The organism is Actinomycetota bacterium (genome assembly GCA_030774015.1).
Lineage (GTDB): Bacteria > Actinomycetota > UBA4738 > UBA4738 > JACQTL01 > JALYLZ01.
Window position 1 is genome coordinate 1 of the sequence record JALYLZ010000130.1, and the last position, 49,537, is coordinate 49,537.

At 70.9% G+C, this 49,537-nt stretch carries 47 protein-coding genes, 4 tRNA genes and 1 pseudogene; 36 read left to right on the forward strand and 16 right to left on the reverse strand.

What is annotated here, in order from left to right:
• Positions 1-140: 140 nt before the first annotated feature.
• Genes M3Q23_12770 through M3Q23_12780 form a run of 3 tightly spaced genes read left to right on the forward strand, consistent with a single transcriptional unit; the run spans position 141 to position 3,009 of the window.
• Positions 141-1,424 carry an insulinase family protein gene (locus M3Q23_12770; GenBank protein ID MDP9342936.1) on the forward strand — a complete coding sequence of 428 codons (1,284 nt, stop codon included), beginning with the start codon at positions 141-143 and terminating at the stop codon, positions 1,422-1,424.
• 32 nt (positions 1,425-1,456) lie between these two features.
• Complete coding sequence (gene dapB / locus M3Q23_12775; protein MDP9342937.1) at positions 1,457-2,227, forward strand: 4-hydroxy-tetrahydrodipicolinate reductase; 771 nt, start codon at positions 1,457-1,459, stop codon at positions 2,225-2,227.
• Positions 2,224-3,009, forward strand: a complete 786-nt coding sequence (locus M3Q23_12780; protein ID MDP9342938.1) for a PIG-L family deacetylase — start codon at positions 2,224-2,226, stop codon at positions 3,007-3,009. The genes dapB and M3Q23_12780 overlap by 4 nt, the downstream gene beginning before the upstream one ends.
• On the opposite strand, the gene M3Q23_12785 is transcribed toward M3Q23_12780, so the two are convergent.
• From M3Q23_12785 to M3Q23_12810, 6 genes are all read right to left on the reverse strand, one after another.
• Positions 2,978-4,549, reverse strand: a complete 1,572-nt coding sequence (locus M3Q23_12785; protein MDP9342939.1) for an MFS transporter — start codon at positions 4,547-4,549, stop codon at positions 2,978-2,980. The genes M3Q23_12780 and M3Q23_12785 overlap by 32 nt on opposite strands.
• An 88-nt stretch (positions 4,550-4,637) precedes the next feature.
• Positions 4,638-5,360, reverse strand: coding sequence for an LppX_LprAFG lipoprotein (locus M3Q23_12790; GenBank protein ID MDP9342940.1), 723 nt, complete (start codon positions 5,358-5,360; stop codon positions 4,638-4,640).
• Positions 5,361-5,439: 79 nt separating this feature from the next.
• The gene (locus tag M3Q23_12795) at positions 5,440-6,057 is read right to left on the reverse strand and encodes a LysE family transporter (GenBank protein ID MDP9342941.1); all 618 of its coding nucleotides are present in this window, start codon (positions 6,055-6,057) and stop codon (positions 5,440-5,442) included.
• Positions 6,058-6,066: 9 nt separating this feature from the next.
• On the reverse strand, positions 6,067-6,528 hold the full coding sequence (locus M3Q23_12800; protein ID MDP9342942.1) for a pyridoxamine 5'-phosphate oxidase family protein: 462 nt from the start codon (positions 6,526-6,528) through the stop codon (positions 6,067-6,069).
• 7 nt (positions 6,529-6,535) lie between these two features.
• Positions 6,536-6,853, reverse strand: coding sequence for an EthD family reductase (locus tag M3Q23_12805; GenBank protein MDP9342943.1), 318 nt, complete (start codon positions 6,851-6,853; stop codon positions 6,536-6,538).
• Between the two features lie 50 nt (positions 6,854-6,903).
• Positions 6,904-7,446, reverse strand: a complete 543-nt coding sequence (locus tag M3Q23_12810; GenBank protein MDP9342944.1) for a cob(I)yrinic acid a,c-diamide adenosyltransferase — start codon at positions 7,444-7,446, stop codon at positions 6,904-6,906.
• Positions 7,447-7,737: 291 nt separating this feature from the next.
• Between M3Q23_12810 and dapA the strand changes: the two genes are divergently transcribed.
• The 18 genes and pseudogenes from dapA (at position 7,738) to M3Q23_12900 (ending at position 28,394) form a co-directional block, all read left to right on the forward strand.
• A complete protein-coding gene (gene dapA / locus M3Q23_12815; GenBank protein MDP9342945.1) occupies positions 7,738-8,622 on the forward strand; it encodes a 4-hydroxy-tetrahydrodipicolinate synthase in 885 nt (294 codons plus the stop codon).
• Between the two features lie 42 nt (positions 8,623-8,664).
• Positions 8,665-10,326 (forward strand): ribonuclease J, encoded by a 1,662-nt coding sequence (locus M3Q23_12820; GenBank protein ID MDP9342946.1) that lies wholly within the window; start codon positions 8,665-8,667, stop codon positions 10,324-10,326.
• The gene (locus tag M3Q23_12825; GenBank protein MDP9342947.1) at positions 10,326-12,572 is read left to right on the forward strand and encodes a DNA translocase FtsK; all 2,247 of its coding nucleotides are present in this window, start codon (positions 10,326-10,328) and stop codon (positions 12,570-12,572) included. Before M3Q23_12820 ends, M3Q23_12825 begins: the two co-directional genes overlap by 1 nt.
• A gap of 76 nt (positions 12,573-12,648) precedes the next feature.
• Complete coding sequence (locus M3Q23_12830) at positions 12,649-13,800, forward strand: hypothetical protein (protein MDP9342948.1); 1,152 nt, start codon at positions 12,649-12,651, stop codon at positions 13,798-13,800.
• Between the two features lie 32 nt (positions 13,801-13,832).
• Entirely contained in the window at positions 13,833-14,570 is a 738-nt protein-coding gene (locus tag M3Q23_12835; GenBank protein ID MDP9342949.1) for a helix-turn-helix domain-containing protein, read from the forward strand.
• Between the two features lie 11 nt (positions 14,571-14,581).
• Entirely contained in the window at positions 14,582-15,109 is a 528-nt protein-coding gene (gene pgsA, locus M3Q23_12840) for a CDP-diacylglycerol--glycerol-3-phosphate 3-phosphatidyltransferase (protein ID MDP9342950.1), read from the forward strand.
• Positions 15,106-16,353, forward strand: a complete 1,248-nt coding sequence (locus M3Q23_12845; GenBank protein ID MDP9342951.1) for a competence/damage-inducible protein A — start codon at positions 15,106-15,108, stop codon at positions 16,351-16,353. The genes pgsA and M3Q23_12845 overlap by 4 nt, the downstream gene beginning before the upstream one ends.
• A gap of 13 nt (positions 16,354-16,366) precedes the next feature.
• Positions 16,367-16,951 (forward strand): RNA 2',3'-cyclic phosphodiesterase, encoded by a 585-nt coding sequence (gene thpR, locus M3Q23_12850; GenBank protein MDP9342952.1) that lies wholly within the window; start codon positions 16,367-16,369, stop codon positions 16,949-16,951.
• Between the two features lie 226 nt (positions 16,952-17,177).
• Positions 17,178-18,272 carry a recombinase RecA gene (recA, locus tag M3Q23_12855; GenBank protein MDP9342953.1) on the forward strand — a complete coding sequence of 365 codons (1,095 nt, stop codon included), beginning with the start codon at positions 17,178-17,180 and terminating at the stop codon, positions 18,270-18,272.
• A gap of 13 nt (positions 18,273-18,285) precedes the next feature.
• The gene (locus M3Q23_12860) at positions 18,286-18,921 is read left to right on the forward strand and encodes a RecX family transcriptional regulator (GenBank protein ID MDP9342954.1); all 636 of its coding nucleotides are present in this window, start codon (positions 18,286-18,288) and stop codon (positions 18,919-18,921) included.
• Between the two features lie 262 nt (positions 18,922-19,183).
• Entirely contained in the window at positions 19,184-20,713 is a 1,530-nt protein-coding gene (gene rny, locus M3Q23_12865; GenBank protein MDP9342955.1) for a ribonuclease Y, read from the forward strand.
• Positions 20,714-20,970: 257 nt separating this feature from the next.
• On the forward strand, positions 20,971-21,132 hold the full coding sequence (locus M3Q23_12870) for a hypothetical protein (GenBank protein ID MDP9342956.1): 162 nt from the start codon (positions 20,971-20,973) through the stop codon (positions 21,130-21,132).
• Between the two features lie 119 nt (positions 21,133-21,251).
• Positions 21,252-22,559 carry a tRNA (N6-isopentenyl adenosine(37)-C2)-methylthiotransferase MiaB gene (miaB, locus tag M3Q23_12875; GenBank protein ID MDP9342957.1) on the forward strand — a complete coding sequence of 436 codons (1,308 nt, stop codon included), beginning with the start codon at positions 21,252-21,254 and terminating at the stop codon, positions 22,557-22,559.
• Entirely contained in the window at positions 22,556-23,470 is a 915-nt protein-coding gene (miaA, locus tag M3Q23_12880) for a tRNA (adenosine(37)-N6)-dimethylallyltransferase MiaA (GenBank protein MDP9342958.1), read from the forward strand. The genes miaB and miaA overlap by 4 nt, the downstream gene beginning before the upstream one ends.
• Positions 23,463-24,461, forward strand: a complete 999-nt coding sequence (gene dapF, locus M3Q23_12885; GenBank protein ID MDP9342959.1) for a diaminopimelate epimerase — start codon at positions 23,463-23,465, stop codon at positions 24,459-24,461. The genes miaA and dapF overlap by 8 nt, the downstream gene beginning before the upstream one ends.
• A complete protein-coding gene (locus M3Q23_12890; GenBank protein MDP9342960.1) occupies positions 24,458-25,615 on the forward strand; it encodes an LL-diaminopimelate aminotransferase in 1,158 nt (385 codons plus the stop codon). Before dapF ends, M3Q23_12890 begins: the two co-directional genes overlap by 4 nt.
• A gap of 213 nt (positions 25,616-25,828) precedes the next feature.
• A pseudogene (gene hflX, locus M3Q23_12895) lies at positions 25,829-26,872 on the forward strand (GTPase HflX).
• 421 nt (positions 26,873-27,293) lie between these two features.
• On the forward strand, positions 27,294-28,394 hold the full coding sequence (locus M3Q23_12900) for a restriction endonuclease (protein ID MDP9342961.1): 1,101 nt from the start codon (positions 27,294-27,296) through the stop codon (positions 28,392-28,394).
• A gap of 44 nt (positions 28,395-28,438) precedes the next feature.
• Here the strand turns inward: M3Q23_12900 and lexA are convergent, their stop codons facing one another.
• Positions 28,439-29,116 (reverse strand): transcriptional repressor LexA, encoded by a 678-nt coding sequence (gene lexA / locus M3Q23_12905; GenBank protein ID MDP9342962.1) that lies wholly within the window; start codon positions 29,114-29,116, stop codon positions 28,439-28,441.
• Positions 29,117-29,229: 113 nt separating this feature from the next.
• On the opposite strand from lexA, the gene M3Q23_12910 reads away from it, so the two are divergent.
• The 6 genes from M3Q23_12910 to M3Q23_12935 all read left to right on the forward strand — a co-directional run bounded on the left by M3Q23_12910 (position 29,230) and on the right by M3Q23_12935 (position 34,115).
• Positions 29,230-29,535 (forward strand): LysM peptidoglycan-binding domain-containing protein, encoded by a 306-nt coding sequence (locus tag M3Q23_12910; GenBank protein MDP9342963.1) that lies wholly within the window; start codon positions 29,230-29,232, stop codon positions 29,533-29,535.
• A 125-nt stretch (positions 29,536-29,660) separates the two neighbouring features.
• The gene (gene nrdR, locus M3Q23_12915) at positions 29,661-30,131 is read left to right on the forward strand and encodes a transcriptional regulator NrdR (protein MDP9342964.1); all 471 of its coding nucleotides are present in this window, start codon (positions 29,661-29,663) and stop codon (positions 30,129-30,131) included.
• A 179-nt stretch (positions 30,132-30,310) separates the two neighbouring features.
• Positions 30,311-33,082, forward strand: coding sequence for a vitamin B12-dependent ribonucleotide reductase (locus M3Q23_12920; protein MDP9342965.1), 2,772 nt, complete (start codon positions 30,311-30,313; stop codon positions 33,080-33,082).
• Between the two features lie 67 nt (positions 33,083-33,149).
• A complete protein-coding gene (locus M3Q23_12925; GenBank protein ID MDP9342966.1) occupies positions 33,150-33,515 on the forward strand; it encodes a VOC family protein in 366 nt (121 codons plus the stop codon).
• Positions 33,512-33,955: a dUTP diphosphatase gene (dut, locus tag M3Q23_12930; GenBank protein ID MDP9342967.1), complete on the forward strand. Its 444-nt coding sequence runs from the start codon at positions 33,512-33,514 to the stop codon at positions 33,953-33,955. Before M3Q23_12925 ends, dut begins: the two co-directional genes overlap by 4 nt.
• 84 nt (positions 33,956-34,039) lie before the next feature.
• Positions 34,040-34,115: transfer RNA gene (locus M3Q23_12935), tRNA-Gly, on the forward strand.
• A gap of 26 nt (positions 34,116-34,141) precedes the next feature.
• Here M3Q23_12935 and M3Q23_12940 read toward each other — a convergent pair.
• Positions 34,142-34,885: a DUF1275 domain-containing protein gene (locus M3Q23_12940; protein MDP9342968.1), complete on the reverse strand. Its 744-nt coding sequence runs from the start codon at positions 34,883-34,885 to the stop codon at positions 34,142-34,144.
• 2 nt (positions 34,886-34,887) lie between these two features.
• The gene (locus tag M3Q23_12945; GenBank protein MDP9342969.1) at positions 34,888-35,544 is read right to left on the reverse strand and encodes an NAD(P)H-dependent oxidoreductase; all 657 of its coding nucleotides are present in this window, start codon (positions 35,542-35,544) and stop codon (positions 34,888-34,890) included.
• A 118-nt stretch (positions 35,545-35,662) separates the two neighbouring features.
• Between M3Q23_12945 and M3Q23_12950 the strand changes: the two genes are divergently transcribed.
• The 3 genes from M3Q23_12950 to M3Q23_12960 all read left to right on the forward strand — a co-directional run bounded on the left by M3Q23_12950 (position 35,663) and on the right by M3Q23_12960 (position 36,996).
• Positions 35,663-35,733: transfer RNA gene (locus M3Q23_12950), tRNA-Cys, on the forward strand.
• Between the two features lie 50 nt (positions 35,734-35,783).
• Positions 35,784-35,855: transfer RNA gene (locus M3Q23_12955), tRNA-Val, on the forward strand.
• Between the two features lie 76 nt (positions 35,856-35,931).
• The gene (locus M3Q23_12960; protein ID MDP9342970.1) at positions 35,932-36,996 is read left to right on the forward strand and encodes a cobalamin-independent methionine synthase II family protein; all 1,065 of its coding nucleotides are present in this window, start codon (positions 35,932-35,934) and stop codon (positions 36,994-36,996) included.
• Between the two features lie 39 nt (positions 36,997-37,035).
• Here the strand turns inward: M3Q23_12960 and M3Q23_12965 are convergent, their stop codons facing one another.
• The 4 genes from M3Q23_12965 to M3Q23_12980 form a co-directional block, all read right to left on the reverse strand.
• A complete protein-coding gene (locus tag M3Q23_12965; protein ID MDP9342971.1) occupies positions 37,036-37,617 on the reverse strand; it encodes a hypothetical protein in 582 nt (193 codons plus the stop codon).
• Positions 37,618-37,981: 364 nt separating this feature from the next.
• Complete coding sequence (locus M3Q23_12970; protein MDP9342972.1) at positions 37,982-39,112, reverse strand: hypothetical protein; 1,131 nt, start codon at positions 39,110-39,112, stop codon at positions 37,982-37,984.
• Between the two features lie 110 nt (positions 39,113-39,222).
• Entirely contained in the window at positions 39,223-39,720 is a 498-nt protein-coding gene (locus tag M3Q23_12975) for a YbaK/EbsC family protein (protein MDP9342973.1), read from the reverse strand.
• Positions 39,721-39,759: 39 nt separating this feature from the next.
• Positions 39,760-40,074, reverse strand: a complete 315-nt coding sequence (locus M3Q23_12980; protein MDP9342974.1) for an STAS domain-containing protein — start codon at positions 40,072-40,074, stop codon at positions 39,760-39,762.
• A gap of 290 nt (positions 40,075-40,364) precedes the next feature.
• On the opposite strand from M3Q23_12980, the gene M3Q23_12985 reads away from it, so the two are divergent.
• From M3Q23_12985 to M3Q23_12995, 3 genes are all read left to right on the forward strand, one after another.
• Positions 40,365-40,436, forward strand: a tRNA-Val gene (locus M3Q23_12985).
• A 382-nt stretch (positions 40,437-40,818) separates the two neighbouring features.
• Positions 40,819-41,682, forward strand: a complete 864-nt coding sequence (locus M3Q23_12990) for a site-specific DNA-methyltransferase (protein ID MDP9342975.1) — start codon at positions 40,819-40,821, stop codon at positions 41,680-41,682.
• Positions 41,683-41,689: 7 nt separating this feature from the next.
• Positions 41,690-42,580, forward strand: coding sequence for a hypothetical protein (locus M3Q23_12995; GenBank protein ID MDP9342976.1), 891 nt, complete (start codon positions 41,690-41,692; stop codon positions 42,578-42,580).
• A 51-nt stretch (positions 42,581-42,631) separates the two neighbouring features.
• Here the strand turns inward: M3Q23_12995 and M3Q23_13000 are convergent, their stop codons facing one another.
• A complete protein-coding gene (locus M3Q23_13000; protein MDP9342977.1) occupies positions 42,632-43,174 on the reverse strand; it encodes a cupredoxin domain-containing protein in 543 nt (180 codons plus the stop codon).
• Positions 43,175-43,378: 204 nt separating this feature from the next.
• Here M3Q23_13000 and M3Q23_13005 point away from each other — a divergent pair, with 204 nt between their 5' ends.
• From M3Q23_13005 to M3Q23_13015, 3 genes are all read left to right on the forward strand, one after another.
• Positions 43,379-44,239 carry a hypothetical protein gene (locus M3Q23_13005; GenBank protein MDP9342978.1) on the forward strand — a complete coding sequence of 287 codons (861 nt, stop codon included), beginning with the start codon at positions 43,379-43,381 and terminating at the stop codon, positions 44,237-44,239.
• Between the two features lie 70 nt (positions 44,240-44,309).
• Positions 44,310-46,238 carry a threonine--tRNA ligase gene (gene thrS, locus M3Q23_13010; GenBank protein MDP9342979.1) on the forward strand — a complete coding sequence of 643 codons (1,929 nt, stop codon included), beginning with the start codon at positions 44,310-44,312 and terminating at the stop codon, positions 46,236-46,238.
• A 9-nt stretch (positions 46,239-46,247) separates the two neighbouring features.
• A complete protein-coding gene (locus tag M3Q23_13015) occupies positions 46,248-46,742 on the forward strand; it encodes an HIT domain-containing protein (GenBank protein ID MDP9342980.1) in 495 nt (164 codons plus the stop codon).
• A 10-nt stretch (positions 46,743-46,752) separates the two neighbouring features.
• Here the strand turns inward: M3Q23_13015 and M3Q23_13020 are convergent, their stop codons facing one another.
• Together M3Q23_13020 and fusA are read right to left on the reverse strand one after the other, a co-directional pair.
• Positions 46,753-47,244, reverse strand: a complete 492-nt coding sequence (locus tag M3Q23_13020) for a hypothetical protein (protein MDP9342981.1) — start codon at positions 47,242-47,244, stop codon at positions 46,753-46,755.
• 12 nt (positions 47,245-47,256) lie between these two features.
• Positions 47,257-49,344 (reverse strand): elongation factor G, encoded by a 2,088-nt coding sequence (fusA, locus tag M3Q23_13025; protein ID MDP9342982.1) that lies wholly within the window; start codon positions 49,342-49,344, stop codon positions 47,257-47,259.
• Between the last annotated feature and the right edge of the window lie 193 nt (positions 49,345-49,537).

The following is a 49,537-nucleotide window of genomic DNA, read 5'->3' on the forward strand; positions in this document are numbered from 1 at the left end:
CCGCGACCGCGGGCCCCGCCGCGACCGCGACCGCGACCGCGGCCCGCGCCGGGAGCGCCGTGACGCGTAGCTCCTCCGGCGACGGGGCTTCGGCCTCCGGCTCGTCCGTCGCCAGAACGGAATTCGAGTCAGGCCTTCGCGTGGTCACCGAGCGGATGCCGGGCGTCCGCTCCGTGACGTTCGGGATCTGGGTGACCACGGGGTCCCGGGACGAGCGCCCCGAGATCGCCGGCTCCTCCCACTTCCTCGAGCACCTGCTGTTCAAGGGGACGAAGTCGAGGTCGGCCCGGGACATCGCGGAGGCGTTCGACGCCGTGGGCGGGGACTTCAACGCCTTCACGTCCAAGGAGACCACCTGCTACTACGCGCGGGTGCTGGATCGCGACCTCCCCATGGCGGTCGACCTGATGTGCGACATGCTCCAGCACTCGCTGGTGCGGCAGGCGGACTTCGAGGCGGAGCGCCAGGTGATCCTCGAGGAGATCAACATGCACGAGGACACCCCCGACGACCTCATCCACGACCTGTTCACCGAGACCCTGTGGGCGGGCCATCCGCTGGGGCGGCCCGTGCTCGGCACCGTCAAGAGCATCACCGAGATGAAGCGTGACCAGGTGCATCGGTTCTACCGCCGCAACTACGGGCCGGCGAACTTCGTGATCTCCGCGGCCGGGAACCTGGAGCAGGACCAGCTGGTCCGCGAGGTCCGCAAGCACATGGACACCGGGCGCATCCGCTCGCGAGGGCCGGCGGCGTGGTCGATCCGCCAGGCCGACCGGCCGCCCACGCCGTCGGGGGCCCGGCTGGTCCGCACGCGCCAGACCGAGCAGGCCCACATCGTCACCGGCACCAACGGGCTGTCCCGAAGCGATCCCGACCGGTTCGCGTTCGGCGTGGTGAACGGCGCGGTCGGCGGCGGGATGTCCTCGCGGCTGTTCCAGGAGATCCGGGAGAAGCGCGGCCTGGCCTACTCGGTGTTCAGCTACCACACCATGTACGCCGAGACCGGGATGTTCGCCGTCTACGCCGGGACCACGCCGTCGCGGGCGGAGGAGGTGCTGTCGATCGTGCGGCGCGAGCTCGACGACGTGGCGGAACGGGGGCTGACCCAGGACGAGTTCGACCGGGCCAAGGGCCACATGAAGGGCGCGCTGGTGCTGTCGCTCGAGGACACCAGCGGGCGGATGTCGCGCCTGGGGAAGTCCGAGATCGGGCACGGCGAGATCCTGACCGTGGACGAGATCCTGGAACGCATCGACTCGGTCACGCCGGACGACGCCCGTCGGGCCGCCGAGCGTGTGCTGAACCAGCCGTTCTCGCTCACGGTGCTGGGGCCGTTTCCCGAGGACGCGTTCGGGGGGAGCGATCCCGTGGCCGAGGCGTCGGTGGCGGCCCATCACGCCGGTGCGGGAAGCGCCCGGTGATCCGGGTCGGGGTGATCGGCGCGGCCGGCCGGATGGGCCGGATGGTGTGCCGGGCCGTGGCGGAGGACCCGGACATGGCGCTGGTGGCGGGCCTGGACCGCTCGCACACCGGGGAGTCGGTAGGCGAGGTCGCGGGCGTCTCGGGCTCCGACGTCCGGGTGTCCGACGACGCCCAGATCCTGCTCCAGGCCGACACGGAGGTGGCGGTGGACTTCACCCACCCCTCCGTGGTGATGGACGACGTCCGGTGGGCCGTCGACCACGCCATGCACATCGTGGTGGGGACCACGGGAGTCACCGAGGACGATCTGGCGGAGATCGAGCAGCTCCTGGAGAAGGGCGGCGACGAGTCGAACGTGATCGTGGCGCCGAACTTCGCCATCGGGGCGGTGCTGGCCCAGCGGTTCGCCGCCGAGGCCGCCCGGTACCTACCGGCCGCGGAGATCATCGAGCTGCACCACGAGGGCAAGGCCGACGCGCCCTCGGGGACGGCGCTGGCCACTGCCCGCCGGATCGTCCATGAGCGTGCCCAGGCGTACCGAGGCCCCGACACCGAGACCGTGCCCGGCTCGCGCGGCGGGGACGTGGAGGGCGTTCGCATCCACTCGGTTCGGCTTCCCGGCCTGGTCGCGCACCAGGAGGTGATCCTGGGCGGCACCGGGCAGATCCTGACCATCCGGCACGACTCGCTTGACCGGAGCTCGTTCATGCCGGGCGTGCTCATAGCCATCCGTGAGATCGTCCGCCGCCCCGGGCTGACCGTGGGGCTGGAGCAGCTGCTGGAAGGCTCCGCGCAGCGGTGACCCGCCGGCTCGCCGCCGTCTTCGCCCATCCCGACGACGACACCTTCGGCGTGGGTGGGACGCTCGCCCTCAACGCCGGGAAGGACCTCGAGGTCATGACGGTCCTGGCCACGAGCGGCGAGGCCGGCCCCATCGCCGATCCGGCCCTGGCCACCAGGGAGAACCTGGGGCCCGTTCGGGAAGTGGAAGCCCGCGAGTCCTACCGGGTCCTCGGGTTCCCCGACGTCCGCTTGGAGTTCCTGCGATACGCGGACGGCGGCCTGGCCGGCGTCGAGCGTGACGAGCTGGTGGACCGGGTGGCGTCGCTGCTGGTGGAGTTCGGTCCCGATGTGGTGGTGACGTTCGGGCCCGAGGGCGTGACCAAGCACGAGGACCACGTGACCATGCACCACGTCGGCACCGAGGCGTTCCACCGGGCTCGCGAACGGGCCGGCGGGAAGGGGTTCCGGCGGCTGCTCAACGTGGCCATCCCCACCAGCCGGATCGAAGCCTTCCGGGAGATGCAGCGCGCGGCCGGGATGGAGCCGTTCAATCCCGAGGACCCGTTCATGCCCAGGGGCGTCCCCGACGAGACCATCGGCCTGGTGGTGGATTGCAGCTCGGTGTGGCGCACCGTGTACGAGGCGCTCCGGGCCCACCGGACCCAGGCCGAGGAGATCGAGGCGTTCCCCGAGGCGGCGCTCCCGGAGATCTTCGGGACGGAGAGCTACATCGTGGCCTGGCCGCTCCGAGAGCCCGGCGACCCCGTGCTCACCGACGTGTTCCAGGGCCTGCTGGGCTAGGACTCGGACCCGGCCGGGCTTCGTTCGCCGCCGGCTCGGCGGCGTGCCGCCGCCCCAGGGCCAGCGACGTCGCTGCACCGGCCAGGCAGATGAGGGCGGTGATCAAGAAGATCTCCCGGTACTCGGTGTGCAGCGCGGCGTCCACCGCTCGCTGGTAGGCGGCCAGGCGTCGCTGGAACACCTGCGGATCGACGCCGAACGGCAAGGGTGTGTTCAGCGTGCCGGTGAGCTGATGGAACCGGTGCAGGCCCCACGCGGCCAGGGCGGCCACCCCCACCAGCATGCCCATCATCCTCGCCACCACGACGGCGGCGGAGGCCACGCCACCTTGCTCCGCCGACGACGCCCGCAACGCCACGGACGCCACCGGCGCGATGACCAGGCCGAGGCCGAAGCCCGCCAGGGCCAGGTCCACGTCCACCCGGGGAAGCGAGAGCGGCCCCAGGTCGTGGCGGGCCGCCAGGGCATGGATCGGCCATCCCGCCACCAGCCAGTAAGCGACGGCAGACAGGACCAGTCCGGTCGCGGCGACGGCCCGCTCGCCCAGGCGGGAGGCGGCCAGGCCGCCCAGGATCGCTCCCACGGGAAGGGCCACCAGGAACCGGCTCAGCACCAGCGCCCCGCCCGTGGAGCTCTTCCCGAGCAGGGTCTCAGCCACCAGCGGGACGTCCACCAGCGTGACCATGAGCGCGGCACCCGCCAGGAAGCTGGTGGCCAGCGACGCGGCCAGCGGTCCCGCCCGGAGGCCCGCCCTGTCCAGCAGCGGCGTCGGCGTGCGCGCTTCCCACAGGGCGAACACCACCAGTCCGATCACGCCGCCCCCGACGACCCACGGCCCCCACGAGGGCAGGACGCCGGTCTCCGGATCGGGGTTGTACAGCCCGGTGATCAGCAGGGCCAGGGCGATGGCCAGGATGGACCCGCCGACCACGTCGACCCTCGAGGCCTGGTCCGGCCCGGGCTGGCCCCGCCCGGCGCTGTCCCGGGCCCGCCGCCCGCCGGGGACGGCCCAGGCGATGGCGACCGCAGCAATGGCCGCCAGCGGGACGTTCAGCCAGAAGAGTCCCCGCCACCCGATGAGCGCGGCGACTCCGGCACCGTACAGGGGGCCGAGCACGCTTCCAAGCTCCTGGGCCGCCCCCACGGCACCCAGCGCGACCGGACGGTGCCGGACCGCCCACAGGTCGCCGACCAGGGCGAACGTCACCGGCAGCAGCGCGCCTCCGGCCGCCCCCTGGACCAGCCGGCCGATCACCAGCACCGCCAGCCCCGGCGCCGTCGCCGACACCACCGACCCGACGGCGAACCCGGCCAGGCACCCGTGGATGACCGTCCGGCGGCCCACCCGGTCGGAAAGCTGGCCCAGCAGCGGCATGGCCGCCACGTATCCGAGGAGGTAGCCGGTGACGATGGGCGTGGCCCGCTCGAGGTGGTTGATGGGGATGCCGAGGTCCCGGACGATCGTCACCAGGATCGTGACCACCACGTAGGCGTCCAGCGCGGCCAGCAGCACGGCGGCACCGGCGATGCCCGCGGCCAGCCGGCGCCCGTGGTGGCCGAGGTGGCCCTGTGTCGGCGCCGGGTCGGCCGAGCCCGAGGCGGAGGTCACGTTCACCGGCCTCGCCGGGTCAGGCCGGCGGCGTGATGGTGACCGGGACGTCGAAGTCCGACAGCCCCAGGTTCACCACGGTGGGAGGCCCGCTGCCCTCCGCCGGCAGGGTCGCCTTCACCTGCACCAGGCGCGACGAGTCCGTGGAGATCCACAGCACGCTGGGGGCGTCTTTGTTCGCAGGGACCGGAACCAGCGTGGACAGCACCCGGCCGTCCAGGGTCGCCTCGACCCGGTAGGCGCTCGTGCCGCCGACGTCGTCGGTCCCCACGGTCCGGGCATCGGACGCCGTGGCGAGCAGGCGCGACAGCCCGGCCTGGGGGTCGAGGAGCTTGGTGGGGTCGTAGAAGCCCCCCGTCAGGGCCTGCGGGATCTGCGTGAACCCGCCGGTTGGGCCCTTCACGTAGACCGTCCCGTTCAGGATCACCACGTCGAACTCGATAAGCTGCCCGAACTCCTCCAGGTCGGCCGTCCCCGACGCGGCGCCCGCGCTGGTCAGGACGCCGTCGGCCTTGCGCACGTTGAGCCCGCCCAGGCTCCCCTGCATCTGGAGCGAGAAGCGGGCGCTGGTCACCCCCGCCATGGTGCTGGAGGCGCCGTCGAGCAGCGTCTGCGCCGACGGCAGGGCCGTGGGGGTCGCGGAGGCGGACGACGAGGAATGCGAACAGGCCGTCAGCGTGCCCAGCGAGGCGATGGCAGCCAGGAGCGCCACGCCGCGCCGGGCGGTCGGAGGAACCGGCATACCTTGGAATGCTACCCACGGAGGCCGCTCCACCCACCCGCATGCCTTTCACCCCGCGTCGGACCCGTTCCTCGCCAGATCAGGGCCGGATCCCCTGGAACAAGAACCACACCCCGATGCCGGCCAGCGTCGCGGCCAGGACCAGGCGGACGGCCCGAGCAGCCCGCCCAGTGAGGCGGGCCGCGCCTCCCCCTCCAATCAGCACGACCGTCCCGTCGATCAGCGCCACACCGGCCATAAGCGCCGCCACCGTCAGGAACGCCAGCGGTCGCCCGCCATCCCTGCTGGCGGCGGCCACCACCGCCGAGCCCGTGGTGGCCAGGAACAGCCACGCGCCCGGGTTCAGCACCACCGCCAGCGCGCCGCGCTGCGTGGGGCCGAGCCGCACCCGCGGGGCCTGATCCTCCAGCTCTCCGGTGTCCCGGACGGCGCTGGCCGCCACGAACAGCAGGAACGCGCCTCCCACGACCTTCATCACCCGCACGGTCACCGGGCCCGGTGAGAGGAACGAGAGCCCGGCGGCGAGGGCCGACAGCAGCAGGGCAAAGGTGCCGTTGGCGCCGGCCATGGCCCGGAAGCCGCGACGGAGGCCGCCCCGGGAAGCCTCGTTCAACAGGACGAGCTGCACGGGTCCCGGCGCCGCTCCCAGGGCCACGCCGACCCCGAACGCGGCCGCGGCGTCGGACAGGGCGGCCACGCTCGACGGCTACAGCGACGTGCGCATGGACCGCCCGGCGTTCTGGCGCCCCGAGTCGCCCTTCCCGTAGTCCCACGTCAGCAGGACGTCCGGGACCAGCCGGAACGCCACCCGGTCCGGTTCGGTGAGGGCTCGCGAGAGCCAGCTCTTCCCCTCCGGTTCGCCGTAGCGAACGGCGATGCGTTCCAGCCACGCGGGGACGTCGTCTTTCCAGACCTCGGGCCTCCCTCGGGCCAGCACAGCCCGGTACGGGCGTTCGTCGGACGCGATGCTGACGGCGACTTCCCGGCCCGCGGCGATGTCCCGGCCGCCCCGGCGGACCTCCAGGCGGGTGGTGAACCAGAAGGCGCCGTCCGCCCACAGGAACCAGACGGGGCGGATGCTGGGGTGGCCGTCGGCGGACACCGTGGCCAGGTGGGCCAGGCGAGGTTCCGCCAGGAAGGCGTCGAGCTCGTCGCGCTCGAGTGGCACCGGCGGCCTACTTGACCGGGTGCTGCTCCACGAAGAGCAGCCCGAACCCGCTGGTGAAGTTGGCCAGGTCGTCGGTGGAAGCCTTGGCCACGTCGCTCTTCATGTCCGTCCGGAAGGCGTCCCGGTCGTCCCACCACAGCTCGGCCACCCCGTCGTAGGGCACTTCCGTTCCCTCGGGCGCTCTCGTCACCGCGTTGACCACGTACCCTCTCAGGCCGGTATAGCCGTCCCGGGCGATCGGGGCGTGTGAGTTCAGCCAGTAGTCCAGGAACTCCTCGTTCGACATCCCGTCCTTCTTGCGCATCCAGATGTGCACGCGGAACATGGGTGGCCCTCCTGTTCGTCGCCGTGCGGAGATCGTAGTGCCCGGCGGCGCTACCGGCTGGCCGGCTCGGACTCGCCGGCTTCCCGCCGGGCCAGGACGAACAGCAGATCGGACAGCCGGTTCAGGTAGTGGAGTGCCTCGGGGTTCACCGGCCGTCCGGACTCGCCGAGCGCGACGGTCCGCCGCTCGGCCCGCCGGACCGTGGACCGGGCGACGTCCAGCGCCGCGGACACGGGGTTCGCGCCCGGGACGATGAACGTCTGCGGCAGGGGATGCAGCGCGACGACCGCGTCGATCCACCGCTCCAGCCTCGCCACCATCTCCGCGGTGGTCTCCGACACTCCCGGCTCGAGGCGCTCTCGCTTCTCCGGGTTCGTGGCCAGGTCGGCCCCCACCACGAACAGCTCCCGCTGGACTTGGAGGAGCTCGGCGGCCAGCTCCGGGTCCTGGACCACCGCGCGGGCGGCGCCGAGGGCCGCCACGGCCTCGTCCACCGCGCCGTAGGCTTCCGTGGCCGGATCGGACTTCGGGATTCGCCCGCCGTACAGCATGCCGGTGGTGCCGTCGTCGCCGGTCTTCGTGTAGATGCGCATGCGGCTAGGATAGCCTCGGGTTCGGCACGGATCGCTACGGACGACGCGTCCTGCACGGACGTCGTTCGGGAACCCGGGCCGGAGGCTCGGGAGGCTCCATAGCCACGGCAGGCACGGCAGGCTCCATAGCCACGGCAGGCACGAGAGGTGCCCATGGCACGGGAGCTTCTCGTTCAACATGTGACGCATGTGGCTCTTGTGGCCACAGAGCGGGAACGATACGCTGCTCGGGGTCGCCGGGCCCGGGAACCAGGTCCGGGCCGGCGGGGCCGGGCGTGAGGAGGTGGCAAGATGGCCGGAAGGTTCGGAGCGGTGGTCACCGCCATGGTCACGCCGTTTCGCGACGACCTCTCTCTGGACGTCGACGGCGCCCAGGAACTGGTCCGCCATCTGCTCGATCACGGGTCCGACACGGTCCTGGTCGCGGGGTCGACCGGCGAGTCGCCCACCCTGACCCACGACGAGAAGCGTGACCTGTTCCGCGCAGCGGTCGAGGCCGCGGAGGGCAGGGGCCGGATCTGGTGCGGCACGGGGACTTATTCCACCGCCGAGAGCGTCGAGCTGACGGCGATGGCCCAGGAGGCCGGCGCGGACGCGGTCCTCGTGGTCACGCCGTACTACAACAAGCCGCCGCAGCGCGGGATCGTCGCCCACTTCACCGAGATCGCCCGGTCCACCGAGCTGCCGATCATCGCGTACAACATCCCCGGCCGGACCGCGACCCGCATCGAGCACGACACCTTGCTCGAGCTCGCGGCCGTTCCCAACATCGTGGCGGTGAAGGATTCCACCGGTGACTTCGACGGCGCTTCCGGGCTGGTCCGCGAGGCCCCGCCGGGCTTCGAGGTGTACTCCGGCGACGACTGGGCCACGTTCGGGCTGGTGTGCCTGGGCGCGGTGGGAGTGGTGTCCGTGGCCTCCCACCTGGTGGGGGAGCGGATCCACCAGATGGTGGCGCTGATCGGCGACGGCGACGTCCCCGCCGCCCGCAAGGTCCACGAGGAGCTGTCGCCCCTGTTCAAGGCGCTGTTCATCACCAGCAACCCCATCCCGCTGAAGGCGGCCCTGGAGCTCGTCGGTCGCCCGGTGGGGCCGCCGCGGCTGCCGCTGGTGCCGGCCACGCCGGACGAGCGCGCCATCCTGCGCCGAGCGTTGGAGGATGCCGGTCTCCTGTAGCGCGCGGTCCCGCAGCCTGCCTCGCCGGCCGGGCGAACGAGCGTGAGCCAGGCGCGACCTGCCCGCCTGGTCTTCCTGGGCGGCGTCGGCGAGATCGGCCGGAACATGGCCTGTCTGGAGCTGGACGGGCGCATCCTCATCATCGACTGCGGGCTGTCGTTCCCGCACGACGAGATGCCCGGCATCGACCTGGTGCTCCCGGACTTCGAGTACCTCCGGGACCGCCGGGAACAGGTCGAGGCGGTGGTCCTCACCCACGGGCACGAGGACCACATCGGCGCGCTGCCCTACCTCCTGCGCGAGTTCAGCCTGCCGGTGTACGGCACGCCGCTGACCCTCAAGCTCCTGGAGGGGAAGCTCGAGGAGCACAGGGTCAGCGAACGCGCCGAGTTCCGGCCCATCACCCCGGGCCAGGCCGCCGCCACCGGTCCGTTCTCGATGCGGTTCATCCGGGTCACCCACTCCATCCCCGACGGCGTGGCCGTGGCGGTGGACACGCCGTTCGGGACGGTCCTGCACTCGGGCGACTTCAAGCTCGACCAGACGCCCCTCGACGCCCGGCCCACGGACCTGGTCGCCCTGGCCGAGGAGTCCCGCCGGGGCGTGCACCTGTTCCTGGCCGATTCCACGAACGCCGAGGAGACCGGCTACATCCCGAGCGAGCGCACGGTCGGACCGGTGCTGCGCGACCTCATCCGCCAAGCGCCCCGCCTGGTGGTGGTGGCGTGCTTCGCCAGCCACATCCACCGCATCCAGCAGGCCGCCGACGCCGCGCGGGCAACCGGGCGCGTTGTGGCGTTCCTGGGGCGGTCCATGCACCAGAGCGTGGCCGCGGCCCGGGCCCTCGGCTACCTGGACGTCCCGGAGTCGGACGTCGTGCTCATCGAGGACCTCCACGAGCTCGATCCGGCGAACGTCGTGGTGATCTCGACGGGCTCACAGGGCGAGCCGCTGTCCGCCCTGTCGCTGATGGCTGCGGGCGAGCACAAGTGGGTGAAGCTCCAGCCCGAGGACAGCGTGATCCTGTCGTCCTCGATGATCCCCGGGAACGAGCCCGCCATCCACCGGGTCATCGACGGCCTGTACCGGACGGGCGCCGACGTGTTCCACGTGCCGAAGGTGCCGGTGCACGTCTCCGGGCACGCCGCCGCGGAGGAGCTCCGGTTCGTGCTGAACCTGGTCCGCCCCCGCTGGTTCATCCCTGTCCACGGCGAGCGCAGGCACCTCTCCAACCACGCCCGGCTGGCCCGGGAGGTCGGCATCCCGGCGGAGCGGATCATCATCGCGGAGGACGGCGACGTCGTGGAGATCGGGGACGAGGTCCGGATCGCCGAGCGCGTCGCGGCGGGCATGACGCTCGTCGACGGCATCGGCATCGGCGACGTCGGCGAGGTCGTCCTGCGGGACCGGCGGCGCCTGGCGGCGGACGGCATCCTGGTGGTGGTGGTGGCGGTGGGCTCCCGCCACGGCGAACTGGTGGCCGGCCCGGACCTGGTGAACCGCGGGGTGGTCGACGACGAGTCGGCCGCCGGCATCCTTGAAGAAGCGCGGAATCTCGTCATGCTTTCCCTCGAGGACAGCGCGGCCGCGGAGGTCACCGATCCGGCCGTGCTCCAGCAGAACATCCGGCGCGTGCTTCGGAAGTTCTTCTGGGAGAGCGTGAAGCGCAAGCCGGCGGTGGTGCCGGTGATCCTGGAGGTGTAGTGGCCACGCGGACGAAGGGCCGGAAGAAGGGCAGGAAGCCCGCCGCGAAGCGGGCTGCGGCGAAGCGCTCGGGGGCGGGGCGGACCCGGCGGGTGGCCGGGCACCTCGCACCGTGGGCTCGCGACGCGTTCGGCATCGGCCTGGTGGTCTTGGCGCTCCTGGCCGTGCTGGGGCTGTGGCTGCACTCGGGCGGCCTGGTCGGCAAGCTCATCGCCTACCTCAGCCGCGCCCTCATCGGGAAGGCGGCCGGGGCGATGCCGGTGTTCGCCCTGTACTGGGGCATCCGCCTGCTCCGCCGGAGCGCCGAGGACCAGCGCGTCCGCATGTTCCTGGGCTTCCTGATCACGCTGACCGGCGCGCAGGCCATCGCGTCGGTGGCCCGGGGGAACCCCAGCCCGACGGCGGGGTACGCCGGGGTCCACGCGTCAGGCGGGCTGCTCGGCGCGCTGCTGGGCTGGCCGGTGTCGAAGGTGGCCTCGGCCCCGGGCGCCGTGATCATCTGCCTCGGCCTGGTCGTCCTGGGCTTGCTGGTCTTCACGGGCACCCCGCTGGCGGCGGTGGGGGAGTGGCTTCGCGGTCGTTTCGGCCGCGGCGCCGGGCGCGCGGACCCCGACGGCGAGGAACAGCAGGACGAACCAGCCGCCCGGTCCAGGCGCCGCTCCCGCCGGGTGGTCCGGGAGGAGGAGGACCCCGGCCCCAGCCCCCAGGGCGCCGCCATTGCCGCCCTCGACGCCGAGCCGGCCGCCGTGGCCGTCCCAGCCCGGATGGCCTTCCCCACACCCGGCAAGGGCGCCTACAAGCTGCCTCCGCTCGAGCTCCTGCGCAAGGCCCCGGCCAGCACGGCCGACGGCCGCGACGAGGAGCACACCATGGAGTCCCTGGAACGCGTGTTCCAGACCTTCGGCGTCCCGGCCCGCGTCCCTACCGCCCACCGCGGCCCCACCGTCACGCTGTACGAGGTGGAGGTCGAGCCCGGGACGAAGGTGAACCGGGTGCTGGGCCTGGCCGACGACATCGCGTACGCGCTGGCCACGCCGGACGTGCGGATCATCGCCCCCATCCCGGGCAAGTCGGCCATCGGCGTGGAGGTCCCGAACAAGGTCCGCGACTTCGTGATGCTGGGCGACGTCCTCCGCTCAAAGACGGCCCGCGAGGCCCGCCACCCCCTGTACGTGGGCCTGGGGAAGGACGTCCACGGCCGGGCCGTGCTGGTGAACCTGGCCGAGATGCCCCACCTGCTCATCGCGGGTGCCACCGGCGCGGGCAAGTCATCGCTCATCAACGCGTTCGTCACCTCGGTCCTGATGCGGGCGACGCCCGACGAGGTGAAGCTGGTGCTGGTCGACCCGAAGCGGGTGGAGCTGTCGCACTTCGCGGACCTCCCGCACCTGCTGTCGCCGGTCATCGTGCACCCCAAGCGGGCCGCCGAGGCCCTGGCCTGGGTGGTCCGTGAGATGGAGCTCCGCTACGAGATGCTGGCCCAGGTGGGGATGCGCGACATCGACTCCTACCTCCGGGCCAGGGGTGACGGAACCTTGCGGGTCCCGCCCGGCCAGGAGGCGAACTTTGGCCACATCCCGTACCTGGTCGTGGTGATCGACGAGCTGGCCGACCTCATGATGGTGGCCCCTCGCGACGTGGAGGACGCCATCTGCCGGATCGCGCAGATGGCCCGCGCGGTCGGGATCCACCTGGTGGTGGCGACCCAGCGGCCCAGCGTCGACGTGGTCACCGGGTTGATCAAGGCGAACATCCCGTCGCGCATCGCGTTCATGACGGCCTCGCAGGCCGACTCCCGGGTCATCCTGGACGTGGGAGGCGCCGAGAAGCTGGTCGGCCACGGCGACATGCTGTTCCTGCCCTCCAACATCTCCAAGCCCATGCGGATCCAGGGAGCCTGGGTGACCCAGAACGAGATCGACGCCATCACCGAGTGGGTCCGCCGCCAGCGCGAGCCCGAGTACGAGGCCAGCGTGGAGGGCATGGGCCGTCCGCCGGCGGACGACGACGGCGACCTGAGCGGCGAGGACGAGCTGCTGGAGCAGGCCGCGGAGCTGGTGATCCGGTCCCAGCTCGGCTCCACCTCGATGCTCCAGCGCAAGCTCAAGGTCGGGTTCGCCCGGGCCGGGCGGATCATGGACCTGCTGGAGGAGCGGGGCATCGTCGGCCCGTCCGTGGGCTCCAAGCCCCGCGACGTGCTGATGACCTGGGAGGAATGGGCCGAGTCCCGAGCCCGCATAGGCTGAACGCAGTCCCCCGAGCATTGCGCCGCCGTGCAGCTCTCTGCCATGATCCCCCGGCCCCCCGGAAAGGATGTGTGCCGTGGTCCGTTTCCGGATCCTGCTGGTGGTCGTCCTCGCGGCCGCGTCCCTCGCCTCTGTCCTGGCACCCAGCGCCTCGGCGGCACCGAAGGAGATCCTGGTGCTGGAGACAGTGCCGCATTCGGTCGGCCAGTACTCGGTCGACCTGTCCCTCTATCACCCGGCCTCGAAGTTCGTTTCCCTCGGCGTCATCTTTGGCCGCGGGACGAGTCGCGCCACCCAGGACCATGAATTTCTCTTCGTGCTCGGCAGGAAGACCTTCACGGCGTCCGACGACCTGGCCGCCGGCACCCTGGACACGGGCGAGCTCGTCACGACGCCCGGGCAGCGGCCCGACTACGGGTCCATCGACATGGGGTTCGAGGCGAGCGGGCCGCTCCAGTCGCGGTCGGTCCCTTGCGCCGGGGCGGAAAGGGCGACCTTCTCCGAGCGGACCGGCTCGCTCACCGGCACGCTCGACTTCAACACGAACTCCGGCCTGGGCGTCGTCGACGTGCCGGCTCTCCAGGCCGCGCTGGGCCGGTTCACCTTGCCCGCCGGCTGCGGCCCGGGTGCGCTGAACGGGCTGTTCGGGCTACAGGCAGGCTCGACGGAGCCCTCCTGCGAGGAAGGATTGTTCCTGGTGGGCGGGACCAACACCCGCGACGGCCGGTTCGCGGAGCTGGTGGGGTTCAAGTTCTCTCACCTCGGGCAGAGCTTCGCGCTCATCGTCGTGGACGAGATGGAGCCAATCGATGTGACAGCGCCGGCGATCGTGTTTCACGACGTCACCGCCTTCGGGCCGCCCGGGATGATCGCCGCGGACCGGTTGCTGGACCACGCGCGCGTTCGAGGTCGCCCGGGGAAGCCGTTCATGGGGGGGCACATGGACTTCCACCGGACCAAGCCGCTCGAGGAGCACCACCGAACGACCTGCCGGACCACCGACTCCGACGGCACCTGGAACGGCCGGATGGTCGCCCGGTTCGACATCGGGGGGCACCTGGTGCTCCGTTCCCTCCAGGGGTCCGTGTCGCGCTCGACGAAGGCCGGTCACCACCGCGGAGCGGAGGGCCAGGCGCTCCGGTCGCTGGCCGAACGGGCCCTCGAGCACCCGCCGGGCGCCTTCCCGGCGGCGAGCGTGGCGTGGCGGGCGCTGGCAGCCTCCCTATAATCCCCTGGAACCTCCCAGGCCCAGGAGGCCACTTGCCAGCGACCATGACGGGGATCGGGCCGGCGCTTCGGCAGGCCCGCCGATCCCTCAACAAGAGCCTCGAAGAGGCCAGCCGAGACACCAGGATCCGCCCCGAGTACCTGCGAGCCCTCGAGGCCGAGTCCTTCCATGCCATGGGCGAGGAGGTCTACGTTCGGAGCTTCCTCCGTTCGTACTCCTCCTACCTGGGGCTCGACCCCGACAAGGTCATGGCCGCGTACGCGAGGTTCGCGCCGGCGCCCCCGGAGGAACCTCCGCCGCCCGTTCCCGCCGCCGTCCAGGAGCGGGGCCTGCCGGTGCTGCACCGGCACGGCAACTGGAAGCTCGCCGTCGTCCTGGCCGTCGTGCTGATCGGGGTGTTCGGGGCCGTCGGGCTGCTTTCCCGCTCCAGCCCCGTTCCCGCGGCCGGCGCGTTCAGGACGAAGGCCGCTGCCAGCGCCCCCTCCCCACCGCTCACCTACGTGACCGTGTCGCTGTCCACGGACAAGGCCGTCCGGGCCGTGGTGGTCACCGTGGACGGCGCGCCGGGGTTCTCGGGAACGCTCCAGCCGGCCAAGCGGCTGTCGTTCCAGGGCACCAGCCTCATCCACGTGTGGATTCCTGTGGGCGGCGCTGTGGACGTCGTCGCCAACGGACACGACCTGGGGACGCCGGGGGACGGCAAGTCCCCGTTCGAGTGGTCGTTCAAGCCGCAGGACTTCCGAGGGACGCCATCAGCGAACGGTCCATAGCGCCGTTCGGAGTGGGCTGGCCCAACATCATCACGGGCTTTCGCATCGCGCTGGTCCCCGTGCTGGTGGTCCTGGTCCTGGCGAAGTCGAATGCCGCTTCCTACGCTGCGGCCGCCGTGTTCGTGGCGGGCGGGCTGTCCGACGGGCTGGACGGCTACCTGGCCCGACGCCATGGCATGACCACCCGCACGGGGGCGTGGCTCGACCCCCTGTCCGACAAGTTCCTGGTGGCCGCGCCGGTCCTCACCCTCACGGCCCTGGGGGAGTTCCCGGTGTGGGGGGCCGTGATCATCCTGGCCCGGGAGGCGGCCGTGATCGGCCTGCGGGCTTTCCGGGGAACCCGGGGTACCTCCATGCCGGCCTCCGACATCGCCAAGATCAAGACCGGCGCGCAGCTGGTGGCCATCACGCTGTACCTGCTGCCGCTGCACGGGGCGAACAGCGCGCGCCTCGCCGCGCTGTCGGTCGCGGTGGCCATCACGGTCTACTCCGGGCTGGACTACTTCCTCCACGCGCCCCGGCCGCCGGCGCCGTCGTGAGGGCGGAGATCGTCGGGATCGGCACGGAGATCCTGCTCGGGCAGATCGCGAACTCGAACGCCCGGTGGATGTCGGAGCGGTTGGCCGGGATCGGCGTCGACGTCCTGCACCACCAGGCGGTGGGCGACAACGTGGAGCGGATCGGGGACGCGTTCCGTCTGGCGCTGTCCCGGGCGGACGTGGTGATCGCGACCGGCGGGCTGGGGCCGACCCAGGACGACATCACCCGTGACGCCATCGGGCTCGCGCTGGACGTCCGACTGGTCCGGCATCCCGAGATCGAGGAGCTCCTGCGGGAGAAGTTCCGCGGCCTCGGCCGGCCCATGCCGGAGATCAACCTGGTGCAGGCCGACGTCCCAGAGGGAGCCCGCTACATCGTGCCGGAGCGAGGGACGGCCCCCGGCCTGGCCTGCCCGGCCGGCGACGGGAAGACGCTGTACGCGGTCCCCGGTGTCCCCGCCGAGATGCGGGAGATGATGGAGGGGACCATCCTTCCCGAGCTCGCCGCGTCGGCCGGGCCCGCCACCATCGTGTCGCGGGTCGTTCGCTGCACGGGCATCTCCGAGTCGCGGGTGTCCGAGATCGTCGCCGACCTGTTCCACGGGTCCACGAATCCGACGGTGGCCTATCTGGCCTCCTCCGGGGAGGTGAAGGTGCGCCTGACCGCCAAGGCCCCGACGCGGGAGGAAGCCGAGGCGCTGATCCGGCCGGTCGAGGAGGAGGTCGTGCGACGGCTGGGGCCGGCGGTGTTCACCACCGGCGACGAGGAACTGGAGGCGGTCGTGGGCGGGTTGCTGCGATCCGCCGGCAAGACGGTCGCCTGCGCGGAGTCGCTCACCGGAGGAAGCCTGGCCGCGAGGTTCACCGCGGTGCCGGGGTCCTCCGACTACTTCTTCGGCTCCGCCGTCTGCTACACGAAGGAGGCGAAGCGCTCGGTGCTCGGGGTCTCCCAGCGGACCCTGGACGGCCCGGGGGTGGTGAGCGAGGAGTGCGCCCGGGAGATGGCCGCCGGCGCCCGGCGGCTGTTCGGGGCGAACCTGGCCGTCTCGCTCACCGGCGTGGCCGGGCCGGAGCCGCACGGGGGCCAGCCGCCGGGAACCGTGTGGGTGGCCGTCGACGCGGGGGAGGCGCAGCGCGCCCGGACGTTTCGGGCCCCGGGGGACCGGGAGCAGGTCATCCGGTGGGCCCAGCAGGCCGCCCTCGACATGGTCCGGCGCCATCTCGAGGGGACACTGTCGGACTGATGGCGGGAGACTGATGGCGCGGGACCGGGCCGCACGTCCCGAAGGTCGACCCCTGCGCATGTTCATCGCCACCGAGGTCCCGGAGGCGGTGCGGGAGCGACTGGCCGAGGCCACCCGCCCGTGGCACGGCCGCGTCGACGGTGCTCGGTGGGTGACCCCCGACAACTGGCACGTGACCATGAAGTTCCTGGGCAGCGTGTACCCGCGGCTGATGGAATGGGTGACGCAGCAGGTCCGAGCGGCGGCCACGGCGGGGGAGCCCTTCACCACGGCGCTCACGGAGCTGGGGGCGGTCCCGTCCGCCCGCCGGGCCCGGGTCCTGTGGGCGGGGCTGGAGGACCCCGGGGGCGTGTTCGCCGGGCTGGCGGGCACGCTCGATGGCCTCCTGGAACGGGAGTTCGAACCAGAGAAGCGGGCGTTCACGCCGCACCTGACCGTGGCCCGGTTCAAGGTGCAGGGCCCGCTGCCGGAGGATCTGATGGGGACCGTCGTCCGCAGCGGCCCGTTCCCCGTCGAGCACCTCACGCTGTACCGGAGCCACCTCCAGCGCCCCGCGGCGCGCTACGAGGCCCTGGAAAGCTTCCCCCTCGGCGGCTGACCGCGACCGGCTGCCGGATTCCCCGGCGAGGTTGCTTGATCCCGAACACACGTTCGAGTAGCCTTCTGCGTTGAGACCATGGATGACACGGGTGTAATTTATGTCGTACCCCCCTGCTAGGGTCCGCTCTGACGGGGAGGACGAGGCCGTCCCGGCCTCGCGGGTCCGAGTGCCCGCGGGCGCGGTGACGGCGGGGGTCCGCGTGGAGCGGAAGGAGGCACTTCGGATGGACCGGGACAAGATGCTGGACGTGGCGCTGTCGCAGATCGAGAAGCAGTACGGGAAGGGAGCGGTGATGCGCCTCGGCGAGCATCCGGCGGGGCAGGGCATCTCGGTCATCCCGACCGGCTCCATGGCCCTCGACATCGCCCTTGGCATCGGGGGGATACCCCGCGGCCGCATCGTCGAGGTGTTCGGGCCGGAGGGGTCGGGGAAGACCACGGTCTGCCTGCACATGATCGCCGAGGCCCAGCGCTACGGAGGGATCGCGGTGTTCGTCGACGCGGAGCACGCCCTCGATCCCACCTACGCCCGGGCCCTCGGCGTGAACATCGACGAGCTGCTGGTGTCGCAGCCCGACTCCGGCGAGCAGGCCCTGGAGATCTCGGACCTGCTGGTGCGCTCGGGCGCGCTCGACATCCTGGTGATCGACTCGGTGGCCGCCCTGGTGCCCCGCGCCGAGATCGAGGGCGAGATGGGCGACTCCCACGTGGGGTTGCAGGCCCGGCTGATGTCGCAGGCGATGCGGAAGCTGAACGGGTCGCTGTCCCGATTCGAGACCACGGCCATCTTCATCAACCAGCTGCGGGAGAAGATCGGGGTCATGTTCGGCAACCCGGAGACCACACCGGGCGGGCGGGCCCTCAAGTTCTACTCGTCGGTGCGCCTGGACGTCCGCAAGATCGAGAACCTCAAGGACGGCACCGAGGTGGTCGGCTCCCGGACCCGGGTGAAGGTGGTCAAGAACAAGGTGGCTCCGCCGTTCCGGCAGTGCGAATTCGACATCATGTACGGCAAGGGGATCTCCAAGGAAGGGTCGCTGCTCGACGTCGGCGTCGACACCGAGATCGTCAAGAAGTCGGGAGCGTGGTTCACCTACGAGGGCGAGCAGCTCGGCCAGGGGCGGGAGAACGCCCGGCAGTTCCTGGCGGAGCATCCCGAGGTGACCGCCGACATCGAGCGAAGGGTCCGCGAGGCAGTGGGCCTGACGGCGTTCGCCGCGGACGGGGACGAGGTGGTCGACGTGACCGCCATCGAGGACACACCCGCCTCGAAGGGCAGGGCGAAGCAGGAGGAGCCCACCGGGGTGCCGGCCGGCTGATCGGGGAAGGGGCTTGGCGGCAACCAGGAGGGTTTCCCGGCGCGCCCCCCTCCCCGGGCAGAGCGCCCCGCTCGGGGAGGGGGAGGGCGTCTTCGTTCACGAGCCCGCGCCCGCGGGCATCGCAGCGGATGCGGACTCCGGTGCGGACAGGTCCGGGGGGGAGGATCGGCGGCCCCGCGGAACCGCTCGCGACGGGGCCCTGCGACTGCTGACCTTCCGTGCCAGGAGCCGCCGCGAGCTGCGGGACCGGCTCCTGCGAGCGGGGTTCGACGCGGCCGAGGTGGACGACGCCCTGGACGGCCTCGAGGCCGTGGGGTTGATCGACGACCGGCGGCTGGCCGAGGCGGTGGTGGAGCACGCGGTCACCGTGCGGATGGCGGGGCGCCGGTCGGTCGTGGGCGCCCTTCGGGCGCGGCGAATCGACTCGGACGTCGCCGAGGACGTCCTGGGCGGGGCCGACCCGGCCGGGGACGAGCACCAGCGGGCCCACGACCTGGCCGCTCGTCGCGCTGCCCGTCTCCGAGGGTTGGAGCCAGAGGTCGCGTTCCGGCGGCTCGCCTCCTTCCTGGCCCGGCGGGGCTACTCTCCCGGGCTGGCCCGGGAGGCCGCGGCCCGCGCGCTCGCCGTGGGCCCGGACGGCGAGGCCTGAGCGAACAGCGGAGCAATCTTGCAGCCTGCAGGGGAAAGCCGTACATTGTGAATTTGAGAGGCTGGATTGAAATCTGACTGTTCGACGGGAATTGGCAAGCGTGAACTCGTCATCGGAGCATCAGGAAGTGAAACGTTTCAGGAGGCGGGGGTGTCGAGAGCCCTGAAGGGCCCGGACCCGCGTCCTGATCTGATCTGACCCATACCCCCGCCGAGCAGCAGGCATCCGCCCTCCATGCGCTTTCTCATGTTAGGAGGCAACGATGCCCTGGCTGATTGCAGTGATCGCACTGATCGTAGGGGCTGCCGGCGGAGTGCTGGCTCGCAAGCACCTGGTGTCCTCGAGAGTCCAGACCGCCGAGACCCGGGCCGAGAAGCTGGTCCTGGACGCCGAGCGCGAGGCCCAGCTCCGGGTCCAGCAGTCCCTACAGGAGGTAAAGGAAGAGATCGCCGCCATGCGGCGGGAGGCGGAGGAGGACGTCCGCCAGCGCCGCACGGAGGTGAAGCAGCAGGAGGAACGCTTGACCCGGCGGGAGGACGCGCAGGACCAGAAGCTCGCCGAGATCCAGCGGCGCGACCAGGAGCTCCGCAAGCGCGACCAGGACCTTGAACGGATCCGGGGGCAGCTGGAGAAGGCCGCCGAACAGCAGCGCCGCCAGCTCGAGGTCGTGGCCAGGATGACGGCCACGGAGGCCCGCGAGGCCCTCACCAACCAGGTGGTCGCCGATGCCAAGCGCGCGGCCATGGGGACCATCCGGGAGATCGAGCAGCAGGCCCGGGAAGAGGGCGAGCAGCGGGCCCGGAAGATCGTCACCATCGCCATCCAGCGGGTGGCCTCCGAGCAGACCGCCGAGTCCACCGTCTCCGTGTTCCCCCTGCCGTCCGACGACATGAAGGGCCGCATCATCGGCCGGGAGGGCCGCAACATCCGGGCCTTCGAGGCCCTCACCGGCGTGAACCTGATCATCGACGACACCCCCGAGGCCGTGGTGCTGTCGTGCTTCGACCCCGTGCGCCGGGAGACCGCCCGCCTGACCCTGGAGAAGCTGGTCTCCGACGGACGCATCCATCCCGCCCGCATCGAGGAGATGTACGAGCGGTCCACCCGCGAGGTGGAGGAGGCCATCAAGCGAGCGGGGGAGGAGGCCCTGGACGACGTCGGGATCACCGACGTCCACCCCGAGATGGTGAAGGTGCTGGGGCGCCTGCGGTACCGCACCTCGTACGGCCAGAACGTGCTCAAGCACCTCGTCGAGTCGGCGCACATCGGGGCCGGCCTGGCGGCCGAGCTGGGGGTCGATCCGCGACTGGTGAAGCGGTGCGCCCTCATGCACGACATCGGCAAGGCCGTCACCCACGAGGTCGAGGGCTCGCACGCGCTGATCGGGGCCGAGCTGGCTCGCCGGCTGAAGGAGCCGCCGGAGGTCGTCCACGCTATCGAGTCGCATCACGGCGAGGTGGAGCAGCGCACCATCGAGGCGGTGCTGGCCCAGGTGGCCGACCAGATCTCCGGAGGCCGTCCGGGAGCGCGCCGGGAGTCGCTGGAGACCTACGTGAAGCGCCTGGAGCGGCTGGAGGAGATCTGCACCTCCCATTCCGGGGTGGAGAAGACCTTCGCCATGCAGGCCGGGCGGGAGGTCCGGGTCATGGTCAAGCCGGAGTCCGTGGACGACCTGGCCGCCCAGGTCCTGGCCAGGGACATCGCGAAGCAGGTCGAGGAGGAGCTCCAGTACCCCGGGCAGATCAAGATCACCGTGGTGCGGGAGACCCGCGCGGTCGAGTTCGCGAAATAGCCCCCGGGCCCCGCCGGTCCGGAGCCCAAGGACCGGGGATACGCGCCTGCTCCCGCAGCCGTGCCCACCGCTTCCTACAGCACGGCCGGGTTGGCGGCGCGCATCGCGCTGACCCTGCTGGGAGCGGCCGGGCTGATCATCGGTGCGTTCATGAACTGGATCGGCGGGACCCGGGGGGGGTCCGGCTGGACGACCGGGCGCTGTACCAGACCACCTTCACGACCACCGGGCAGTTCTGGCGCACGGTCGGCTTCGCCATGATCGTGCTCGGCCTGATGGCCATCGTGGGGCTGGCGGCGAGGTCCGGCTGGCTGACCCGGCTGGCGGGAGCGCTCGGCATGGCCGGGTTCGTGCTGTTCGTGATCGAGCTATACCGGGCTCCCACCGACACCCTTCCCGGGGTCGGCGCGTGGGGGTGACCACGCTCACCGCGGTCGAGTAGCCCATCCGGCTGGCCCTTTTCGAAGCGGCCGCTCACGCCTCTGTTAGATTCGGGCACGTGAGCGGCCGTTTCCTCCTTCGCACCTTCGGGTGCCAGATGAACGCGCACGACTCCGAGCGGATCGCCGGGCTGCTCCAGGCGGACGGGCTGGTCCCCACCGAGGAGGTCGGCGACGCGGAGGTCGTGGTGTTCAACACCTGCGCGGTCCGCGAGAACGCCGACAACCGCCTGTACGGCCAGCTGGGACACCTGAAGCCGCTCAAGGACCGGAATCCCGGCATGCGAATCGTGGTGGCGGGGTGCCTGGCCCAGAAGGACCAGGGCACCATCCTGGAGCGAGCTCCGTGGGTGGACGTCGTCGTCGGGACGCACGCCCTGGGGTCGCTCATGGACCTCCTCGACCGGGCTCGGTCGGATGGCCCCCAGATGGACGTCCGGGAGTACACCGAGGTGTTCCCCAGCGCCCTCCCGGCGGTCCGGGGCGACCGGCACCGGGCCTGGGTGTCGGTCAGCGTGGGGTGCGACAACCGCTGCACGTTCTGCATCGTGCCGCTGGTCCGGGGGGCCCAGCGATCCCGCGCCCTCGGCGACGTCCTGGCGGAGGTCCAGGGGCTGGCCCGGGCAGGTGTCGTCGAGGTCACCCTGCTGGGCCAGAACGTGAACACGTACGGCCGCGACATCACCGTTCCCGGATCGAGCCGGCGCCCGCTGTTCGCCGATCTGCTGCGCACCGTGAACGAGGTGGAGGGCATCCGGCGCATCCGGTTCACCAGCCCGCACCCTGCCCACTTCACCGACGACGTCATCGCTGCCATGGCCGAGTGCGAGCGGGTGTGCGAGCACATCCACTTCCCGCTCCAGTCGGGCTCTGACCGGGTGCTGCACCTGATGAACCGGTCGTACCGTCAGGCCCGCTACCTCGCCTGGGTGCGCCGGATCCGGGCAGCCATCCCGGGCATCGCGATGTCCACGGACATCATCGTGGGGTTCCCCGGCGAGACCGAGGACGACTTCCGCCAGACCCTGTGCGTGGTGGAGGAAGCCCGGTTCGACTCCGCCTACACGTTCCAGTACTCGCCTCGGGCCGGAACGCGCGCGGCGGGCTTCGAGGAGCAGGTCCCGAAAGAGGTGGTCCAGGAGCGGTTCGAGCGGCTGGTGACGCTCCAGGAGGGGATCTCGCTCCAACGCAACCGAGCGCTCGTGGGGCAGACGGTCGAGGTGCTGGTGGAGGGCGAGGGACGAAAGGGCGGGCCGCAGGGCCGGACCCGCACCAACAAGGTCGTCCACTTCGACGGCCGGGCCGAGCCGGGCGAGTTCCTGGAGGTCCTGGTGACGGCCGCGCACCCGCACCACCTCACCGCCCGCCCCGTTCGGGAGCCGGCGGCCGCCGCGGCCCGGTCGTGACCCTGCTCGCGCTGGTCGGCCCCACCGCTTCGGGGAAGACCGAGGCCGGGATCGCCCTGGCGGAGCGCCTCGCTGCGGAGATCGTCTCGGTCGACTCCATGCTGGTCTACCGGCGGATGGACGTGGGAACGGCGAAGCCCACGACGGCCCAGCGGGCCCGCGTTCCCCACCACCTGTTGGACGTGGCGGAGCCGGGGGAGACGTTCTCGGTGGCCCGGTTCCAGGAGCTGGCCCGAGCCGCGGTGGACGACATCGAGCGGCGGGGGCGCCGCCCGCTGCTGGTGGGCGGCTCGGGGCTGTACTTCCGGGCCGTCGTGGACGGGCTGGACTTCCCGGGAACCGACCCCGAGGTCCGGCGGGAGCTCGAGACCGAGGCCGTGGCGGTGGGCGCCCGGCCCCTCCACGACCGCCTGCGGTCCTTCGACCCGGCCGCGGCGGGCAAGATCGAACCCGCCAACGTCCGGCGGACCGTGCGGGCCCTGGAGGTCGCGGCGGTGACGGGTCGCCCGTTCTCCAGCTACGCGGAAGCCTGGGAGGAGTTCCCGGCGGGGCGGGTCCGTGCGGCGGGGATCGGGATGGACCCGGCCGTGCTCCGCGAACGGATCGAGGGGCGGATCCGGCACATGGTCGCCGCCGGGTTCGTGGAGGAGGTCCGGGCGCTGGTGGCGGACGGGCTGGGTCCATCCCTCACCGCCAGCCAGGCCATCGGGTACGCTGAGATGGTCCACCACCTGGCCGGCCGGATCAGCCTGGAGGACGCCGTCGCCAGCACGGTGAAGCGAACGCGAGCGCTGGCCAGGCGGCAGATGGCGTGGTTCCGGCGCGATCCCCGGATCCGGTGGTTCCCGGTGGGCCCGGAGGGGGCGAAGGCGGTCGTCGACGATCTCCTGGAGCACTACGGCGATGGGTGACCTGCACGTGGACGTGGATGTGGAGGCGATGCCGGGCGACCTCGGTTCGCGGGTGGACCCGGACGTCCCCACCGTCCGGTCGTTCGCCAAGTACCACGGCACGGGCAACGACTTCGTCATGGTGGAGGACCCCGACGACCACATCCGCCTGTCCCCCCAGCTGATCGCCGCGCTGTGCGACCGGCACTTCGGGGTGGGCGCCGACGGGCTCATCCGGGTCACCGCCGGCCGGGGGGCGGCCCGGGCCGGGCTGGACGACCAGGCCGGCCGGGCGGACTTCTTCATGGACTACCACAACGCGGACGGCGGGCCGGCCGAGATGTGCGGGAACGGCATCCGGTGCCTGGGGAAGCTCGCGTACGAGCGGGGGCTCACGAAGAAGGCCGAGCTCGACGTCGCGACCCGCGGAGGCCTGAAGCACATCGTCCTGGACGTGCACGAGGGCGAGGTCCGTTCCGTGACCGTGGACATGGGGCCGCCGGCGTTCTCGCTCCAGGAGATCCCCATGGCGGGGTCGCCCGAGGACACGTTCCTGGGGCAGCCATTCGAGTGGGAGGGCGGGGCGTTCACCGCGTCGGCGGTGTCGATGGGCAACCCCCACCTGGTCCTGTTCGTGGACCGCGATCCGCGAGGGCTCGACGTCGCCCGCATCGGCCCGGTCCTGGAGCACGACCCGCGGTTTCCCAACCGGACCAACGTCGAGTTCGTGGCCCCCACGCCGGACGGGATCCGCGTCCGGGTCTGGGAGCGGGGCGTCGGCGAGACCATGGCCTGCGGGACGGGCGCCTGTGCCTCCCTGGTGGCCTCGCACCTGGCCGGCATCACCGCTCGCCGCGGGAAGGTCCACTTCCCGGGCGGCGCCGTGGAGGTCGAGTGGCTGCCGGACGGACCGGTGATCATGACCGGGCCGGCGGTCCGGGTGTACGAGGGCCAGGTCGAGGTGGACGGGCTCCTGGCGGCGTGGAGCGCCGCGCGGGAGGCCTCATCGTGAGGATCGCCCGGCGGGTGGAGAACCTCCCGCCGTACCTGTTCGCGGAGCTCGACCGGAAGGTGGCCGAGAAGCGGGCCGCCGGCGCGGACATCATCTCGCTGGGCGTGGGCGACCCCGACTCTCCGACCCCGGCCCACGTGGTGGAGGCGGCGCGGGAGGCGGCCCTCGACCCGTCCACGCACCGCTACCCGTCCTACTACGGGATGCCGGAGCTCCGGGCGGCCATCGCCGTATGGTTCCGGGGCCGGTTCGGCGTGGAGCTCGATCCGGGCACCGAGGTGCTCCCGCTCATCGGGTCGAAGGAAGGGCTGGCGCACCTGCCGATCGCGTTCGTCGATCCCGGGGACGAGGCCCTGGTGCCCGACCCCGGCTACCCGGTGTACGAGACCGCCACCATGCTCGCCGGTGGGACACCGGTGTCCCTTCCGCTTCTCGCGGAGCGGGGATTCCGGCCGGACTTCTCGCGGGCCCGGGTTTCGGAGAGGACCAAGCTGCTGTGGCTGAACTTCCCGTCCAATCCCACCGCCGCGGTGGCCGACCTGTCGACGTTCGAGGAGGCCGTGGCGTTCGCCCGGGACCACGACCTGTTGCTGGCCCACGACGCCGCCTACTCGGAGATCACCTTCGACGGGTTCGTGGCGCCCTCGGTCCTCCAGGTCCCGGGAGCCCGCGACGTCACCCTGGAGTTCCACTCGCTGTCCAAGGGCTTCAACATGACCGGGTGGCGGGTGGGTTTCTGCGTCGGGGGCGCCGAACCCATCCGTGCCCTGGCCACGCTGAAGACGAACCTCGACTCGGGGATCTGGAACGCGGTGCAGCGGGCGGCCATCGCCGCGCTGAGCGGGCCGATGGACCACCTGGACTCGCTGCGGTCGCTGTACCAGAAGCGGCGCGACGCGGTGGTGGGGACCCTGAACAGGCTGGGATGGGACCTCGAGCCGCCCCTCGGGTCGATCTACGTGTGGGCTCCCACGCCGCAGGGCCAGACGTCCGCGGAGTTCGCCGACCACCTGCTGGACCGGGCGGGCGTGGTGGTGGCGCCGGGGCGGGGGTACGGGGCCGGGGGGGAAGGGTACGTGCGGTTCTCGCTCACCGTTCCCGACGACCAGCTGGCCGTGGCCATGGACCGGATCGCGGAGGCCGTGGCCCGGTGACGGCCGGATCCAACGGCTCCGCGGCGCCGGCCGCGCCGTCGCGCCGCATTCTTTCGATTTGGGCTGTTTCAGCCCCCCACCTGTGGGTACCAAACGTCTCGAAAGAGACGCCGGACTCAACTCCGGGGAGAGGGGCGCTTCCCGGGATCCTCTCCCGGCGTCTCTTCCTTTCTGGGGTCATTTCACCGAGTCTCCCGGCCGGCCAGGCGGACCATGCCTGAGCGCAGGGTCTCCGAATCGCCGCTCTCCGCGACCTGGCGGCCTCGCGTCCGCGAGCGCGCGGTGCTGGTGGGCGCGGGCCCGGGTGTCAGCGAGGAGTCCCTGGACGAGCTGGCGGCGCTGGCCGAGACGGCCGGCGCAGAGCCGGTGGCCAGGATCGTCCAGAGCCGCAGCGAGCCCGACCCCGCCACGTTCGTGGGGAAGGGCAAGATCCAGGAGATCCACGACGCGGTGCACCGGGGCGGCGCGGAGGCCGTGATCCTGGACGACGAGCTCTCGCCCGGGCAGCTCCGGAACCTGGAGGAGCGTCTGGGGACCAAGGTGATCGACCGGACCTCGCTGATCCTCGACATCTTCGCGCTGCACGCGCGTTCCCGGGAGGGCAAGGCGCAGGTGGAGCTGGCGCAGCTCAACTACCTGCTGCCCAGGCTGCGTGGGTGGGGCGAGGCCATGTCCCGGCTGGGCGGCGGGATCGGGACGCGCGGCCCCGGCGAGACCAAGCTGGAGGTGGACCGCCAGCACATCCGCCGGCGGATCGCCAGGCTGCGGCGCGAGGCCAAGGACCTCGAACGGACCAGGCGGCTCAAGCGCTCCCGGCGGGAGGGCTCGGGAATTCCGCAGGTCGCCATCGCCGGCTACACCAACGCCGGCAAGTCCACCCTCATGAACGCCCTGACCGAGGCGGACGTGCTGGTGGCCGACCAGCTGTTCGCCACGCTCGATCCCACCACGCGCCGCCTGACGCTGCCTGGAGGGCGCAGGGCGACCATCTCGGACACCGTGGGCTTCGTCGGCAAGCTCCCGCACGACCTGGTCGACGCGTTCCGTTCCACCCTGGAGGAGGTCACGGTTGCGTCGCTCATCCTGCACGTGGCCGACGCTTCCGCCCGGGAGCTGGATCAGCAAGCCGGGTCGGTCCGCGAGGTCCTCGCCGAGATCGGGGCGGGAGACATCCCCGAGGTGATGGCCCTCAACAAGATCGACCTGCTGGACGAGGTGGACCGAGCCCGGCTGGCTCGCCGGTTCCCCGAGGCGGTGCAGATCTCGGCGGCGAGCGGCGAGGGGCTGGAACCGCTCCGGGAGGCGGTGGCGACCGCGCTGCCCCAGCCGCCCCTGGAGGTGACGCTGCTCATTCCGCCGGGACGTGAGGACCTCATCGCCCGCCTGTACCGGGACGCCGAGGTGCTGTCCTCGGAGCCGGACACCACCGGGACGGTGGTCCACGCCCGGGTGGGGGAGCGTGAGCTCGCCGCCGTCCGGGACTTCGTGACCCATCCCGTCCGCCGCCGGGTCCGAAGCCGGTAGAGGAAACCCCCGGCTCGGCGCCGCCGTGGCGGCAGGCCCGCTGATGGCCCGGGCCGGAACCTCGCCCGGCCGGCGGCAGTCAGTTTCGCGGATGAGCGTTGCGCCGGAGAGCGACACCAATACAATTCCCGGACCACCAGGCGATGAGGCACAGGTGCCGGAAGCCCGACCGGCGAACGTGCCCGAGCCGCCGCGACAGCGGCCGGAGAGCGAGATGGACGAGCGCGACGAGGGAGACCGGCAGCTGGCCAGCGCCCTGGCGGACTATCTCGCCCGCCACGGGTACCGGGTCACCCGGGGCGTCTCGATGCGAGGCCGCTCCGGGGCCCGCCACGACATCGACGTGCTGGCGGAGCGATCCGACGACGTCACGTCGTACCGGCTGATGGTCCAGTGCTCGGGCGCGAACGTTCCCATCGACGACAACGTGGTGGCCGGGGCGCACCTGGCCATGGTCGACACCGGCATGAGCAAGGTCATCGTGGTGAGCACGAAGGGGTGGCGCTTCGACGTGGAGGCGCAGGCCGGCCGGCTGGGGGTGGGCCTGTGGGGACCGGACGAGATCGAGGAGCGCCTGGGAGCGCTGCCCCGGGTCGAGTCGGCCCAGCCCGAGGGCGACGCCGTGGGCCTACCGGTGAACATGAGCCAGGAGGCGGCGGCGCAGCTGATCCGCCGTGCGTCCCGGGGAGCGCTCGGCATCGGCCGGGAGGCAGTCCAGTGGATTCGCCCGTTCTGGCTGCCGTTTCATCGCATCCGGACCAGGCACACCCGCGAGGAGAAGGAACGGTTCCAGCGAGCCCACCTCCGGGCCCGGGAGTACTGGAACGTGTACGACGGGCTGGAGGGAAGCCTGGTGGCGCAGTGGGACGGCGAGCCCCGCGTGGTGTCGGCGTCCGGCGGGACGCTGGTTCATCCTCGCGTGCCCGATCTGGCCATCGTCCGGAACATCGAGGAGATCGCCCGGAGCCTGTCCGAGGCGTCCACGCCGGAGGACCGGGAGCGGCAGGAGGAAGCGCTCCGCGCGCTCGGCATCCCCCTGCCGGTCACGTTCTTCGACCTCTCGCCCGGTGGGGTGGTCTACATGCCGTTCTTCCTGGCCCTGGTCCGAAGCCGGGACGGCGACCGGGTGGTGGCGGTGGACGCGCACGAGGAGGACGTCTCGGAGTCGACGAGCAGGATCGCCATGAAGCACCTCGGCCACATCATGAGCGCGGGCGGGAGGGGTCCCCGTCTGGCTCCCGATCCCTCCGGCTGAGGGCGGACGAGACCTTCAGACGGCACAGCGCGGGTCGTGGAGCGCTACACGCGGCGCAGGACCGTAACGACCTTTCCGACGATCCGCCCCTCGCCCAGCTCGAAGGGCTCCATGGCGGGGTTCTCGGGAACCAGCATGGGCTTTCCCCTGCTTCGGGACAGGCGCTTCACCGTGGCCTCGTCCTCCGCCAGCCCCGGCAGCAGCGCCGCCACGATGTCGCGGTCGGACGCGTCGTCCTGCCGGCGCACCACCACCACGTCCCCGTCCAGGATCCCGGCACCGACCATGGACTGGCCCTCCACCCGAAGCGCGAAGAGCTCTCCTGGTCCGGCGAACCCGGAGGGAACCGAGAGGTAGTCCTCGATGTTCTCGGTGGCCAGCAGGGGAGTGCCCGCCGCGATCCGCCCCACCAGGGGAACCTGGACCCCGGGGTCGTGCTGCACCTCGCCCGGAGCCTCCTGCACCGAGCCTGAGCCCGAGCCTGAGCCCGAAACCGGGACCGCTGGCGGCACCGGCACCAGGGCCATGGCCCGAGGCTTGGTGGCGTCCTTTCGCAGCAACCCCTTCCGCTCCAGGTTGGCCAGCTGGCTGTGCACGCTCGACGACGAGGTGAGGCCCACCGCCTCCCCGATCTCCCGGACGGTGGGGGGGTAGCCGCGGTCGCGAACCGCCGTACGGATGAACTCGAGGATCCGGCGCTGCCTGCCCGTCAGTTCGTCCATGGTCGATCCCTCCTCCGCGGCGGACGCTAGCATGGCCTCCGCACCGAATCAAACATGTGTTCGATCTTCCCTTGTTCCCTTGACATCGAACGAGCGTTCGATAGGGTACCAGCATGACCCGAACGCGTGTTCGATGGGGGCGAGTGATGGCGCTGGCTGCCTCGGTGGTCCTGTCCGTCGGGCTGGCCGCGAACGCGGCCCTCGCCAGCGGCTCGCACCCGCGTGCCTTGCACCAGCAGGACTCACCGCATCAGGTGCGGACCTACGTGGTCCGCTCCGGCGACACGCTGTGGTCGATCGCGGTCCGCTTCGGCGGGCAGGGCGCCGATCCTCGGCCCCTGGTGGACGGGATCGTGTCCGCCAACCACCTCGCTGGCCCCATCCTCCCCGGCCAGACGCTCCGCGTCCCCCTGCCGTAGCTCCGGCGTCCCCTCCCAGGGGCGACCGGGGAAAGGGGCCATCGGTTCCCATGGTCGACCCCCCACATGTGGGACACTGCATGTTGGGTTCCACTACATCTGGTAGTGGGGGAGGGAACGAGCTGATGCGCTGCCCGTGGTGCGGGCGCGACGAGGACCGCGTGGTGGACTCCCGGTCGGCCGAGCGTGGCACGGCGATCCGCCGGCGCCGGGAGTGCCGCTCGTGCGGCCGCCGCTACTCCACCTTCGAGCGGATCGAGGAGGTCGGGCTGACCGTCATCAAGCGCGACGGCTCCAAGGAGCCCTACGAGCGCGACAAGCTGGTGGGCGGCATCCTCCAGGCCATCAAGAACCGTCCCGTCACCGAGGACCAGGTCCTGGACCTGGCGGGCCGGGTCGAGCAACGCCTCCGCCGCAAGGGTCCCCAGGTGACCACCCAGGAGATCGGCCTCGAGGTCCTCACGCAGCTCCGGAAGCTCGACCAGGTCGCCTCCATGCGCTTCGCCAGCGTGTACAAGGACTTCCAGCAGCTGACCGACTTCGAGCGCGAGCTCGGCCTGATGCTCCAGAAGCGCGAGCCCGCCAAGAAGCGCTGACCGCGCCCTTCGATCCGGGCCCGTACCCCAACATGTTGTGGTCCGAGGCCTCACGTACCCCTAGATTTTGGGAACATTGAGGGGATCGCGACTTGACACGATCGGCCGGCGGGAGCAGAATTTCGCCGTTGTAACTTCACCCGTGTAACCTTCCCCTCGCGGCAGAAAGGGGGCCAGCGTTGGCGACCAGAGAGCGGGAGGTCCGGCCGGAGACCCGGGGCCTGACCTTCAAGCGGTACTTCACCTCAGATGCCGTCCATCCCTTCGACCAGGTCGAGTGGGAGGTCCGGGACGCCGTCATCCCCAACTACAAGGAGGGCGGCAACGCCTTCGAGCAGCGGGAGGTGGAGTTCCCGAAGGGCTGGTCCCAGAACGCCACCAACATCGTGGCCCAGAAGTACTTCCGGGGACCGCTCGGCACCCCCCAGCGGGAGTCGAGCGTCCGCCAGCTGGTGAGCCGCGTCGTCGACACCATCACCGGCTGGGGCACCAAGGACGGCTACTTCTCCACGGACCAGGACGCGAAGGTGTTCTCGGACGAGCTGTCCCACCTCATGGTGACGCAGAAGGCCGCGTTCAACTCGCCGGTGTGGTTCAACGTGGGTGTCCCCGACACGCCGCAGCAGTGCAGCGCCTGCTTCATCCTCGCGGTCGACGACACGATGAGCTCCATCCTCAACTGGTACGTGGAGGAGGGGACCATCTTCAAGGGCGGCTCCGGCTCCGGGATCAACCTGTCGAGGCTGCGGTCGTCGAAGGAGTCGCTGGCGGGCGGGGGAACGGCCAGCGGGCCCGTCAGCTTCATGCGGGGGGCCGACGCCTCGGCCGGCACCATCAAGTCGGGCGGCAAGACCCGCCGGGCCGCCAAGATGGTCGTGCTGAACGTGGACCACCCGGACGTCCGCGACTTCATCTGGTGCAAGGCGGTCGAGGAGCGCAAGGCCCGGGCCCTGGAAGCCGCCGGGTTCGACATGGACCTGGACGGCAAGGACGCCTACTCGATCCAGTACCAGAACGCGAACAACTCGGTCCGGGTGACCGACGAGTTCATGCAGGCCTACCAGGATGACCGGGACTGGAAGCTCAAGGCCGTCATCACCGGTGAGGCCGTCGAGACGGTCCGGGCCCGGGGCCTGATGAAGGACGTCGCCCAGGCCGCCTGGGAGTGCGCCGACCCCGGGATGCAGTACGACACCACCATCAACGAGTGGCACACCTGCCCGGCCACGGGGCGCATCAACGCGTCGAACCCGTGCAGCGAGTACATGCACCTCGACAACTCGGCGTGCAACCTGGCCTCGCTCAACCTGATGAAGTTCCTGGACGACGACGGCAACTTCGACATCCCCGCGTTCCGCCACGCGGTGGAGGTCGTGTTCACCGCCCAGGAGATCGTGGTCGGGAACTCCGATTACCCGACCGAGAAGATCGAGCGCAACGCGCGGGCGTTCCGGCAGCTCGGCCTGGGGTACGCGAACCTCGGCGCGCTGCTGATGGCGCGGGGGCTGCCGTACGACTCCGACGCGGGACGGGCCTGGGCGGGCGCGATCACGGCGCTCATGACCGGGCACGCCTACGCGACCAGCGCTCGCATCGCCGAGCACACCGGGCCGTTCGCGGGCTACGCCCCGAACCGCGACGCGATGCTGCGGGTCATGCGCAAGCACCGCGCCGCGGCGGACGACATCGACCCGGAGCTCGTTCCGGAGGGCGTCCTGACCGCGGCCAAGAGCGCGTGGGACGAGGCCGTGGCCCTCGGCGAGCAGCACGGATACCGCAACGCCCAGGCCAGCGTGCTGGCTCCCACCGGCACGATCGGGCTGATGATGGACTGCGACACCACCGGCATCGAGCCGGACCTGGCCCTGGTCAAGACCAAGAAGCTGGTCGGCGGCGGGACCATGCGCATCGTGAACCAGACGGTGCCTCGGGCCCTGGGGCGGCTCGGCTACACCGACGAGCAGGGCAAGGACATCGTGGAGTACATCTCCGAGCACAACTCGGTGGCGGGCGCGCCGCACCTGCGCGAGGAGCACTACCCGGTGTTCGACACGTCGATGGGGGCCCAGGCCATCCACTACATGGGACACGTCCGGATGATGGCCGCGGTGCAGCCGTTCATCTCCGGTGCCATCTCCAAGACCGTGAACATGCCGGAAGAGGCCACGGTCGAGGAGGTCGAGCAGCTGTTCGTGGAGGGCTGGAAGTTCGGGCTGAAGGCGGTGGCGATCTACCGGAACAACTGCAAGGTGGGGCAGCCGCTGTCGGCGGAAAGGAAGGTCCCGGCGGTCGAGCAGGCCCCGGCCACCATCCCGTGGTCCCAGAAGAAGCGCCTCCCGGCGGCCCGGCCGGCCCAGACCTTCTCGTTCCAGGTGGGTGACGCGGAGGGCTACATCACGGCCGGCCTGTACCCGGACGACGGCATCGGCGAGATCTTCCTGAAGGTGTCCAAGCAGGGCTCGACGCTGTCCGGCCTGATGGACGCGTTCTCGATCGCGGTCTCGGTGGGCCTCCAGTACGGGGTGCCGCTCGAGGACTTCGTGTCCAAGTTCATCAACACCCGGTTCGAGCCGAGCGGGATCACGAACGACAAGGACATCCGGTTCGCCAGCTCGCTGATGGATTACATCTTCCGGCGGCTGGCCCTCGAGTACCTGCCCCCGGAGAAGCGTGAGGCGCTCGGGATCAAGAGCATCGCCGAGCGCAAGGAGGCCGCGAATGGGGCGGCGTACGGGCCGGCGGAGCCGAGCGAGCCCGCCATCCCGAGTGAGCCCATCGCACCGAGCGAGTCCGTCGCACCGAGCCCCCAGCCCGTCGAGCTGTCCGCGAAGCAGCCCACCCAGTACCGGGTGGTGGACGCGCCGCTGTGCTACTCCTGCGGCTCGAAGATGCAGCCCGCGGGGTCGTGCTATGTGTGCGGCAGCTGCGGCTCCACCAGCGGCTGCTCGTAGCGTAGGGAGCCGGAAGGAACTCCGAGGGCCGGGGCTCGTCCCCGGCCTTCGCCTATGCTCCGGGGTCATGGAGTTCGTGGCCCTTCATCATGTCCAGGTGGCCATGCCCGCAGGCGAAGAGGCCCGGGCGGAGGCCTTCTACTCGGGCGTCCTGGGCCTGGAACGGGTGGAGAAGCCGGACGTGCTGGCCGATCGGGGCGGATGCTGGTTCCGACAGGGATCGGTGGAGCTGCACCTCGGCGTGGAGGACCCGTTCCGGCCGGCCCGAAAGGCCCACCCGGCCCTGCTGGTGGACGGCCTCGACACGGTCCGGGAGCGGCTGACAACTGCCGGTGCCGAGATCGTCGACGCACCCGGCTTCGGCGGCTTCCGGCGGTTCCACACGTTCGATCCGTTCGGGAATCGGCTCGAGCTGATGGAGCGGAAGGCGTGACCCGGGACGCCCCGCTACCGGTTCGCCGGCTCGATCCCGCGGCGGTGCTGCCGTCGTACGCGCACCACGGAGACGCCGGGCTGGACCTGGCCTCTGCGGTGGACGTCGAGGTGGGGCCGGGGGAGCGGGCCATGGTGCCCACCGGGCTCGCGGTGGCCATCCCCGAAGGGCACGCCGGGCTGGTCCTGCCGAGGTCCGGGCTGGCCTCGCGGCAGGGCCTGACCCTGGCCAACGCGCCCGGCCTCATCGACGCCGGCTACCGGGGCGAGGTCACCTGTGCCGTGGTGAACCTGGACCGCGAGCAGGCCGTGCAGATCCGCCGCGGCGACCGCATCGCCCAACTGGTGGTGGTGGCGGTCCCGTTCGTGGCCCCGGAGTGGGTGGAGGAGCTGCCGGCCTCCGAGCGTGGAGAGGGCGGGTTCGGCTCGTCCGGGAGCTGAAGCTCGCGGGGAGTGCCGGACCATGGGCCTAGGCCCAAGGCTGGTTGATGGCCCCGGGGGGCAGGGCCTACACTCGGACCACACGCGGACGTGGCTCAGTTGGTAGAGCACCACCTTGCCAAGGTGGGGGTCGCGGGTTCGAATCCCGTCGTCCGCTCCAGGCAAAAGCCCGCGGGCGATGGAAGATCAGGCCGGCGGGTGTGGGTGGATCCAGTCCCTGTCCGTTCGAGACACCGCTGCTGCGGTCGCTGCGGCCAGGCACAGCATGGCCAACGCCACGGCGATGCCGAGCACTCGACTCACTCGCAGGACGAGGAGGGCACCCGCCACGCCGCCCACGAACATGGCGAGCACCGAAAGCAGCCGCCGACCGGCCTTGGACCCGGCTCCGCCGGCCAGCCTCCCGTCGGCGACGATGCCGGTGATCGTGAGGGTCAATACGGTCGTGGTGAGGTCGGGAACCGCGAGCTTGCGAGCCACGGCGTTCTGCATGCCCATGGCCAGGCCGAGAAGGACGATGAGGACGTAGCGGGTCCCAGATGACCCGGGGTTGCTGGCGGTCACGGCGATTGCCACCGAGCCGGCTACCAGGAAGGCTTCAACAGTGCTCGCCATGCTGAGCAGGTGTCCTCGATGAGCCTGGTGATACATGCCCAGCCGCCCCCCGGCGAGCGCGCCGAGGCCGAATGCTCCGAGCGCGGACAGCGAAGCCGGGATGGAGAAGCCTCCCGCGCCGGCAAGCGCGAACCCCAGAAAGACGACGTTCCCCGTCATGTTGGCCACGAACACGTGCCCGAGCACGAGGTAGCTGAATGCGTCGACCAGGCCCGTCACCACCGTGAGACCCAGCAGGAGGGGCGAAAGAGGACCGTGGGGGTCCTCGGCCGGCGGCACGATCGTCCGCCAAACGTCCTCGAGTGGCCGTCTCATGGTCACGACGCAGGAGGCACACCCGGCGGGGTCCCCGCGGTGGAGGCGACCCGTTCGGCCGCCCGCGCGCATTCGGCCTCACGGTGAAGGGAATGGTCGGACGCGAACTTCTCGGCGACGCGAACGACCTCCTCTCCGAGGGTGTTGAGCTGGAGCCCGACTGCCTGGTCCCGGATCCGGCCATCCGCGTCGAAGACGCGTGCCGCCGCCGCGACCGGGACGACGTACGGCACGGCCCACCCCCGGAGCGCTCGGACCGCGAACTCCATCGTGTTGATGGCCTGAAGCCCCTGCATGCCGCCCGCGGCGCTGATCAACCCGATCACCTTGTCGTGGAGGAATGGCGAATCCCGATCGCGCAGCAGGTGCAGCCAGTCGAGGGCGTTCTTGAGCGCGCCCGAGATCGTCCCCTGATACATCGGACTGCTCCAGAGCATCCCGTCCGCGGCATGGCACGACTCGATCAGCCTCGCGGTGGCCTCGGCCGGCCGGTCGTCATCCGGGTTGTACATCGGCAGGTCGAGCTCTCGGATGTCGAGAAGCTCCGTCTCGGCGCCGGCCCTCGCGGCTCCCTCCAGCGCTGAGACCAAGGCCGCCCGGCTCCTCGAGACCTTCGCCATCGAGCCCCCGAGGCCGACGATGATCAGCTTGCTCTTCATCGCTCGCCGATCGTAGCCCCAGCAACGCATGAGGACTGTGGCGTGTTCGTGACAGCGGTTCGGGCACATCCGTAGACTGGGGTGCTCGTGGGGGCCGGGGCGCCCGGCCTCGACTCCGGGCGGGGTGGCCGAGTGGTTAGGCAGGGGTCTGCAAAACCCCGCACAGCGGTTCAATTCCGCTCCCCGCCTCGAACCAGGAGAACCGGACCGGTCCGGGCTCTCTACAATGGCTGAAGCTCGGGCGGTTAGCTCAGGGGGAGAGCGCTTCCCTGACACGGAAGAGGTCGGAGGTTCAAATCCTCCACCGCCCACCGAAATCGACTGTAGACGAGCTCGTCTGCGAAGCGTCCTTGACTCGGTGTCGGGTGGGCGGGCAGAGTACGCGGCATGTCCATGCCCACGGAACCCATCGGGAGCATCCCTCGCCCGCCCGAGCTGATCGACGCGATGGGCGGATTCGCCGAGGGTCGGGTCTCGCAGGATGAGCTCGAGGCCCTCCGGCGCCAGGCGGTGGCCGACACCATCCGGCGGTTCGAGGAGACCGGCTCGCCGGTGATCACCGACGGCGAGCAGACCAAGCCCAGCTTCGCCACCTACCCCGTCGACGGGCTGGAGAACCTGGCTCCGGACGGGGTGGTCATCCCGTTCGCCGATGGCCACACCCGGCAGCTCCCTCGGCTGACCTCGGGCCCGTTCCGGTATCGCACCCGCGCGGAAACGTACCTGGAGGAGGCGAAGCGGCACGCGAGCCGGCCGGTGAAGCAGGCCGTGATCTCGGCCTCGGCGATCAGCCTGATGTACCCGCCGGACGGGATCGACGGTTATCCGCAGGCTGCGTTCCTGGACGACCTGGTGAACGAGGCCGAGGCCGACATACGTACCTGCCTGGATGGCGGCGCCCACGATGTCCAGATCGACTTCACGGAGGGCAGGCTGTCGGTGAAGCTGGACCCCTCCAAGGGGTTGCTGCGGTCGTTCGTCGACGTCAACAACCGCGTGCTGGACCGGTTCTCGGACCAGGAGCGGGCGCGGATCGGCGTCCACACATGTCCGGGCGGGGACCAGGACTCCACGCACAGCGCGGACGTGGACTACGCGGAGCTGCTCCCTGCCCTGTTCGACATGAGCGTGGGGAACTTCTACGTCCAGATGGCCAGCGAGGCGGACCGGCCCAGGGTCCTCGAGATCATCCGCCACCACCTCGGCGCCGGCCGGCGGGTGTTCATCGGGGTTATCGACCCCATCGACCCCCGGGTGGAGACGGCCGAGGAGGTCCGGGACCGGGTCCTGGAGGCCGCCAAGTTCATCCCGCTCGACCAGCTGGGCACGTGCGACGACTGCGGCTTCTCGCCGTTCGGCGACGACGTCTCCACCGCCCGGGACACCGCGTTCGCGAAGATCCGGGCGAGGGTCGAGGGGACCGAGATGGCTTCCTCCGAGCTCGGGGCCTGAGGCCGGTCGGTTCCGGCCGTCCCGGAAACGAGACCGCGCTCAGCCCGCGATCGGCTGCCAGGCCGGGAAGCCGTCCACGAAGTCGTCGTGGGTGATACGGCGCACGTCCGCCCCGTCGTCCCTCATCGTGTAGATCTCGAACGACGGCTGGTCCCGGTTGCTCATGAACCCGATCCGGTCGCCCGCGGGCGACCAGGCCGGTCCCTCGTCATTGACCGCGTTGTCCGTGAGCTCCTTCAGGCCGGTCCCGTCGGCGTCGATCACGAAGATCTCGTTGTCGCCGTCCCGGTTGCTGACGAACGCGATCGTCTTTCCGTCGGGGTCCCAGCTGGGCGAGGAGTCGAGCGCCGGGCTGAACGTTAGCCGCTTCAGACCCGTGCCGTTCGGCTGCATGACGTACAGGTCGCCGTTCCCGGTTCGCATGCTGACGAACACGATCCGGCCCCTGGGAAACCGCCCCGTGTTGACGCTCCAGTCGGGCTGGAAGTCGGCCTTCTGCCTGAAGGTGATCCTGGTGCGGTCCGAACCGTCTTCGGCGTTGATCGTGTAGGGGTCCCCGTGGCCCGTCGAGAACAGGATGCGGTGGCCGTTCAGGGGGACTTCCGCGTCGGGCGACCACACCGGGTCCACCTCGCTGACGTGCGGGGTGGTTGGTGAGCCGCGTCAGCTCGGCGCCGCTTCGGGCCTCCGCCGGGCTCGAGGTGAGGCGCTTCTTGTCCGAGCCGCCTGGCTTGATGCTCCAGATGTCCGAACTCGTCCCGGCCGGTCTCGAACGCGAGGCGGCCGTCCCCGCCGGGAAAGCTCGCCCATGCAGGCCGGGCGATCCCGATCTGGATCAGGGCCGTCGCGGCCACGCAGACGGCTGCGGAACGGAGGACGCGCACCGGTACTCCTCCTCGGGATCTGGGCCACACCGACGCTGACACCGGCCACCGGCCACCGGCCGCGTCAAGACCGGCGCGCTCCCGGTGCGAGCCCGCGCCTCCTAGCCCTTGGTGGTCTGAAGGACGAGCGTCTGGTCCTGGCCGGCGCCCGGGGGTCGGGCCGAGCCCCCGACGGCCCACACGGTCTTGCTCGACAACGCGGCCACGCCGAACAGCGCGTTCCTGTACAGCGACGGGTTCGGACTGACCACGGTCTTCCACAGCGACCCGTTCCACTGCTCGGTGAGGGTCTTCCCGTTCGTGGAGAACCCGGCGGCCCACACGTCGGTGCTGGACACCGCCGACACGGCGACCAGGAGGTCGTTGCCCGATCCCGAGTCCGGGTTCGGGCTGGCCACGATGGACCAGGCCGTCCCGTTCCAGTGCTCGGTCAGGGTCCGGGTCCCCTCGGCCTGCGCGCCGACAGCCCACACGTCGTTCGCGGCCACCGCCGTCACGGCGTACAGGATGTTGTCGCCGGTCCCCGCGCTGGGAGTGGGCACGACGGACCACGTGGTGCCGTCCCAGTGCTCGACCAGGACCTGGTCCTCCTGGCCAGAGGCCCCGACCGCCCACACGTCGGTGGCCGAGACCGCCGCCACCCCCAGCAGCCTGTTCTCGTACGGGTCGGGGCTGGGGCTCGAGACGATCTTCCACCGCCGGCCGTTCCACCGCTCGATGAGGGTCTTGGTGTTGAAGTTGGCGTCCTGCGAGGACCCCACCGCCCACACGCTCGCCGTCGACGCCGCGGACACCGCGTTCAGGGTGGAGGAGGCGGAGCCGGCCGGCACGGGGCTCGAGACGACGCTCCAGCTGGTGCCGTTCCAGTGCTCGGTGAGGGGTTTCGAGGTTCGGCCGACCGCCCACACGTCGTTCGAGGCGATCGCGTCCACGCCCAGGAGGAAGCTACCCGTCGAGCCGGCGTTGGGGCTCGAGACGATGGACCACTCGGTCCCGTTCCAGTGCTGGGTCAGGGTCTGGTACACGTTGCCCGAGCGGAAGAACCCCGCCGCCCAGGCGTCCGTGGACGAGAGCGCCGCCACCGACTCCAGCTCGTTGATGTCGTTGCCCACGTTGGGGCTCGCGACGATGGTCCAGATGCCCGAGGTGGTGCCGAGGGCTGAGCCCGCACCCACGAGCACGACGACTACCGAGATGCACGACGCCATGAGGATCCGTGAAGCCCGCTTCATGACCGACCTTCCTCTGGTCCGGCGCTACGTATGGACTACGGGCGAAGGCGCCCCAGGGCTTCCCGCTGGCGATGAGAGGCAAACCTTCTTGGTCGGCCTGGCGGGTTTGGTCAGCTCGCGCCGGTCTCCGAGGTGGCCGGCCGGGTGACATCGGCCACGTCGGCGCGGAGGTGGGCCAGGAGGTCAGCGGCGGCCAGGTGGAGGTTGATCCCGCGGCCACCACCGCCGATTGCCACCGTGTCCATGCCCGCCACGGTGGCGTCGGCCAGCACCGGCCAGGCCCGGGTCGAGCCGAACGGGGTGATCGCCCCACGCTCGTAGCCGGTGGCAGCGCGGGCCTCTTCCTGGTCGGGCAGCGAGAGCCGGTTCACCCCGAGATGGGCTCGCAGCTTCGGCCAGTCGATCTGGCGACCTCCCGGGACCAGCACGAAGACGTAGTCGTCGGCACCCCTCCGGACCACGATGGTCCGGAGCAGCTGACCGACCTCGATGCCCTGGAGCCCGGCGCTCTCCTCCACGCTGTTGGGTCGCTCCGTCCGCACGACGCGGTACCGAAGGCCCGAGCCCTCGAGCGCGCGCAGGGCCGGCGTGTCGACGTTCCCGTCCATCGGGCCCAGCGTACCGGCGACCTCGGACCCGACTGGGACTCAGGCCCGGCCGTTCCGGATCTCGACGTTCGACCGGCGGTCCAGCAGGACCAGCTCGAACAGCCGCCGGATGGGTTCCTGGGGGGAGACCAGGATCAGCCGGCCGTTGCCCTCCAGGTCTCGGGCCGCACGGATCAGCTGCTCGAGCCCGGTGCTGTCGAGGAACGCCACCTCCGCCAGGTCGAGCGTCAGGTCGCCGCCGCGAGGCACCTCGGCCGAGAGCGCCCGTCGGAGCTGGTGGGCGTTGGAGACGTCGACCTCGCCGGACAGGCGCAGTCCCCTCGGTTCCCTGGTCCGCGAGACCCGCAGCTCCACCCCGTCCCCCTCGGCGCGGAAGGTATGACAGGGGGGGTCCGTTGACAAGGGGTTTCTTCCCGGTCTGTCCGGATCTTGCGCCCCGGACGGAGGCCGTGTGGGCCAAAATGTGGCCCGAAGAAAGAGACTTACCAACCCCTTGTTCGGGACGTATACTCCGGGGCACCAAGAAGTCCGGGCCGCAAGGCTCGGGCCAGGACGGCGGCGCGACGCGGGCACGCGCCGCCGTCTGTTTTCTGCCTCCAGGGCCGGACCCGCCGCCCCCGGGCGGTGGTATAAGTCTTGGTCCCGGGCGCGTAGCTCAGCGGGAGAGCGCTCGCCTCACACGCGAGAGGTCGCTGGTTCAATCCCAGCCGCGCCCACCCGAGGAACCAGCAGGTCAGGGCCGGTCTCGGTTCCCGCCCGGCCGGCGACCAAGGCCGAAGGGGTAGCAAAGCGGTAGCGGTGTTGCACCTGGAAGCACGGAGGCGACCACGCAACACTAGCTGGACGAGCGCCTGCTGACCGTCCCGGAGTGGCGGCCGAACTCCGCACGTCCGAGCGCACCATCTTCGTTCTTGTCACTGCCACCTGCCAGACTCTTTCGGCCTCCTCCTCCGCGCCCTGGCGCGGCCCCGTGAGTCCAGGAGGTGCACCATGGCCGACGGCCCCTCGCCGCGGCTGTTCCCGCTCCCGCCACGCGCTGCCCCGTTGTCTCTGCCGCGGTCTTTGAACCGGGAATCACCCGGGTGTAAGTTGCGGCCCGTGGCGACCGACTTCTCCCCAGACGACCTCGGGGACCTGGCCGCCCTGCGGACGGACCTCGGGGCGTTGGTGGTCGGAGGCTGCCTCGACACCCTCCGCGTGATTCCGGCGGAATCGCTCGACCTCGTGGTCACCTCGCCGCCATACGACCGCCAGGGGAAGTACCGAGACGGCGAACGGTACGAGCGGGCCTGGTACGAGGATACGTTCCTCAAGGTGACCGCCGAGGTGTTCCGGGTGCTCAAGCCCCACGGGTCCTTCGTCCTCAACTACCGCTCGAAGCGCCACGGCTCCGAGCGCGGGACCCTTCAGTACGAGATCGTGCTGTGGCTGCGGGAACAGGGGTTCCTGTTCGCCGAGGACTTCGTGTGGGGGAAGCCGTCGCCCCCGCCCGGGCGTTTCCACCGGTACCTCAAGGACGCCGTGGAGTACTGCTTCCAGTTCGCCAAGACCCCGGAGTGGCAGTTCTTCCCGGAGCACTGCCTGTCGCCCGCCCGGTGGGACGCGAAGGACCGGGAGCGGCGGAAGCGACTCGCCCACAACTACGAGCGCGTGGACGAGCCATCCGGCCATGGGCGCAAGCGGGTCCAGGCCGGGCCGGACATGGTGCGTCCTTCCACGCTGCTGCTCATGGAGCCGGAGTTCGGGCCGAACCCTTCGAGCCATCCGGCCCGGTTCCCGATCGCCCTGCCGCGGTTCTTCATCAACCTGCTCACGGAGCCGGGCCAGATCGTGTTCGACCCTTTCGCCGGGACGTGCACAACGGCGATCGCCGCTGAACTCCTCGGTCGGCGCTGGGTCGTCACCGAGATGGACGAACACTACACCTCCGTTCTGGCCGACCGGCTCACCACCGGACGATAGGTCCCACGTGGGCCTTCCCGCGGTCGCCCAGGTCGTTCAGCGAGTGGCCGAAGCGCAATCGTGGGATCAGCGGGTCGGGGAGGTCCGGCGCGTGCCCGAGTTGTTCGGTGAGGGCCAGCAGGCAACGGTATACGCCGCCATCGCCGAGGCGGTCTACAAGCCCCAACTGTCGGCACAGTTCGCCTACGTGCAGTGGCGCGAGGAGTACGAACTGCACACGTTCCAAGAGGCGTACGACCTCGCAATGACCCTCACCGACGGCTTCCGTGCGGTGGACCCCGAAAACCTCGCGCACGCGATCGAGCAGGCCCCGGCGATCGTGCGGGTCCTCAGGGCCATCGTCGGCTACACCCCTGGCGAACTGGCCGCGGCCGCGACCGAGGCGGGCAAGGACCTCGGAGCCCCCGGCCTGGGGCAGGGCGCGATCAAGTCCCTGGAGGCAGGAGGAAAGGCCCGCCCGGAGACCGTCCGCGCCGTCGCCGAGGCCGTGCACCGCCTGGTGACCGGGAGCATGTGGGAGGTCGCTACCGGGGCCCTCCGGAGCAAGATCGACAAGCCCGACACGGCCGGTGGCTGGGACACCGTTCGCCAGATGGCCGAGGAGGGCGTTCCCTACGCCGCCCTTCTCCACCAGCGCCACTACGGGGGGGCGTTCCGGACGCTGCTGGATGCGACCGGGACGGCCCGAGGCGAGGCTCTGCTGGAGGAGCCGGTCGCGGCCCTGCTGTCAGAGAACGGCGTGCCGTTCATCAAGACCGGTGCTCAAAACCAGGAAGAGATCGCGGACCGGTTTGGCCTCACCGTGCGACCCGCGCCGGACTTCGTGGTCTACGAGGGCGAGACCGGCAGGGCCTTGCGAAACGCGGCGGGGGAGTGGGTGGTAGTGCTAATAGCCTGACCAGCACGTTCCCGTTTCCGCTGGTCAGCCCATGTGCCCGATTCCGCCTCATCAGGCGGAGCTGCCCGGCAGGACGACCACCTCGCCCCACATGAACGGGTCGTGCTCCGCGACGTCGCACATGAAGCTGAACACACCGATCTTCGAGGCGGTGAACGTCAGGGTCGCCGTTGCCCGCGGCTTCAACGGCTTGTTCACGCCCAGGTCCATCATGGTGAACGTGTGGGGGTCGTCGCCCGGGTTGTACACGTGCAGGGTGACCTGGTCGCCCTGGTACACGACCAGGGTGCTTGGCGCGAAGCCCCAGACCTCCTTGCCGAACAGCAGTCCACCCTTGGCGAAGTCCTGGTTCAGGTAGTCGAAGAAGCCCGACTGCTCGTGCACCAGGAGCGGGACCACCGTCACCGTGAAGTCCTCGCTGTGGGGGTGGTAGGCGGTCGTCGTGGCCGTCTGGCCGTTCGGGGCGGGGGCGGCCGCAGCTGCCCTGCTCGGGGCGTTGGCGAACACGTACAGCGCCAGGACCCCGGCCAGGACCAGTGCGGCCATGCCCGACCCGATCATGAGCTTGTCGAAGATCAACATGCGGTCTTTCATCGCGCTCCTCCTTCTCGAATCCGCCGTCTGTAGACAGGATCGGATGAACGGGCCGCGCTCGGACCTGCCGGATGGCCCCCTGGAAGGAGGCCCGTAGTCCTGAGCACGGCGGGCCCTGGCCGGATCCGAAGGCGCGGGCGTGGCATGATGCTGCCTCGCTCGCGAGAGGTCGATGGTTCGAATTCCCCCCTACGAGCAGGAAACGTGATGCCCCGCAGCTCCCCCGATCCCGCTCGGCGCCGACGGTGGCCGACCATTGCCGTCGCGGGGGCGGCCGCGATGCTCGCGCTGACGTCGTGCGCGGGGGCGGCGCCGGCGGGGCCGGAGTCCTCGGGCACCGGGATCGCGTTCTCGGCGTCTCCCGAACCGGTGGTCTCGTCGACCCCGTCCTCGCCCGCCTCGACGGCGTCGCCGCCGGCGCACCGTTCCCCGGGGCCGAAGCCGACGCTTTCCCCAACCCCCACGCCGGTGCGGCGGATCGCCTGTCCCCGGAACCCTCTGCGCGGCGTCTATCACCCCGACCGCCTCACCGTGCTGGGCACGTGCCGGTGGTTCCGGGGAACGGTCACTTCCACCCGGTACGAGGAGGACGGCGACTACCACGTCGACGTCGCGCCGGCGGCCGGGTTCGGCCGGTTCCTGGACCAGGACAACGAGCTCTACCAGCACGGCTCGCTGGTCACCGAGATCATGCCGGGGCAGTCGCTGCCGGTGCCATCGGTGGGGGAGCGGGTCGCCGTGCTGGGGACGTGGGTGTACGACTCCGACCACGGCTGGAACGAGATCCATCCGATCTGGGCCATCCGCTACGTCGCCACGGGGGTGCTGGTCCGCCGCCTTCCGCCGAAGACGCCGCGGTACCAGCCGGGCGAGGGGGGCTCCGGCGGCGGTTCGGGAGGCTCGGGCGGCGGGGGGAACTGCGACCCCGCCTATCCCACGGTGTGCATCCCGCCGCCTCCGCCCGACCTCGACTGCGCGGACGTCCCGTACCGGGACCTCAAGGTGCTGCCTCCGGACCCACACGGCTTCGACGGCGACGGGGACGGGATCGGCTGCGAGAGCTGAGCCCAGCGACCGGAGAGCCTGAGCCGCCGCCGGGCTCGGCCGGGCGAGGCGTCCCGATATCATGGCGGCCATGCCCAGGCTTCGGTTCCCGGACGGCCGCACCGTCGAGCTCCCCGAGGGGGAGCCGGTGGGCTCCATCCTGTCGCAGGAGGCGGTCGCCGCTCGCGTGAACGGCACGCTGGTCGACCTTTCCCACGTCCCGGAGGGAGACGCGGACGTCGTTCCCGTGTCCGCGGGCGACCCAGACGCTCTCCACGTCCTCCGCCATTCCACGGCCCACGTCATGGCGCAGGCCGTGTGCGACCTGTTCCCGGGCGCCAAGTACGCCATCGGCCCGCCCGTGGAGGACGGCTTCTATTACGACTTCGAGCTATCCGTCACGCTCACGCCGGACGACCTCCCGCGGATCGAGGACCGGATGCGCGAGATCGTGGCCAAGGACCAGCCGTTCGTCAGGGAAGAGGTCTCCCGCGACGAGGCCCTTCAGCGGTTCGAGGACCAGCCGTTCAAGCGCGAGATCATCGAGTCCGTCGACGCCGAGGAAGGGGCGCTCGGGGACCGCATCTCCATCTACCGGAACAACTCCTGGGCCGACATGTGCCTGGGACCGCACGTCGCCTCCACCGGCCGGATCGGCGCGTTCAGGCTGCTGTCCGTGGCGGGCGCGTACTGGCGGGGCGACGAGCACCGGCCCCAGCTCCAGCGGATCTACGGGACCGCGTGGCCTTCGCAGGAGGAGCTCGACGCGTATCTCCACCGGCTGGAGGAGGCGGAGCGCCGCGACCACCGCAAGCTCGGCCGCCAGCTGGACCTGGTGTCGTTCCCCGACGAGGTGGGGGCGGGCCTGGCCGTGTGGCATGCGCGCGGTGGGATGTTCCGCAAGCAGCTGGAGGACTTCGTGCGCGAGGTCCACCTGAAGCACGGCTACGAGATGGTGTCCACGCCGCACCTGGCCCGGGCCAACGTGTGGGCGACCTCCGGCCACCTCGAGAAGTACCGGGAGAACATGTACCCGGCGATGCACGAGGACCAGGGCGGCGAGTACTTCGTCAAGCCCATGAACTGCCCGCTGCACGTGCTGATCTACAAGTCGCAGACCCGGTCCTACCGGGACCTCCCGATGCGGCTGTCGGAGCTGGGAACCGTGTACCGCTACGAGCGGCCCGGGACCCTGCACGGGTTGCTGCGGATCCGGGGGCTGACCATCGACGACGCCCACATCTTCTGCCGTCCGGACCAGCTCGTCGACGAGATCCGGGGGGTGTTCGACCTCACGCTGGAGGTGCACCGCACCTTCGGGTTCGGCGACCCGGTGGTCGAGCTGTCGACGCAGCCCACCGGCGGCAAGGCCATCGGCGACGAGGAGATGTGGACCCGCGCCACCGACACCCTCCGCCAGGCACTCGACGCCAGCGGCATGCAGTACCGCCTCGCGGAAGGGGAGGGCGCGTTCTACGGGCCGAAGGTGGACTTCCACTTCCACGACGCCATCGGGCGGCTGTGGCAGCTCACCACCGTGCAGTGCGACTTCGCCCTGCCGGAACGGTTCGACATCGAGTACACGGGCGACGACAACGAGCGCCACCGCCCGGTGATGATCCACCGCGCCATCCTGGGCTCCGTGGAGCGGTTCGCCGGCGTGCTCATCGAGCACTACGCGGGCGCGTTCCCGCTGTGGCTCGCTCCGGAGCAGGTCCGCATCGTGCCGGTGGCCGAGCGGCACACCGAGCACGCACAGTCGGTCGCCACCGGCATGCGCGAGGCCGGGCTGCGCGTGTCGGTGGACGACAGCCGGGAGACCGTTCCGAAGAAGATCCGTGCGGCCCAGCTGATGCGGATCCCCTACACCCTGGTGGTGGGGGACAAGGAGATCGAGGCGGGGACGGTGGCCGTGCGCGACCGAGAGGGGAAGGAAGTGCGTGGCGTGCCCCTGGACACGTTCGTGGAGCGGGCGTCGGAGGAGGCCCGCACCCGCGCCCTCGAGTCCAGCCGGTTCTAGGGCGCCGAGGTGGACCGGCTGTGGAGCCCCTGGCGGATGGCCTACATCGAGGCGGCGCACGAGGAGCCCGAGGGCTGCCTGTTCTGCGAGCTCCTGGCCAAGGGCGACGACGAGTCCTCGTTCATCCTGGCCCGCGACGGCGCGGCGTTCGCGCTGCTGAACGCCTACCCCTACAACCCCGGACACCTGATGGTCGCGCCGACCCGCCACGTCGGGGAGATCGAGCAGCTCGACGAGGGCGAGCTCCTGGCCACCGGGCGGCTGGTGCAACGGGCCGTCGCAGCGCTTCGCGAGGAGATGAGCCCCCACGGGTTCAACCTCGGCGCCAACCTGGGGCGCGTGGCCGGCGCCGGCATCCCCGGCCACCTGCACTGGCACGTCGTCCCTCGCTGGAACGGCGACACCAACTTCATGCCGGTAGTGGGGGAGACGCGCGTCCTCCCCGAGTCCCTGGAGGACACCTACCGCAGACTCCGGCCCCGGTTCGCGAGCTCCTCGCGCTGACCGGAGGGCGTCAGCCCCGGCAGGCTCCCTGTTCGCTCTCGAACAGCACGACAATGTCGGCCCGCTTCAGCGTGGACGTCCCGACCGGCGACGTCCGCTTCCACTGGACGAGGAACTGGTGTCCCCGCACGGCCGAGGAGATGCCGGGGTCGGTCCAGGTGTAGGAGAACGAGTTCGCGCCCGTGGGACTGGTGACGAAGGGCGCGATCCCCGGCTGGACGATCTTGCTGCCGGCCACCGACACATCCTGCAGGCGGAACGCGACCGGCTCCCCGGACACCACGGCGCTCACGGTGATGGACATGGGGAAGATGGAGGACACGGTCGGCTTCAGATCCGGGATCGTGGCGAAGGAGGAGGACGAGGTCGACAGGGAGGCCGTCCGCCACGCCACCGTCTGACAGTTCACCGCCGTGTTCCCTCCGCCGCTGGCCGCCCACACGGTGAGCGGGATGGCGGCGACCAGGACGCCTGCCGAGGCGACGACGAGCCACTTCCGCATGGTGACCTCCTCCTACTTGTGGGCCTCTTCCTTCGCCCTCTGGTGCTCCTCGATGACCTTCTGCGCGATGTGGGACGGCACTTCCTCGTAGTGGGAGAACTTCATGGTGAACGCGCCCCGGCCGCCGGTCATGGAACGGAGGTCGATGGAGTAGCGCGCCACCTCGGCCTGCGGGGCCAGCGCACGGACGCGCTGCTTTCCGGCCCCGATCTGCTCCATGCCCAGGATCTTGCCGCGCTTGGAGTTCAGGTCGCCCATGATGTCGCCGGTGTGGTCCTCCGGGACCACGATGTCGAGCTCCACGATGGGCTCCAGCAGGGCCACCCCGGCCAGCTGGGCGGCCTCCTTCAGCGCGTGCGAGCCGGCGATCTGGAACGCGATGTCGGAGGAGTCCACCGAGTGGAACTTCCCGTCGTACAGGGTGACCCGCACGTCGACCATCGGGTAGCCCGCCGCCACGCCCTCGCTCATCGCCTTCACCACGCCCTTCTCCACCGAGGGGATGAACTGGTTGGGGATGACGCCGCCCACGATCCGGTCGACGAACTCGAACCCGCCGCCGTGGGGGAGGGGCTCGACCTCGACCCAGCACACGCCGTACTGCCCGTGGCCGCCCGATTGCTTCACGTGGCGGCCCTGCGCCTTGGCCATGCCCTTGATGGTCTCCTTGTACGGGATCCTGGCGGGCCGGTGCGTCACCTCGACGCCGTACTTGCGCTTCATGCGGTCAAGGACCACGTCGAGGTGGGCCTCGCCCATGCCGTACATGACGGTCTCGTGCGTCTCCTCGGAGCGCTCGACGCGGAGGGTGGGGTCCTCCTCGGTGACCCGGGCGATGGCCGTGGACAGCTTGTCCTCGTCCCCTTTGGTCTTGGGCTCCACGGCGAAGGCGAGCAGCGGCTCCGGCATGGTCACCGGCGGCAGCGTGACGGGGTCGTCCTTGGTCGAGAAGGTGTCCCCGGTGGTGGTGTGCGACAGCTTGGCCACGGCGCCGATGTCGCCGGCCGGCGCCTCCGAGACCGTCTCGTGGTCCTTGCCCTTCAGCGTGAACAGCTGGCCGACGCGTTCGTCGGTGCGTTTGGTGGCGTTGAACACCGAGGCGTCGGGGCGGATCCGCCCCGAGAACACGCGGAACATGCTGATGTGGCCGACGTAGGGGTCGGACACCGTCTTGAACACCAGGGCGGTCAGCGGGGCGGACGGGTCGCACGGCCGTTCCTGCTCCGTGCCGTCCTTGGCGATCACCTTGACCGGGGGCCGCTCGGTGGGCGCCGGGAAGACGTCGGCGATGAACCGGGTCACCCGGTCCACGCCGGCCGGCTTCGCGGCGGCGGACAGCAGGACCGGGGCGATCTTGGCCTCGTGGAACCCGGCACGGACCCCTTTCACGATCTCGTCCTCGGCCAGCTCGCCCGACTCCAGGTACTTTTCCAGCAGGACGTCGTCCGCCTCGGCCACCGCCTCGGTCAGCTTCTCGCGGAAGGGGTCGGCCTTGGCCACGATGTCCTCCGGCCAGTCGCCTTCCTCTCCCTGGGGCGAGGAGCCGTACCGGTAGGCCCGGCGGGACAGCAGGTCGGCCACGCCCTCGAAGCTGTGCTCCTCACCCAGCGGGAACTGGAGGGGCGCGACCTGGGTGCCGAAGGCCTTGACCAGGCCGTCGAGGGTCCGTTCGAACGACGCCCGCTCCCGGTCCAGCTTGTTGATGAGGATGGCCCGGGGCAGCCCGGCCTCGGCGGCGAGCTCCCAGCCGATCTCGGTCTGCACCTCCACGCCCTCCACCGCGGACACCACGATGAGGACCGCGTCCACGGCCCGGACGGCGGAGTACACGTCGCCAACGAAGTCGGCGTAGCCGGGGGCGTCGAGGAGGTTGATCTTCACCTCGCCGACCTCGATGGGGGCCATCGACAGCGAGACGCTGATGCCCTTGCGGATCTCCTCGGGGTCGTGGTCGGAGACGGTGTTGCCGTCCTCAACCTTGCCCATCCGGGTGATGGCGCCGGCGGCGAACACCATCGCTTCCATGAGCGTGGTCTTGCCCGCTCCGCCGTGCCCGAGGAGCAGGACGTTTCGGATGTTGGCCGCGTCGTAGGTCTTCATCGGTCCTTCCGGGCTCGTGGGGAATCGGTTCGCGATTCTAGCGCTCGAAGCGGAGCGGGCTCGGCGGGGGCTCGGCGGGGCCGCGGCGGGCCCGATGGTAGGCTCGCCCCCGGCATGGGGGAGCGCGCGCTGAGGCCGTTGGCGGGCCAGGCGGAGCAGCCCGCGGCCCTGGCGATGGCGGGGGCCGTCGCGC

Coding starts and splice junctions, on each gene's coding strand:
- rny (MDP9342955.1), top strand. CDS start 19,184: ATGCCCTGGCTGATTGCAGTGATCGCACTGATCGTAGGGGCTGCCGGC.
- M3Q23_12975 (MDP9342973.1), bottom strand. CDS start 39,720: ATGGACGGGAACGTCGACACGCCGGCCCTGCGCGCGCTCGAGGGCTCG.
- dapB (MDP9342937.1), top strand. CDS start 1,457: ATGGGCCGGATGGTGTGCCGGGCCGTGGCGGAGGACCCGGACATGGCG.
- fusA (MDP9342982.1), bottom strand. CDS start 49,344: ATGAAGACCTACGACGCGGCCAACATCCGAAACGTCCTGCTCCTCGGG.
- lexA (MDP9342962.1), bottom strand. CDS start 29,116: ATGGACGAACTGACGGGCAGGCAGCGCCGGATCCTCGAGTTCATCCGT.
- recA (MDP9342953.1), top strand. CDS start 17,178: ATGGACCGGGACAAGATGCTGGACGTGGCGCTGTCGCAGATCGAGAAG.
- M3Q23_13020 (MDP9342981.1), bottom strand. CDS start 47,244: ATGCGGAAGTGGCTCGTCGTCGCCTCGGCAGGCGTCCTGGTCGCCGCC.
- M3Q23_12810 (MDP9342944.1), bottom strand. CDS start 7,446: ATGCGCATCTACACGAAGACCGGCGACGACGGCACCACCGGCATGCTG.
- M3Q23_12940 (MDP9342968.1), bottom strand. CDS start 34,885: ATGAGACGGCCACTCGAGGACGTTTGGCGGACGATCGTGCCGCCGGCC.
- M3Q23_12870 (MDP9342956.1), top strand. CDS start 20,971: ATGATCGTGCTCGGCCTGATGGCCATCGTGGGGCTGGCGGCGAGGTCC.
- miaB (MDP9342957.1), top strand. CDS start 21,252: ATGAACGCGCACGACTCCGAGCGGATCGCCGGGCTGCTCCAGGCGGAC.
- M3Q23_12925 (MDP9342966.1), top strand. CDS start 33,150: ATGGAGTTCGTGGCCCTTCATCATGTCCAGGTGGCCATGCCCGCAGGC.
- M3Q23_12970 (MDP9342972.1), bottom strand. CDS start 39,112: ATGAAGCGGGCTTCACGGATCCTCATGGCGTCGTGCATCTCGGTAGTC.
- dapA (MDP9342945.1), top strand. CDS start 7,738: ATGGCCGGAAGGTTCGGAGCGGTGGTCACCGCCATGGTCACGCCGTTT.
- M3Q23_12805 (MDP9342943.1), bottom strand. CDS start 6,853: ATGTTCCGCGTGCACATCTGGATGCGCAAGAAGGACGGGATGTCGAAC.
- thrS (MDP9342979.1), top strand. CDS start 44,310: ATGCCCAGGCTTCGGTTCCCGGACGGCCGCACCGTCGAGCTCCCCGAG.
- M3Q23_12910 (MDP9342963.1), top strand. CDS start 29,230: ATGACCCGAACGCGTGTTCGATGGGGGCGAGTGATGGCGCTGGCTGCC.
- dapF (MDP9342959.1), top strand. CDS start 23,463: ATGGGTGACCTGCACGTGGACGTGGATGTGGAGGCGATGCCGGGCGAC.
- nrdR (MDP9342964.1), top strand. CDS start 29,661: ATGCGCTGCCCGTGGTGCGGGCGCGACGAGGACCGCGTGGTGGACTCC.
- M3Q23_12790 (MDP9342940.1), bottom strand. CDS start 5,360: ATGCCGGTTCCTCCGACCGCCCGGCGCGGCGTGGCGCTCCTGGCTGCC.
- thpR (MDP9342952.1), top strand. CDS start 16,367: ATGGCGCGGGACCGGGCCGCACGTCCCGAAGGTCGACCCCTGCGCATG.
- M3Q23_12945 (MDP9342969.1), bottom strand. CDS start 35,544: ATGAAGAGCAAGCTGATCATCGTCGGCCTCGGGGGCTCGATGGCGAAG.
- M3Q23_13000 (MDP9342977.1), bottom strand. CDS start 43,174: ATGAAAGACCGCATGTTGATCTTCGACAAGCTCATGATCGGGTCGGGC.
- M3Q23_12960 (MDP9342970.1), top strand. CDS start 35,932: ATGTCCATGCCCACGGAACCCATCGGGAGCATCCCTCGCCCGCCCGAG.